The sequence below is a fragment of the Actinomadura keratinilytica genome, assembly GCF_039539665.1.
Classification (GTDB): domain Bacteria; phylum Actinomycetota; class Actinomycetes; order Streptosporangiales; family Streptosporangiaceae; genus Spirillospora; species Spirillospora keratinilytica.
In genome coordinates, this window is record NZ_BAABDO010000021.1 from 1 (window position 1) to 57,671 (window position 57,671).

At 73.0% G+C, this 57,671-nt stretch carries 46 protein-coding genes and 2 pseudogenes (1 of these 48 running past the window's edge); 30 read left to right on the forward strand and 18 right to left on the reverse strand.

Annotated features, from left to right (window positions below):
• Positions 1-280, reverse strand: a pseudogene (locus ABD879_RS09930) (hypothetical protein); the annotation flags it as partial.
• Between the two features lie 75 nt (positions 281-355).
• Positions 356-1,570 (reverse strand): helix-turn-helix domain-containing protein, encoded by a 1,215-nt coding sequence (locus ABD879_RS09935; protein ID WP_345019727.1) that lies wholly within the window; start codon positions 1,568-1,570, stop codon positions 356-358.
• 465 nt (positions 1,571-2,035) lie between these two features.
• Here ABD879_RS09935 and ABD879_RS09940 point away from each other — a divergent pair, with 465 nt between their 5' ends.
• Positions 2,036-2,161 carry a hypothetical protein gene (locus ABD879_RS09940; RefSeq protein ID WP_345019729.1) on the forward strand — a complete coding sequence of 42 codons (126 nt, stop codon included), beginning with the start codon at positions 2,036-2,038 and terminating at the stop codon, positions 2,159-2,161.
• A gap of 33 nt (positions 2,162-2,194) precedes the next feature.
• Here the strand turns inward: ABD879_RS09940 and ABD879_RS09945 are convergent, their stop codons facing one another.
• Positions 2,195-3,121, reverse strand: coding sequence for a Rieske (2Fe-2S) protein (locus ABD879_RS09945; protein WP_345019731.1), 927 nt, complete (start codon positions 3,119-3,121; stop codon positions 2,195-2,197).
• A gap of 267 nt (positions 3,122-3,388) precedes the next feature.
• On the opposite strand from ABD879_RS09945, the gene ABD879_RS09950 reads away from it, so the two are divergent.
• Both ABD879_RS09950 and ABD879_RS09955 read left to right on the forward strand, forming a co-directional pair.
• Complete coding sequence (locus tag ABD879_RS09950; RefSeq protein ID WP_345019733.1) at positions 3,389-3,892, forward strand: NfeD family protein; 504 nt, start codon at positions 3,389-3,391, stop codon at positions 3,890-3,892.
• Positions 3,889-4,872, forward strand: a complete 984-nt coding sequence (locus tag ABD879_RS09955) for an SPFH domain-containing protein (RefSeq protein ID WP_378270918.1) — start codon at positions 3,889-3,891, stop codon at positions 4,870-4,872. Before ABD879_RS09950 ends, ABD879_RS09955 begins: the two co-directional genes overlap by 4 nt.
• Positions 4,873-5,212: 340 nt before the next feature.
• Here ABD879_RS09955 and ABD879_RS09960 read toward each other — a convergent pair whose 3' ends face one another.
• Both ABD879_RS09960 and ABD879_RS09965 read right to left on the reverse strand, forming a co-directional pair.
• Positions 5,213-6,658 (reverse strand): catalase, encoded by a 1,446-nt coding sequence (locus ABD879_RS09960; RefSeq protein WP_345019841.1) that lies wholly within the window; start codon positions 6,656-6,658, stop codon positions 5,213-5,215.
• Between the two features lie 225 nt (positions 6,659-6,883).
• Positions 6,884-7,555: pseudogene (locus ABD879_RS09965) on the reverse strand (Fur family transcriptional regulator); the annotation flags it as partial.
• Between the two features lie 129 nt (positions 7,556-7,684).
• Here ABD879_RS09965 and ABD879_RS09970 point away from each other — a divergent pair.
• The 3 genes from ABD879_RS09970 (at position 7,685) to ABD879_RS09980 (ending at position 10,326) form a co-directional block, all read left to right on the forward strand.
• Positions 7,685-8,578, forward strand: a complete 894-nt coding sequence (locus ABD879_RS09970; RefSeq protein ID WP_345019735.1) for an isocitrate lyase/PEP mutase family protein — start codon at positions 7,685-7,687, stop codon at positions 8,576-8,578.
• A 338-nt stretch (positions 8,579-8,916) separates the two neighbouring features.
• The gene (locus ABD879_RS09975; RefSeq protein ID WP_345019737.1) at positions 8,917-9,162 is read left to right on the forward strand and encodes a hypothetical protein; all 246 of its coding nucleotides are present in this window, start codon (positions 8,917-8,919) and stop codon (positions 9,160-9,162) included.
• Between the two features lie 42 nt (positions 9,163-9,204).
• Positions 9,205-10,326 carry a CapA family protein gene (locus tag ABD879_RS09980; protein WP_425549625.1) on the forward strand — a complete coding sequence of 374 codons (1,122 nt, stop codon included), beginning with the start codon at positions 9,205-9,207 and terminating at the stop codon, positions 10,324-10,326.
• 22 nt (positions 10,327-10,348) lie between these two features.
• On the opposite strand, the gene ABD879_RS09985 is transcribed toward ABD879_RS09980, so the two are convergent.
• On the reverse strand, positions 10,349-11,680 hold the full coding sequence (locus ABD879_RS09985) for a GH1 family beta-glucosidase (RefSeq protein WP_345019741.1): 1,332 nt from the start codon (positions 11,678-11,680) through the stop codon (positions 10,349-10,351).
• Between the two features lie 146 nt (positions 11,681-11,826).
• Between ABD879_RS09985 and ABD879_RS09990 the strand changes: the two genes are divergently transcribed.
• Positions 11,827-12,450: a TetR/AcrR family transcriptional regulator gene (locus ABD879_RS09990; protein WP_345019743.1), complete on the forward strand. Its 624-nt coding sequence runs from the start codon at positions 11,827-11,829 to the stop codon at positions 12,448-12,450.
• Between the two features lie 73 nt (positions 12,451-12,523).
• Here the strand turns inward: ABD879_RS09990 and ABD879_RS09995 are convergent, their stop codons facing one another.
• Complete coding sequence (locus tag ABD879_RS09995) at positions 12,524-13,558, reverse strand: CE1 family esterase (protein WP_345019745.1); 1,035 nt, start codon at positions 13,556-13,558, stop codon at positions 12,524-12,526.
• Between the two features lie 187 nt (positions 13,559-13,745).
• Here ABD879_RS09995 and ABD879_RS10000 point away from each other — a divergent pair, with 187 nt between their 5' ends.
• From ABD879_RS10000 to ABD879_RS10010, 3 genes are all read left to right on the forward strand, one after another.
• Positions 13,746-14,852 carry a ferritin-like domain-containing protein gene (locus ABD879_RS10000; RefSeq protein ID WP_345019747.1) on the forward strand — a complete coding sequence of 369 codons (1,107 nt, stop codon included), beginning with the start codon at positions 13,746-13,748 and terminating at the stop codon, positions 14,850-14,852.
• A 364-nt stretch (positions 14,853-15,216) separates the two neighbouring features.
• Entirely contained in the window at positions 15,217-16,179 is a 963-nt protein-coding gene (locus ABD879_RS10005; protein ID WP_345019749.1) for a hypothetical protein, read from the forward strand.
• 536 nt (positions 16,180-16,715) lie between these two features.
• Positions 16,716-17,399, forward strand: a complete 684-nt coding sequence (locus ABD879_RS10010; RefSeq protein ID WP_345019751.1) for a septal ring lytic transglycosylase RlpA family protein — start codon at positions 16,716-16,718, stop codon at positions 17,397-17,399.
• A gap of 140 nt (positions 17,400-17,539) precedes the next feature.
• On the opposite strand, the gene ABD879_RS10015 is transcribed toward ABD879_RS10010, so the two are convergent.
• Positions 17,540-18,556: an alpha/beta hydrolase gene (locus ABD879_RS10015; RefSeq protein ID WP_345019753.1), complete on the reverse strand. Its 1,017-nt coding sequence runs from the start codon at positions 18,554-18,556 to the stop codon at positions 17,540-17,542.
• A 394-nt stretch (positions 18,557-18,950) separates the two neighbouring features.
• On the opposite strand from ABD879_RS10015, the gene ABD879_RS10020 reads away from it, so the two are divergent.
• Entirely contained in the window at positions 18,951-19,316 is a 366-nt protein-coding gene (locus ABD879_RS10020) for a YkvA family protein (protein WP_345019755.1), read from the forward strand.
• 33 nt (positions 19,317-19,349) lie between these two features.
• On the opposite strand, the gene ABD879_RS10025 is transcribed toward ABD879_RS10020, so the two are convergent.
• The gene (locus ABD879_RS10025) at positions 19,350-20,021 is read right to left on the reverse strand and encodes an IclR family transcriptional regulator (protein WP_378270907.1); all 672 of its coding nucleotides are present in this window, start codon (positions 20,019-20,021) and stop codon (positions 19,350-19,352) included.
• A gap of 304 nt (positions 20,022-20,325) precedes the next feature.
• On the opposite strand from ABD879_RS10025, the gene ABD879_RS10030 reads away from it, so the two are divergent.
• The 5 genes from ABD879_RS10030 to ABD879_RS10050 all read left to right on the forward strand — a co-directional run bounded on the left by ABD879_RS10030 (position 20,326) and on the right by ABD879_RS10050 (position 27,610).
• Positions 20,326-21,519 (forward strand): hypothetical protein, encoded by a 1,194-nt coding sequence (locus ABD879_RS10030; protein ID WP_345019759.1) that lies wholly within the window; start codon positions 20,326-20,328, stop codon positions 21,517-21,519.
• A gap of 241 nt (positions 21,520-21,760) precedes the next feature.
• Positions 21,761-23,569 (forward strand): fatty acyl-AMP ligase, encoded by a 1,809-nt coding sequence (locus ABD879_RS10035; RefSeq protein ID WP_345019761.1) that lies wholly within the window; start codon positions 21,761-21,763, stop codon positions 23,567-23,569.
• Positions 23,570-23,645: 76 nt separating this feature from the next.
• Positions 23,646-26,249 carry an MMPL family transporter gene (locus ABD879_RS10040; protein WP_345019763.1) on the forward strand — a complete coding sequence of 868 codons (2,604 nt, stop codon included), beginning with the start codon at positions 23,646-23,648 and terminating at the stop codon, positions 26,247-26,249.
• Between the two features lie 205 nt (positions 26,250-26,454).
• The gene (locus ABD879_RS10045; protein ID WP_345019765.1) at positions 26,455-27,090 is read left to right on the forward strand and encodes an SDR family NAD(P)-dependent oxidoreductase; all 636 of its coding nucleotides are present in this window, start codon (positions 26,455-26,457) and stop codon (positions 27,088-27,090) included.
• Positions 27,080-27,610, forward strand: coding sequence for a MarR family winged helix-turn-helix transcriptional regulator (locus tag ABD879_RS10050; RefSeq protein ID WP_345019767.1), 531 nt, complete (start codon positions 27,080-27,082; stop codon positions 27,608-27,610). The genes ABD879_RS10045 and ABD879_RS10050 overlap by 11 nt, the downstream gene beginning before the upstream one ends.
• Positions 27,611-27,618: 8 nt before the next feature.
• Here the strand turns inward: ABD879_RS10050 and ABD879_RS10055 are convergent, their stop codons facing one another.
• From ABD879_RS10055 to ABD879_RS10065, 3 genes are all read right to left on the reverse strand, one after another.
• On the reverse strand, positions 27,619-28,086 hold the full coding sequence (locus ABD879_RS10055; RefSeq protein ID WP_345019769.1) for a YybH family protein: 468 nt from the start codon (positions 28,084-28,086) through the stop codon (positions 27,619-27,621).
• Positions 28,087-28,371: 285 nt separating this feature from the next.
• A complete protein-coding gene (locus ABD879_RS10060; RefSeq protein WP_345019771.1) occupies positions 28,372-29,613 on the reverse strand; it encodes a glycosyltransferase in 1,242 nt (413 codons plus the stop codon).
• A gap of 9 nt (positions 29,614-29,622) precedes the next feature.
• Positions 29,623-31,698, reverse strand: coding sequence for an MFS transporter (locus ABD879_RS10065; RefSeq protein WP_345019773.1), 2,076 nt, complete (start codon positions 31,696-31,698; stop codon positions 29,623-29,625).
• A gap of 311 nt (positions 31,699-32,009) precedes the next feature.
• Between ABD879_RS10065 and ABD879_RS10070 the strand changes: the two genes are divergently transcribed.
• The gene (locus tag ABD879_RS10070) at positions 32,010-38,480 is read left to right on the forward strand and encodes an SDR family NAD(P)-dependent oxidoreductase (RefSeq protein WP_345019775.1); all 6,471 of its coding nucleotides are present in this window, start codon (positions 32,010-32,012) and stop codon (positions 38,478-38,480) included.
• Positions 38,481-38,524: 44 nt separating this feature from the next.
• A complete protein-coding gene (ccrA, locus tag ABD879_RS10075; protein WP_345019777.1) occupies positions 38,525-39,859 on the forward strand; it encodes a crotonyl-CoA carboxylase/reductase in 1,335 nt (444 codons plus the stop codon).
• A gap of 212 nt (positions 39,860-40,071) precedes the next feature.
• On the opposite strand, the gene ABD879_RS10080 is transcribed toward ccrA, so the two are convergent.
• A complete protein-coding gene (locus ABD879_RS10080; RefSeq protein ID WP_345019779.1) occupies positions 40,072-40,806 on the reverse strand; it encodes a hypothetical protein in 735 nt (244 codons plus the stop codon).
• 65 nt (positions 40,807-40,871) lie between these two features.
• On the reverse strand, positions 40,872-41,402 hold the full coding sequence (locus ABD879_RS10085) for an alpha-ketoglutarate-dependent dioxygenase AlkB family protein (RefSeq protein WP_345019781.1): 531 nt from the start codon (positions 41,400-41,402) through the stop codon (positions 40,872-40,874).
• Positions 41,403-41,592: 190 nt separating this feature from the next.
• Here ABD879_RS10085 and ABD879_RS10090 point away from each other — a divergent pair, with 190 nt between their 5' ends.
• From ABD879_RS10090 to ABD879_RS10115, 6 genes are all read left to right on the forward strand, one after another.
• Complete coding sequence (locus ABD879_RS10090) at positions 41,593-42,090, forward strand: hypothetical protein (RefSeq protein WP_345019783.1); 498 nt, start codon at positions 41,593-41,595, stop codon at positions 42,088-42,090.
• A complete protein-coding gene (locus tag ABD879_RS10095; protein WP_345019785.1) occupies positions 42,062-42,931 on the forward strand; it encodes an alpha/beta fold hydrolase in 870 nt (289 codons plus the stop codon). Before ABD879_RS10090 ends, ABD879_RS10095 begins: the two co-directional genes overlap by 29 nt.
• A gap of 579 nt (positions 42,932-43,510) precedes the next feature.
• Positions 43,511-44,131: a TetR/AcrR family transcriptional regulator gene (locus ABD879_RS10100; protein ID WP_345019787.1), complete on the forward strand. Its 621-nt coding sequence runs from the start codon at positions 43,511-43,513 to the stop codon at positions 44,129-44,131.
• An 11-nt stretch (positions 44,132-44,142) separates the two neighbouring features.
• Complete coding sequence (locus tag ABD879_RS10105; RefSeq protein ID WP_345019789.1) at positions 44,143-45,291, forward strand: GDSL-type esterase/lipase family protein; 1,149 nt, start codon at positions 44,143-44,145, stop codon at positions 45,289-45,291.
• 119 nt (positions 45,292-45,410) lie between these two features.
• The gene (locus ABD879_RS10110) at positions 45,411-46,163 is read left to right on the forward strand and encodes an SDR family NAD(P)-dependent oxidoreductase (RefSeq protein WP_345019791.1); all 753 of its coding nucleotides are present in this window, start codon (positions 45,411-45,413) and stop codon (positions 46,161-46,163) included.
• Between the two features lie 88 nt (positions 46,164-46,251).
• Entirely contained in the window at positions 46,252-46,632 is a 381-nt protein-coding gene (locus ABD879_RS10115) for a MerR family transcriptional regulator (protein ID WP_345019793.1), read from the forward strand.
• Between the two features lie 87 nt (positions 46,633-46,719).
• Here ABD879_RS10115 and recQ read toward each other — a convergent pair whose 3' ends face one another.
• Entirely contained in the window at positions 46,720-48,573 is a 1,854-nt protein-coding gene (gene recQ / locus ABD879_RS10120) for a DNA helicase RecQ (protein WP_345019795.1), read from the reverse strand.
• A 20-nt stretch (positions 48,574-48,593) separates the two neighbouring features.
• A complete protein-coding gene (locus tag ABD879_RS10125) occupies positions 48,594-49,508 on the reverse strand; it encodes a LysR family transcriptional regulator (RefSeq protein ID WP_345019797.1) in 915 nt (304 codons plus the stop codon).
• An 80-nt stretch (positions 49,509-49,588) separates the two neighbouring features.
• On the opposite strand from ABD879_RS10125, the gene ABD879_RS10130 reads away from it, so the two are divergent.
• From ABD879_RS10130 to ABD879_RS10155, 6 genes are all read left to right on the forward strand, one after another.
• Positions 49,589-50,839, forward strand: coding sequence for an MFS transporter (locus ABD879_RS10130; protein ID WP_345019799.1), 1,251 nt, complete (start codon positions 49,589-49,591; stop codon positions 50,837-50,839).
• A gap of 133 nt (positions 50,840-50,972) precedes the next feature.
• Entirely contained in the window at positions 50,973-51,857 is an 885-nt protein-coding gene (locus ABD879_RS10135; protein WP_345019801.1) for an SDR family oxidoreductase, read from the forward strand.
• Positions 51,858-51,875: 18 nt separating this feature from the next.
• Positions 51,876-52,829, forward strand: coding sequence for an NHL repeat-containing protein (locus ABD879_RS10140; RefSeq protein ID WP_345019803.1), 954 nt, complete (start codon positions 51,876-51,878; stop codon positions 52,827-52,829).
• A 403-nt stretch (positions 52,830-53,232) separates the two neighbouring features.
• Complete coding sequence (locus ABD879_RS10145; RefSeq protein WP_345019805.1) at positions 53,233-53,694, forward strand: hypothetical protein; 462 nt, start codon at positions 53,233-53,235, stop codon at positions 53,692-53,694.
• A 110-nt stretch (positions 53,695-53,804) separates the two neighbouring features.
• Entirely contained in the window at positions 53,805-54,179 is a 375-nt protein-coding gene (locus ABD879_RS10150; protein WP_345019807.1) for a phage holin family protein, read from the forward strand.
• A gap of 758 nt (positions 54,180-54,937) precedes the next feature.
• Positions 54,938-55,180, forward strand: coding sequence for a hypothetical protein (locus ABD879_RS10155; RefSeq protein ID WP_345019808.1), 243 nt, complete (start codon positions 54,938-54,940; stop codon positions 55,178-55,180).
• A gap of 54 nt (positions 55,181-55,234) precedes the next feature.
• On the opposite strand, the gene ABD879_RS10160 is transcribed toward ABD879_RS10155, so the two are convergent.
• Positions 55,235-55,618: a hypothetical protein gene (locus ABD879_RS10160; protein ID WP_345019809.1), complete on the reverse strand. Its 384-nt coding sequence runs from the start codon at positions 55,616-55,618 to the stop codon at positions 55,235-55,237.
• Positions 55,619-55,851: 233 nt separating this feature from the next.
• Positions 55,852-57,671, reverse strand: the 3' portion of a protein-coding gene (locus tag ABD879_RS10165) for a coiled-coil domain-containing protein (protein ID WP_345019810.1). Its footprint extends 1,642 nt past the window's final position; the window shows 1,820 of its 3,462 coding nt (coding positions 1,643-3,462); the start codon falls outside the window, past its right edge; its stop codon occupies positions 55,852-55,854.

The window sequence follows — 57,671 nt, forward strand, 5'->3', positions numbered from 1 at the left end:
CGGCGGCCTCCCACCCGCCAGCCGCGTCACCAACCTGTCGGGACAGAACATCTAGATCCGTACCGAGTGCCGCGGCGTAGGCGAACCGGTAGCGCTCGCTGATGCTGACTTTTCCTGCTTCCCAGTGTTCGATGTAGGAGATCAGGGTGTCCTGGTCGGGGCATGGGTCGGGGACGTGCGGGGCGAGGCGTCGGGCCGTTTCGGGTTTGGACCAGCGGCGGCGTCTGCGTTCGGCTTGGAGGAGGGCGCCGATGCGGCGCCGCTCGTCGGGCGTGGTCATCGCATGCCTCTCAGTCGGCCTGCTTCGAGCGTGGGCAGTGCGTGTCCGTCCTGCAAGCAGTCGAAGGCGGATGTGTCAGAGCGGGTTCTCGTCCAGACGCTCGCGGAGGTCAAGCGCGATGTCCGTGACCGTGGACGGTGCGTTCGCATCGGCCATACGGCGAACGATGCGGCGGAGCAGGTTCGTGCCGCGGCTCGACCCCACTTCGCCGAGCTGGCCGGAGACAACACCGATGACCTGTTCGGCGTCCGCCCATGAGGCGGTATGGACCAGGGCGTCCAGCAGGTGAATGCGATCGTTGTGCAGTGCACGTCGGGAGGCCGTGCGCCCTGCGACCGTCTCATAGAACAGCGGGACGGCGGCTCTCCAGTCGCCGAGTTCGGCATGGGCCATGCCCTTTTGCCAGGCGATCTCCGTTTCGGTGACCCACCATGTCCAGTAGGGGTCGCGTTCATTGATGCCGTCCGCTATGGCCGACCGCGCATTGTCGAGGGCGTCGAAAGCGCCATTCCGGTCGCCGAGCTGCGCGAGCGCCCTGCCCCGCCGGATGTTGAGCACCGCCGCCACGCGCGGCGCGAGGTGCTGGGCTCTGAGAAGTCCGTCCGTGATCCGGAGTGCTTCCGCCGGGTGGCCGAGATACACCGACTGCATGGACATGTGGGTGAGCTCGAACAGCTCCATGTTGCGGTCCCCGGCCTGCCGGGACAGCAGCAGCGCCTCAAGGATGATCTGTCGTGACTCGGCCTGCCGATCCGCATCGTAGGCCAGCCATGCGGCGATCTCGCCGATCTCCCCGGCCGCTGCGACGAGGTCTCGCTCCACCTTGGGCTCATATGCTCCGACGGCGAGTTTCCGACGGGCGTCGCGGAAGACGCGCAGCGCAAGTGGAAAGACGTCATTGCCGCCGTAAAGGGTGTCCAGCTTGACGAGCGTCTGCCCCGTCTCCCGGAGATTCGCCGCGTACTCCATGTCGGCTGGACGGCCGTCCGAGTCCGGCGGGTCGAGCGCCCCGGCGGTGAGTTCGTCCGGCGGCCTGGCAGCCGCCTGCCCGAACAATTCTCCTACGTCCATGTCGAATGCGGCGGCGTAGGCGAACCGGTAGCGCTCGCTGATGCTGACTTTTCCTGCTTCCCAGCGTTTGATGTAGGAGATCAGGGTGTCCCGGTCGGGGCATTGGTCGGGGACGTGCAGGGCGAGGCGTCGGGCCGTTTCGGGTTTGGACCAGCGGCGGCGTCTGCGTTCGGCTTGGAGGAGGGCGCCGATGCGGCGCCGCTCGTCGGCGGTGGTCATCGCATGGCCTCTCGGCTCGTCGTGCTCCGGCGTGCTCCCCCCTGCTCCTCATTGTGCCCCTGGTTGCGCTGCGTGGACCAGTGCTTCACTCGGAGTAACACAGCTTCCTGTGCACAAGAACGGCCCCGGCACGACGTCGCGACCGCCGTGCGGGGCCTGGATCGACCGCCTTACAGGGAGGCGACCGACCTTGGACCGTAATGCTACGTCCGCCGTGTCCCGGCGCTGGAGTGAGCCGGAGTACGTCGAGGAAGGCGGGTATTGGACCGCGAGGCTTTCGCAGCCTCCGACGCCTGGCGAACTCGCGATGGGAGTGGAGCCGCATGCCTTCGGGCCGGACCGCGCCGCCTGCATCCGCGAGACGCGGCGTCTCGATGCGCTGTGGGCGTGGCTCCCGATGAGGAGGAGCGACGTGAAGGCCGTCGAACGGCGGCGCGCCTACCTGCGCGGCGAGGGGGACGGCCGATGCTGACCTTCGCGATCGCCCTGGTCGCCGTGATCGGCTTCGGTCTGCTGACGGGAGGCGCGGTGCTGGCGGTCACCGACCACTGGAGGCCCCGTTACGTCGGACGCCACAGGGCCCCGTTCTGAGACTCCCGTGTCGTGCGCGGCGCGTGGGGGTTGTCAGGGGATGGCGCGTACTTGGACGGTGCCTTCTGCCACTCGGGACTCGAAGGCGGGTTGGCGTCCTGTGGCCGGGCCCCGCACGACCGAGCCGTCGCGCACCCGGAACGTGCTGCCGTGCCAGGGGCAGACGACGCAGGTCTCGGCATTGTCGTCGGTGATGACGCGGCCCTGGTGCAGCGGCCCCGCCAGGTGGCTGCAGCGGTCGGCCAGGACGTGGATGTCGTCGCCCTCGCGCAGGACGAACAGGCTGATGTAGCCCAGGCGGCGCAGCACCGGCCACCCGTCCGGCAGTTCCGTCACCGGGCACAGGTCGTGCCAGCCCAGCGGCACCAGGTGCGCGATCTGGTCGGCGTGACTGGCCCCGGCGGCCTGGCGGAACGCCAGGTGCCCCCCGAGGTAGCCGCCGGCCAGCAGTGCGGTCAGCCCGGCGAACCCGAGCGTCCGCCCGGCGGCCTCCCGGCCGCGCCGACGCGCCACCAGCGACGCCGTGTACAGGACCGTCGCCGTCGCCGTGCTCACCGCGTGCACCACCCCGACCCGCTGCTGCTCGCGGTGCAGCACCGACCAGTCGGCCAGCCCGGTCAGCGCGGTCGGCACCGCCGTGGACAGCCCCGCCGCGACCAGCGCCCGGGACGCGCGCTGCGTGCCGGCGGTCGGGGGCATCAGGTCCAGCAGGGCGGCCGACATCCAGCAGCCCATCGGCAGGTCGGTCAGCGGCGGATGGGCCGGGTGGCCGAACGGGACCCCGTGCAGCAGGTCCTTGGCCGGGCCGGGACGCAGCGTCCGCCGCACGGCGGTGGACACGCCGCGGATGACGCGGTCCAGGGCGCTGGCGTGCTCCAGGCCCTCCACCATCTCCACAGGGTGCGACCGGACCGACGGCCGGGGGCCGCGCCGGAAGATGTTGCTCGCCCGTCGGTTCATGTCCCTCCTCGGGTACGCGGTCCCGAATCGGCCTCACGGCTCGCCCGTCTGCGACAGTAGTCGTCCTGGTCAGCCGCGGCCACCCTGGGCGCTCTCCGGCCGTCCACGATCCGCCGCGGCCCGCGCGGTCACCCTTACCTACCTGGCGGTAGTGGGACCTAAACCCCCGTTCCGGACGCGCCGGACATGCGGCGGCCCTGATGGCCCTGGACGGCCAATCGGAGATACCGTGATAAATAGGACTTCGGGCGCAACAAGGTGGTTGCGATGGAAGCGTGGGTCATCTGGCTGCTGGCCGCCGCGCTGCTCGGGATCGCCGAACTGCTCACGCTCACGTTGGCGCTCGGCCTGTTGGCCGTCGCCGCCCTGGTCGCGGGCCTGACCGGCGCACTCGGGCTGCCCGTCGGCGCCCAGGTGGCGGTGTTCGCCGTCGCCTCGGTCGCCGGGCTGGCGGTCGTCCGCCCGGTGGCGCGCAGGCACGTCCGGCAGCCGCCCCCGCTGCGCTCCGGCACCGCCGCCCTGGTCGGCCGCGAGGCGTACACGCTCACCGAGGTCAGCCGCACGGGCGGCCGGGTGCGCATCGGCGGCGAGGAGTGGTCGGCCCGCCCCTACGACCCGGCCGCGGTCATCCCCGCCGACACCACCGCCGACGTCCTGGCCATCGAGGGAGCCACGGCCCTCCTCTACCCCACGACGACCGGCGGCCCGGGTGGACGTGACACCGCCGGGGAGGCGGCGGCTGACAGGGGGACCGGGAAGGAGACGTCATGACCGACATCGCGCTGGCGCTGCTGGCGGTGGTGATCGCCGGGGTGCTGGTGCTGGGCATCACGGTGATGCGGTCGGTGTGGATCATCCCGCAGGCCAGGGCGCGCAACGTGGAGCGGCTCGGCCGCTACCACCGCACGCTTCAGCCGGGGATCAGCTTCGTCGTCCCGTTCGTGGACCGGGTCAAGCCCCTGATCGACCTGCGCGAGCAGGTGGTCTCGTTCAAGGCGCAACCGGTGATCACCGAGGACAACGTGGTGGTGCACATCGACACCGTGCTGTTCTTCCAGGTCACCGACCCGCGCGCGGCCGACTACGAGATCGTCGACTACATCAAGGCGATCGAGCAGCTCACCGCCACCACGCTGCGCAACGTCATCGGCACCCTGGACCTGGAGGAGACGCTGACCTCCCGGGACCGGATCAACACCGCGCTGCGCGGGGTGCTGGACGACGCCTCCGGCAAGTGGGGCATCCGGGTCACCCGCGTGGAGATCAAGGCGATCGACCCGCCGGTGACGATCAAGGACGCCATGGAGAAGCAGATGCGCGCCGAACGGGAGCGGCGCGCCACGATCCTGACCGCCGAGGGCGTCCGGCAGTCCAAGATCCTCACTGCGGAGGGGGAGAAGCAGGCGGCGATCCTCAAGGCCGAGGGCGCCAAACGGTCGGCCGTCCTGGAGGCCGAGGGCCAGGCCATCGCGGTGGAACGGGTGTTCCGATCCGTCCACGACAACGACGCCGACCCCAAACTCCTGGCCTACCAGTACCTGCAGATGCTGCCGAAACTGGCGCAGGGTGAGGGCAGCACGTTCTTCGTCGTCCCCAGCGAGATGACGGCCGCCTTGCAGTCCTTCGCCGAAGCGTTCACCGGGCAGCCCACCCGGGCTCCGGCGGCGACCGCCGGTCTTCCTCCTCAACCGGAACCGGACGGAGCCGAAACCCACACCCCGCCCTACGAACTGGCCCCCGGCCAGCGCTGACCCGCAGGACGCGGCGACCGCGACCTGGCCTTCGCCGCGCGCGCCGCCAGACGACCCGCCGCCAGACGACCCGCCGCCAGATCGCGAGATGCACCCGCCGGGCCGACCAGCGATGGCGACGACCCAACTGCGCGGCAACCACCCGTTACCTGCGCCGACAGCGGCATTTGCTTGACTCGTCACCCACTTCCAGCCGCCGCTGCGGCAGGGTTGGCCCGACGGCGCCGCCATCGGGGTGCTGCCTGGCGGGATGCGCCCGCCGGGTGTCCGTGTGAAGGGGAGGCGGGGGCGGCCTCAGTGTGAGGTCGCCCCCGCCTCGTCCCGGGAGGGTGCGGCGTTCTCAGGAGCCGTTGACGCCCAGGCCCGCGGCGACTCGGTCACCGAGGTCCTTGTGGACGTTGCGCCAGTACTCCACGACGCGCTTCTTCATGTCGGCGGTGACCTCGGGCGCCGAGGCGTGGCCGACGATGTTGCTCACCAGGTGGTCGCGGTCGACGTCCGACAGCACCTTCTCCCACAGGGCGCGCGGCTGGACGTAGTCGTCGTCCTCCCGGTGCAGGGTGTAGGCGCTGCGCACGATCTCGCCCGCCACCTCGTAGGACTCGCCCTTCCACAGCTCGGGGTCGGCGGCCGGGCCGCCGAAGGAGTTCGGCGCGTACACCGGGCCCTCCGGGTTCCGGTACGTCATCGGGCCGTCGAAGTTGTACGAGTGCACCTCGGCCTTCGGCCGGTTCACCGGCAGCTGCAGGTAGTTCGCGCCGATGCGGTAGCGGTGGGCGTCCGGGTAGGAGAACAGCCGCCCCTGGAGCATCTTGTCCGGGGACGGGCCGATGCCGGGCACGAAGTTGGCCGGTTCGAACGCGGCCTGCTCGATCTCGGCGAAGTAGTTCTCCGGGTTGCGGGTGAGCGTCCACTTGCCGATGGTGATCGGCGGGTAGTCCGCGTGCGGCCAGACCTTGGTCAGGTCGAACGGGTTGAACCGGTAGTCGGCCGCCTCCTCGAACGGCATGATCTGCACCTGGACGGTCCAGGAGGGGTAGTCGCCCCGCTCGATGGCCTCGTACAGGTCCTTGAGGTGGACGTCCGGCGGCTGGCGGTCGGCCTCGTCCGCGGTGAGGTTCTTGATGCCCTGGTCGGTCTTGAAGTGGTACTTCACCCAGAACTTGTCGCCGGCGGCGTTGTACCAGAGGAACGTGTGCGAGCCGTACCCGTTCATGTGGCGCCAGCTGGCCGGGGTGCCGCGGTCGGTCATCAGGAGGGTGACCTGGTGGGCCGACTCGGGCGACAGCGTCCAGAAGTCCCACTGCATGTTGTGGTCGCGCAGGTGGGTGTCGGGGCGCCGCTTCTGCGAGTGGATGAAGTCAGGGAACTTCTGCGGGTCCCGGATGAAGAAGATCGGGGTGTTGTTGCCGACGAGGTCGTAGTTGCCGTCCTCGGTGTAGAACTTGATCGCGAAGCCGCGCGGGTCGCGTCCGGCGTCCGCGCTGCCCAGCTCGCCCGCGACGCTGCTGAAGCGCACCAGCGACTCGGTGCGGGCGCCCTTCTGGAACAGCTTGGCCTTGGTGAACTGGCTGACGTCCTCGGTGATCTCCAGGACCCCGTACGCACCGCCGCCCTTGGCGTGCACGACCCGCTCGGGCACGCGCTCGCGGTTGAAGTGCGCCAGCTTCTGGATCAGGTAGTGGTCCTGCAGCAGCAGCGGGCCGTTGGGCCCGACGGACTGCGAGTGCTCGTCGCTCGGCGCCGGGATGCCGGCGTCGGTCGTGGTGATGGGCCTGTCGGTCATGAACGCGGCTCCTCCGTGTTTCGCTTGCCATTCGGATCCGCGGGCGGTGGACGGTGCATCCGGTGACACCGCCGCAACGGTTTCGGACGGGTCGTCCACGGGCCTGTCACGGCAGTCCGGGCACAGCCCCCAGAACGTGACCTCCGCTTCGTCGACCGCGTATCCGGCGGTGTCGGACGGTCGCAGGCACGGGGCGTGTCCCACGACGCAGTCGACGTCGCCGACCACTCCGCACCGGCGGCAGACCACGTGGTGGTGGTTGTCGCCGACCCGTCCCTCGAACCGAACCGGAGAGCCGGCCGGTTCGATCCGGCGGACCAGCCCCGCCGCGGTCAGCGCGTGCAGGGCCTCGTACACCGCCTGCAGGGAGACGTGCCCGACGCGCTCGCGCACGCCTCCGGCGACGGCCTCGACACCGAGGTGGTCACCGGTCCGGACGGTCTCCAGGATCGCGACCCTGGCGGCCGTCACCCGCAGGCCGGCCCGCCGCAGCTGTGCCGCGGCGGTCGGGATCGCGGGATCGGTCATGCCGCCAACATACCCGGCTAAAGCTGAATCATTCAAGTCTTTGAGTTGCCCCAGATTGTGGGGTGGCGGCTCGCTCCGCCTCCTGTCTGCATAATCGGACACCGGCGGGGTGGTGATTGCGGAGAGTGTTCGGCGAGGTCTTCGGTGCCGCGGACCGGTGACCCGTCGGCGGGATGGCCGTCCCTCGACGGGGGCGGATCGCGATCTGACCTCGCCGGAGACCATGCGACAACGGGCTTCTCGGTGCGGCCGGGGGCGTGCAAGCCGACAATCATCCCCTGGCGCTTCGGGTGCGGGAAAGGGCAAGGGGTGGTCACACTTCGCAAACCTTTCTTTACTTTCTGTATCGTTCCGGTAACTGGCAGGCATCGGCTTCGTATGAGTGACTATTCATACGGCGACATGTTGATGCAGATAGGTCGCCGTACGGTCGTGCGCAGTTGCGCCGCCAAGCATCCTCGATCGGGCCTGGACGCCTGGAGGGAGAAGGCACGGAACATGACCATGAGCTATGGAACCGCACTGCGGCGCGCCATCGAGGGGAAGGGCACCACCCCGCTGATCGGGGTGTTCGACATGTTCTCCGCGTCCGTCGCCGCCAAGCACTACGACGGGCTGTTCGTCTCCGGGTTCGGGTTCGCGGCCTCCCACTACGGCCTGCCCGACATCGGGTTCATCGCCTGGCCCGACATGGTGGCCTTCGTCCAGCGGCTGCGCCTGGCCTTCCCCGAGCACCACCTGCTGGTCGATATCGACGACGGCTACGTCGACCCGGAGGTCGCCTGCCACGTCGTCGAGCAGCTGGAGATGGCCGACGCGTCCGGGGTGATCCTGGAGGACCAGGCCCGGCCGCGCCGCTGCGGCCATGTCGACGGCAAGCGCATCCTCCCGCTGGAGGAGTACCTGGAGAAGCTGGACCTGGTGCTGCGGACCCGCCGCGACCTGGTCGTGGTCGCCCGCACCGACGCCACCGCCGAGGAGGAGATCCTGCGCCGCGCCCGGGCGCTGGCCGAGACCGACGCCGACGTCATCCTGGTCGACGGCGTGCGCAGCGTCGACTGGATCGACAAGGTCCGCGGGGTCATCGGCGACAAGCCGCTGCTGTTCAACCAGATCGCCGGCGGCCGCTCCCCGCGCCTGTCCCTGCCCGAGCTGGCCGGACTCGGCGTCGACGTGGCCATCTACAGCACGCCGTGCCTGTTCGCCGCGCAGCGCGCGATGGACGAGGCGCTGCTGGAGCTCAAGCTCAACGAGGGGCGGCTGCCCGATGTGGCCGACGGCTCCGGCGCCGTCGGCGTCCAGGAGGCCCTCGCCCTGCTCGAAAAGAACATCAGCCGCCACCGTCCCCGAGACTCCCGGCCGCGCAGGCAGACCGCCGGGTCGACGATGTGACCAAGCGGCGTCCATCCACGCCCCCACCCACGCGGGCGACCGCGCCGCCGGCCGGCCAGGGCCGCCCCCGCCCCCGCGTCGCGCTGACGGCCCCCTCGTTCTCACATCGTCGGCGCCCCTCCACCGCTGAAACCCCCAATCACCCCCCGCCATGACCATCGCCCAAGCCAGCCGTCGGCAGCACGGTGCTGCCGCTGATGCTCTACCACCAGCTCCGGTTGCCGGTCTGCACGCGGCCGGCCCAGCGGCTGGCGCGCCCGGCCCGGAGGGCGCGTCCGCCTGAAACCGCGCGCCCGGCCCGACTGCCGGGTGCCGCCTCACCTCGGCAAGGAGTGTTCATGCACGTCATCGGCAAGGTTCTGGCCGGCGCGGTGCTGCTGGGCGCCGCCGCCCTCGTCTCGGCCCCGGCCGCGGCGGCCGACGTGGTCTGCGGCTGCGCGCCGAGCGTCGTCGTCTTCGACAACACCGGCGCCGACAGCGGGAGCGACAGCATTCTCGAAGTCGACCGGACGCTGAACCTCAACCGCGGCCCGGGCAGCGCCGGCAGCGACAACGAGGGCACGTTCACCGACATCCTCCCTTAGCCGCACGCGGCCGCACCGCTCGCCGGACCAGACGCCGAACCCATGGCATGCTTGTGCCGGCGAGCGGGGGGGAGTCCAGTGATCAGACGGAAATACGCTGCGCTTGCGACGTTTGTGGCGGGAGCGCTGACTCTGACGGCGTGCGGAGGCGGGTCCGGCGAGGCCGAGACCGAGGGGAGGAAGGCGGCTCCGCCATCGGCGTCCCGCACGGCGGCGCCGTCCGCCGCCCCGGCCAAGCAGCCGATCATCCTGGCGTTCGGCGGGGACGTGCACTTCGAGGACTATCTGCGCGCGCGGCTGGCGCAGCCGTCCACCGCGCTCGGCCCCATCGCCAAGACGCTGCGCGCCGCCGACCTGGCGATGGTGAACCTGGAGACGGCCATCACGACGCGCGGCACGCCCGCGCCGGGCAAGCAGTTCACCTTCCGCGCCCCCGCGTCGGCGTTCACCGCGTTGAAGGCCGCGGGCGTGGACGTCACCTCCATGGCCAACAACCACGGCATGGACTTCATGGAGACGGGCCTGCGCGACTCCCTCCAGGCGATCCGCCGCACCGGATTCCCCACCGTGGGCATCGGGCGCAACGCCGACGAGGCGTACCGCGCGTACCGGGTCACCGTGAAGGGCAACCGGCTGGCGATCGTCGGCGCCACCCAGGTGCTGGACGACCACCTGATCTCGGCGTGGACGGCCACCGACACCAAGGGCGGCCTGGCGTCGGCGAAGAACGTGCCGCGCATGGTGCGCGCCGTCCGCGACGCCCGCAAGGGCGCCGACCTGGTCATCGTCCACCTGCACTGGGGCGCCGAGCTGCAGCCGTGCCCGCTGCCCCGGCAGAAGGAGCTGGCCAAGCAGCTCATCGACGCGGGCGCCGACGTGATCGTCGGCGGGCATGCGCACATCCCGCTGGGCGGCGGCTTCATGGAGGGCAAGTACGTCCACTACGGGCTGGGCAACTTCGTGTTCTCGTCCGCCCGCGGCCAGACCGCCAACTCGGGGGTGCTGCTCCTGCGCGCCGAGAACGGCAAGGTCACCGCGGCCAAGTGGAAGCCCGCCCGCATCTCCGGCGGGCTGCCGCGCCTGCTGACGGGCGCGGCGGCGACGGCGGAGCTCAAGCGCTACAACGGCCTGCGCGGCTGCACCGGCCTGTCCGCCCGCCCCTGACCCCCGGCTGGAACCGTCCGGGTCAGGCGCGGCGTGCGGCGGCTATCAGGTCGCGGTACCAGGCGTAGGACTTCTTCGGAGTCCGGCGCTGCGTCGCGTAGTCGACGTGGACGAGGCCGAAACGCGGGTGGTAGCCCTCCGCCCATTCGAAGTTGTCGAGCAGCGACCACACGAAGTAGCCGCGGACGTCCACGCCCTCGTCGATCGCGGTGCGCACGGCCGCGATGTGCGCGTCCAGGTAGTCGACGCGGGCGTCGTCGTCCACGCGTCCGTCCGGGCCGGGTTCGTCGGGGAACGAGCAGCCGTTCTCGGTGACGTACAGCGGCGGCAGCGCCGGCCCGTAGCGCTCCTTGAGCGTGCGCAGCAGCGACAGCAGTCCCTCCGGGACGATCGGCCGGCCCATGCCGGTGACCGGAAGCCCGTCGGGGGCCGGCGCCTCCTCGAACGGCAGCGGCGCGTCGGGGGCGGGGGCGCGCAGCCAGGTCGGCTGGTAGTAGTTGACGCCGAGGAAGTCGATCGGCGCGGCGATGACGGGCAGGTCCTGGCCCCGGACGTGCGCGGCGAGCCCGTCGGCCGCCGGATCGGGGAGGCGGCCGAGCAGGACGGGGTCGGTGAACAGGCGGTTCAGCAGCACGTCGAAGGTGTCGGCGGCGGTCCGGTCGCCGGGGGAGGACGGGTCGGCGGGCCGCGCGGGCGAGTAGTGGTTGGTGACGCCGACGGCGCGGGCGCCGCGTCCGCGCAGCGCGGTGACCGCCAGGCCGTGGCCGAGCAGCTGGTGATGCGCGGTGGGCAGGGCGGCCATGCCGAGCGTCCGGCCCGGTGCGTACACGCCGCGCGCGTATCCGTACGCGGTGACGACGACCGGCTCGTTCAGCGTGATCCACATCGACACCCGGTCGGCGAGGCGTTCGGCGGCCAGGTAGGCGTACTCGGCGAACCGGTAGGCGGTGTCGCGGTTCATCCAGCCGCCGTCGTCCTCCAGCGGCCGGGGGAGGTCCCAGTGGTAGAGGGTGGCGGCGGGGGCGATGCCGTGGTCCAGCAGGGCGTCCACGAGACGGTCGTAGAAGTCCAGACCGGAGGGGTTGGCCGGGCCGCGTCCGGCGGGCTGGACGCGCGGCCAGGCGATCGAGAACCGGTAGGCGTCCACGCCGAGGCCGGCGAGCAGCCGCACGTCCTCGGGCCAGCGGTGGTAGTGGTCGCAGGCGACGTCGCCGGTGTGGCCGTCGCGGACCCGGCCGGGCTCGCGGCAGAACACGTCCCAGGTCGACGGGCCGCGGCCGTCCTCGTCGACGGCGCCTTCGATCTGGTACGCGGAGGTCGCCACGCCCCACTGGAACCCGTCCGGAAGCCCCATCGCCACCCCTGATGAACGCGAATAATGTTCGGATCCTAGGGGTTGGACGTCCCGTCCACCAGACGTCCGCGTCCGGCGGAAGCGGCCGCTCCGGACGGGGACGCGCGGCGGTGCCGCACCCGCCCCGCACAGGCGACAATGGTCGGGTGACCGAGCTTCGTACGCCGTTGCGCCGCCTTCCCGCCCAACGTCGCAGTGCCGAGCGCGTGCAGCGCATGCTCGACGCCTGCGCCGAGATCCTGGACGAGGACGGCTACGACGGGCTGACCACCACGCGCATCGCCCAGCGCGCCGAGGTGGCGATCGGCTCGGTGTACCAGTTCTTCCCCGACAAGCGGGCCGTGGCGCAGGCGCTGGCCCTGCGCAACCTGGACCGGTTCGGCGAGCGGGTCTCCCGGCGGCTGGCCGAGGACGACTTCGACCACTGGTCCGACACGGTCGGCGCCATCATCGAGATCTTCGTGGACATGCACCGCACCGTGCCCGGGTTCCGGGTGCTGCGCTTCGGCGACGTCGCCGACGTCAACCTGCTGGACGCCGCCGCCGACAACAACTCGGTGGTGGCCGACCGGCTGCGCCGCCTGATCGTGGAGCGGTTCGGCGTCGCCGACACCCCGGAGCTGGCCCGCGCGCTGGCCATCTCCGTGGAGGCCGGGGACGCGGTGCTCAAGATGGCGTTCCGCCGCGACCCCGACGGCGACCCCGCCATCGTCGCCGAGGCCGAGCGGATGATCCACGCCTATCTCGCCCACCACATCAGCGACCGCTGATCCGCAGACCCGCAGCACACCGTGTGCGGCGGGTCGTCGCCGGCCTGGTGGCTCGCGCTGAGTCGGTGTGCGGTCATTCGCCGGGGCGTGGTGCGGGGCGGTCCGCGGCCGCGTCGGTTCGGCGGGCGCTTGTCGTGGCGAACGCGTCCAGCATGATCTGGGTTGCGTCGATCCGCGTGGTGCTCGGGCCCGCGCCTAGCGAGGGGGAGCCCGGCCAGCTGTGGCCGCCGCCGGTGACGGTGTAGAAGTCCACCCGGGTGCCGTCCCGGCATCCGGAGCGGCTGACCAGGGTGATGCCCGTGGCCGCCTGCCGCCGGGAGGCGCGTCCGCAACCGAACAGCCGCGCCCAGCGTTCGACCTGGTCGCGCACGGACGGCAGGACGAGCGAACCGCCGCCCGCCGGGCGCATCCAGCCCGGGACGCGCGCCACGTTGCCGTTGTACGGGGCGCCGCCGCCGTACGGGATGATCGGGTCGGCCGTGCCGTGGAAGACCAGCATCGTGGTCGGCCGAGGATCGGCGCACGGACGCGTCAGGTTCAGGCCCGCCACCGGCGCCACGGCCGCCAACCGTCCGCCGAGCCCGCACACCAGCGCGGCCGACATGCCCGCGCCGTTGGAGAATCCGGTGGCGAACTCGCGCCCCGTGTCCACGCAGAGCGTGCTTTCCAGGTGGTCGAGCAGGCCGCGGATGTAGCGGACGTCCGCCGTGCCGTCCGCCATGCCGGGCAGCCGCCAGCCCCGGGGCCGGGTCGCGCCGTTCGGTTCCACGACGGCGAACCCGCGTGCCGCGCCCAGGCTCGCGACCCGGCTGTAGACGGCCTCCTGGAAGCCGTTGGAACGCAGCCCGTGCAGGTCGAGGACCAGCGGGACGGGCGTGCGGCCGCGGGAGCGCGGCAGCGTCAGCAGGTACGAGCGTCCGCCGAAGCGGTACCGGCCGCCGGCGGCGGTGGGCGTCCGCGTGCACCCCGCGCTCGGGGCCGCCGCCGCGGCGGTGCCGCCGGCGCTCGTCGGCGGGCGCCCGGACGACGCGCCGCGCGACCCGTTCACCGAGCAGGCGGTCAGCGTCAGCGCCATGCCGAGCAGCGGCGCGGCGACCTGGCGAAGCACGTCTTCGATCGTATGCCCGGGCCCGCCGCGGCGCGGTGCGCGCGGCCGCGGGGGTATGGCCTCCGCGGGCTTTACATGTTACGAAGTGATGTAAAGCACGCGGGCGGTACCAGGCCCGCGGGACGGCCCGCGCGGCATCACCCCTCGCGTCGCGACAGCGGCGTCGGCGCCCCGAGGAGGCACCCCGGTGACTTCGTTCGACTTCTACACCACCCCCGTCCCCCAGGAGACGTGGAACGTCCCCATGTCCGGTGACACCCGCTTCACCTGGGAGTACGACGACGGCCGCGACCGGCTGCTCAGCCTGTACCAGAAGGGCAAGGACAAGCAGTGGGACGCGCAGAAGCGCATCGACTGGGACCTGGAGGTTGATCCGAACAACGTGATCGGCCTGCCCGAGCAGTTCAACCCGCTGTTCGGCTCCCGCATCTGGGACCGGATGACCGAGAAGGAGCGCCAGGAGTACGGCCGCCACCAGGGCTCCTGGCTGTTCAGCCAGTTCCTGCACGGCGAGCAGGGCGCGCTGAACGTCTCGGCCCGCATCGTGCAGACCGTGCCCGACCTGGACGCCAAGTTCTACGCCGCCACCCAGACCATGGACGAGGCGCGCCACGTCGAGCTGTACACCCGGTTCCTGCACGAGAAGATCGGCATGTACTACCCGATCAACCAGGACCTGGCCAGGCTGCTCGCCGAGTCGCTGGAGGACAGCCGCTGGGACCTGCCCTACCTCGGCATGCAGGTGCTCATCGAGGGGCTGGCGCTGGCCGCGTTCGGCGTCTACCGGGACATGGCGACCAACCCGCTGGTCAAGCAGCTGCTGGCGTACGTCATGCAGGACGAGGCCCGGCACGTGGCGTTCGGCCGTCTGGCGCTCAAGGACTACTACGCCGAGCTCACCGAGAAGGAGCGGGCCGAACGCGAGGAGTTCGTCGTCGAGGGCTGCTATCTCATGCGCGACCGGTTCAAGGGCCGCGAGGTGGTCGAGAACCTCGGCCTGCCCGTGGACGAGTGCATGGAGTACGTCGAGAAATCAGAGATGTACAACCTGTACCAGTCGCTGTTGTTCAGCCGGATCGTCCCGTGCGTCAAGGACATCGGGCTGTGGGGGGAGAAGGTGCGGTCCGCCTATGCCGACATGGGCGTCCTCGACAACGCCAAGGCCGATTTGGACGCGCTGATGCGTCAGGACGAGGAGATCGCCGACGCCTTCGACCGGCAGCGTTACGAGCAGGAGCTGGCCGTCCGCAAGCAGGAGGTCGACGAGGCCATCGCCCTCGGCAAGGAGTCCTGACAAGGAGTCCTGACCTGCCGCGTTTCGGATCGGTTCGGGCTTTCGCGGCCGACCGCCCCCGGAGTCGCCCGGACGCCGATTGCGGTTTCGGAAGTATTTCGTCCCGGCCGGGCTGATATGACCGGCCGGGACGATTCTCCGCCGGACGGTCAAGATCGCGTACGGCCTGCGAATCGTCGTATATCGCTACGCTAAATCTTCTTCCGCGTTGGCCAAGCGGTCCGGTGGTCGGTGTCGCGGCCCCCGAGGGCGTATTAGCGTCCCCGTACGTCGGTGTGCTGGAAATCCGCGTCCGGTGACAGGAACCGGTTCGTCGGCGCGCACACGTGCAAAGGGTCGAGACGACCAAACGCCGGGGGGATGTATGAATCGATCCGTCAGGAGCCTGCTCAGGGGCGCGGTACTGGCCCCCGTGGCCGCCGCCGTGACCGTCGCCGCCGCACCGGGGGTGCTGGCCGGTCAGGGGTCGGCCGGCGGCCCCGTCCGGGAGGGCATCGACACGTTCGCCCCCGTGTCGCCGGCGCTCGCCGTCGGGAAGGTCGCCAAGGGGCCCGCCGCGGCGGTCGACGGCATGCTGGGCGTGCGCGGCAAGGCCGGGTCCGTCAAGGGCGACGGGCACGCGGACTTCCAGTTCGCGGCGCGCCGCGCCTTCGGGGCCCTCCGCGCGTCGGCCAAGCCCAAGCCCGCCGGTCTGGACCACGCCCAAGAGCAGTTCGTCGAGGTCAAGAGCGACTGCAAGGTGGACAACAGCACCATCGGGCAGGGCTCGGGCACCACCAAGAAGACCAAGACCTCGCGCAACTGCTCCGGCAGCAAGCACGTCGCCACGTCCCGCGGCGCGGACGCGCCGGAGTTCAGGTTCGCCTCCGACACCGCACTGACCGGGGACTTCGCGCCGCTCAACGGCCGCCTCGCGCGGACGCCCGGCAAGTCGGCCCGGGCCGCCGGCCCGGCCGAGGCGCCGGCCGAGGCCCAGGCCGACGGGCCCGCGCCGGAGGTGGGCGCCGGCGGCGTGCTGCGCCAGCTGCTGGCCGGTCTGCTGGGCAGGCCCGCCAGCAACCAGCGGCAGCAGAAGGCCGACCAGGGCGCCGCGCAGTGGCCGTCGAGCGCGGCCGCCAAGCCGTCCGCCGCCAAGCCGTCCGCCAACAAGTCGTCCGCCAACAAGTCGTCCGCCGCCAAGCCGGCGTCCGGCCAGGGGGCCGCATCCGGCCAGGGGGCGGCGGCGCCCGTCAAGGAGACGGCCTCCGCCAAGAGCCCGACGGAGCAGGAGCAGTCGCAGGAAGACTGGCGCCTGCCCGGCCTGGACAGGTTCGGTACCGCCCGCTGAGCAGAGCTCGCCGAACGGGGCGTCGCGCGATCGCGCGACGCCCCGTTCGCCTTTTGTGAACATTTCGGGTGGACCACGGTTTCTCCCACGAGATCGACGTCCAAAAGGACCACAAAGGCGATCTTGTAATTCGATCACGGGGCGTATGTGATCGACTTCAGCGGGCAAAAACTCATCGTGACAAACCCCACAAACAACGGCCCACCGGTTGATTCCCGCGGATTTCAACGTACGGTCAGGGAATTGTGTGCGGCGTCCGCGGGGATCCGTGATGCGCGAGCGCGGCGTCGCACCTGCCGGACGCCGGATTTCCGCGATGATGCGGTGGCGCTGAATACAGGCGCACGGTCAGCCGGGGCTCGCCGATGGCCCGCGGCAGGCGCCCGCGGGGCCGTTCACCCCGGGACGGGCCGACCGTGCGCGGCGGGGGATTTCCGTGACGTGACGATGTCCGCGCGGCCTGCCCGCCGCGCCGAACGGCGGTGCCCAAGGCACGCCGGGCGTCCGGGGCCCTGTTCCCGACCGAAGGATTCTCCGTGGGCAACTCTGGCGAGCATCGCCTCAAACGCCACGTCAGGAACATCCTCATCATCTCCGGCGTCGCCGCCGCCGTCCTCGCGGCGGGCGCCTGGGCGCTGGCCTCGACCGGCCGCACCCCCGGGGCCACGCGCGCCGCGCTGGACGCGACGCCGCAACCGGACCAGCCGCGCACCCCCGATGACCGCGCCAGCCGCGGCGGGACGCGCTCCCCCGACCCGTCCGCGTCCCCCGCCCCATCCGTATCCGCCGGCCCGTCGGCGTCCCCCGAGCCTTCGCAGCCCACCGTGACGCCCACGCCGACCAAGGCACCGGACACGCCCGAGTCCGCGGGCTCGCAGAACACGCTCAGGGCCAAGGCGAAGAAAAAGAAGAAGCGCAGGTCGCGGGTGGTGCGCACCGGCTCCTGCGCGGCGTCCTACTACGCGCACGGGCAGACGACCGCCAGCGGCGAGCCGTTCGACCCCGACGCGCTGACCGCCGCGCACCGGACCCTGCCGATGGGCACCAGGGTCCGTGTGATCAACAAGAACAACGGCCGTTCGGTGACCGTGCGCATCAACGACCGCGGCCCGTTCGTCGGCGGGCGCTGCCTGGACCTGTCACGGGCGGCGATGGCCAAGGTCGGCGGTACCGGCTCCGGGGTGATCCCCGTCCGCTATGAGGTACTGGCCCGTACCTGAACGTCCGAGCGTCCCCCCGACGCCACCGCCCGTCCCGTCGGCACCGCCCCGGCCCGTGCCCCCGCGTGCCGCGGCGTCGCCGCCTCGTGCGAGCGATCGGGCGGGCGGTGGCCGCTCCGGCATGATCCGCCGCGGGCCGTCTAGGCTCTCGAGCCCTCGAAGCGCACCGTGGCGGGGCCGTCGTCCTTCGCGCCGCTTCGGGGCGGGGCGGAGGCGGTGGCGCCCGAGGCCGCCGCGAGGTCCGGGAGCGTCTGCGACGGCGAGCCCGCGCCGGCGGCGACCCGGCCGGCGCCCGGATCCGGGCTCACCTCGGCGAGCCGGTCGCGGAACCAGTCGGTGACCGCCCCGTCGACCCGCACCGCCTCGGTGGTGGGCGGGCGCGCCTCGGTGCCGGGTTCGGCGGCCAGCGCGTGCCCCATCCGGAACGTGGCCGACTCCACCGCCGACGCGCCGCGCCGCCGCAGCAGGTCGCGCAGCGCGGTGATCTCGCCGGGCGGGACGAGGCGGTCCTTGGTGCCGGCGACGAGCAGCAGGGCCGCGTCCCGGGCGGCGATGTCGCCGGCGCGGGCGCCGAGGTCGAGCCGTTCGGCCAGCGCACTGGCCCGCTCGTTCCAGTCGCGTTCGCGGGCCGAGCGCTTCTCCAGCGAGCGGGCGGCGTGCGCGGGCGCCACGACGGGCGCGACCAGCGCCGCGGCGGTGACCGGCACGATGTCGCGCGCCAGGGCCAGCAGCGCGACGGCGCCGCCGGTGGAGAACCCGGCCAGGCCGATCGGCCCGTCCCCGAGGCCGAGGTCGCGCCGCAGGTCGGCCAGCACGGCGGGCAGCCGCTCGACGGCCTGCTCCACCGCGGCCCCGTACGCCTCGACGCCCTCGGAGGTCAGCAGCGCGCCGGAGTCGAGGCCGCTTGCCGGACGGCCGTCCACGGCGGGCAGTTCGAGGTAGACGCGCCAGGTCGGCACCCCGGTCAGCGGCAGCGCGGCGGCCAGTGCGGGCGCGGTGCGGGGCGGGTCGAAGCCCGGCCAGGCCACGATGAGCCGGGTGGGGCCCGCCGGGCGGGCGTCCACCGCGGTCGGCGGCAGGGCCAGGTAGCCGATGCCGTCGGCGGTGCCGGAGATGGGCCGGCCGACGTCGGGGCGGTACGGTCGGTCGCCGCTCATCTGCTCGTGTCAGCTCCTGGGGGTGTCGACTGTGCCGGGCGTGTGGACCGGCCCGTGCCGGGAACGCCGGGGGCCGGAGCGTTGGGAGCCGGCGCCCCATCCCACAACCCAGACGGTTCCCCGACATCATGTTCGCAGCGGACGGCGGATAATGCGGCCGAATCCCCGTAGCTCGCACGCCGCAGTGATGAATTCCTCACTTCCGGTAACATGACCGCCTCCACCAGGAGAGGCATACCGACCTCGGGTGCGGGGACATGCGTCGCGTTCCCCTGATGAGGGGGCCGAAGACGGCCGAGGGGAACAAGTCTGGCGAAACGGGCGTCCAACAGAGCAGCGCGGCAGGTGGGTCCGGCCGGCCGCGCCCGGACACCGGCCAGACGAGGGAGAGCCTGTGAACAGCAGACGCAGAGCGGAGGCCGCGGGCCAGGCATGGCACATCTACAGCCAGACGCTCGGCCCCGACACCCCCGGGCTCATGACGCGGATGCGCGCCGTACCGCGCATGATCAAGGCCGTCCTGCGCGGCGAGTACAAGGGGCTGCCGTACCGCACCCTGGGCCTGCTGGCGGTGGGGCTGGTCTACATCCTGTCGCCGCTCGACGTCATCCCCGAGATCCTGGTGCCCCTCGTCGGGTTCACCGACGACATGGGCGTCGCGCTGTGGCTGGCGGCCGTGCTGGTCAAGGCGGCGGGCGACTACGTGGAATGGGAGCGCGGCGGACGTCCGACGGTCATCGTCGGCGACGTCGTCGACTGAGCGTCGACTGAGCGGCCCGCACCGGGCCGGCGGTCACGACGGGCCCAGCTCGCGGGTGAAGCGTTCGGCCGCGGCGCGCATCACCGGCACGATGTCGGTGACGGCCTCGGCGGTCAGCCGCGCCGACGGCCCCGACACCGAGATCGCCGTCAGCGTGGGCGCCCCGGGCAGCGGCACGGCCACGCAGCGCACGCCGATCTCCTGCTCCTCGTCGTCCACCGCGTAGCCGCGTTCGCGGATGCGCGCCAGCTCCGCCACCAGCGCGTCGGCGTCGGTGATGGTGCGCGGGGTCTGGGCCGCCATGCCGGTGCGGGCGAGGATGCCGCGCACGGTCGGCTCGGGCAGCAGCGACAGCAGCGCCTTGCCCACGCCCGTGCAGTGCGGCTGGACGCGCCGCCCCACCTCGGTGAACATCCGCATGGAGTGCCGGGACGGGGCCTGCGCCACGTAGACGACCTCGTCGCCCTCCAGGACGGCCATGTTGGCGGTCTCGCCGACCTCGTCCACCAGCCGGGCCAGCGTCGGGCGCGCCCACGTGCCCAGCAGGCGGCTGGCGCCCTCGCCGAGCCGGATCAGCCGCGGGCCCAGGGCGTACCGCTTGGACGGCTCCTGCCGGACGTACCCGCGGTTGACCAGCGTCCGCATCAGCCGGTAGATCGTCGGCATCGGCAGCCCGGACGCCTCGGTGAGCTCCGACAGCGCCATCTCGCCGCCCGCGTCGGCCAGGTGCTCCAGCAGCTCGAAGGCGCGTTCCAGGGAGCGGACGGCCTGGGCACCCCCCGCCTGGGCACCGCCCGTCCGGGCGTTCCCGGCCTGCGCCACCGGCGGCTCCTTTCTCGCGACCGTCCGATTCTACGGAGAGTCGATTTCGGTGCGCGAAAGAGACGGCGTATGTTACCCGGAGTGATCACCTGGAAATAATCTTCTGAGCCCGGCGCCGACCGGCGCCGCCCCCCGGGCGGAGGAGGCCGCAGACGAGGGGGAGCGGGTGCCTACCGGCGAATTTGTCGTGTTCGGACGCGTCCGGGCCCGGCGACCTGCCCGGCGGTGGGGCGTCGCGATGCTCGGGGCGGCGCTGGCCGTCCCCGCGGTGCTGCTCACCGGCCCGCGGGCGGACGCCGGGGACGTGCGGCTGACCGCATCGGCGGCACTGGCGGGCAGCCGGACGCTCGCCCGCGAACGCGTCCACACCTACGTCTTCACGGTGCGCGCCCACGGCGGCGCGGCCCGGAACGTCCGGCTGAGCCTGTCCGCGCCCGCGCCGTTGTCGTGGGGGCGGCCTCCCGCGCGGTGCACGGCGGCGGAGCGGCGGCTGAGATGCGCGCTCGGGGACGTCGACCGGTCGCGGCGGCTGCGCGTCGACGTGCGGGTGCCGCGCGCGCTCCGCCTGGCGCGCCTTCCCGCGCTGACCGCGCTGGTGACGGCGGGCAACGCCGACCGGCCGTCCCGGCTGCGGATCGCGCCCCCGCCCGTCGGCGTCCCGGCCGACGTGCCGCCGGTGCCGAAGGTCCCGGCGATGCCGAAGGCCCCGGACGGGCCCAAGGCGCCGCCCGAACCGGACTCCCCGGCCGGGCCCGCCACGACGAGCCCGACGCCCGGGCCGGAGAAGCCGCGCAAGAGCAAGGACAGGCCGAAGGGCGAGCAGAGGCCGAAGGCCAAGACCGGTGAGGCGCCCGACGTCCCGGCCGCCCCGAAGAAGCCGAAGAGGACGAAGAAGCCGGAGAAGCCGGAGAAGCCGTCCACGGAGCACAGGCGGCCCATACCGCACACGTCGCCGACGTCGAAGGCCGGTCGCGAGCCGTCGAAGAAGCCTTCCGGCCTGGTGCCCGTCCCGCGACACACCGCCGGCACCACGCCGCGCACTGCGCCCAGCAAGGCGCCGGGCGGCGCACCGGGCCGGACGCCGGGCGCCGTGCCGCCGCCGGGCGCGGGGCAGGCGCTGCCGCCCATGCCGCCCGCGGCGCCGGCCGTGGCGCCGCCCGCCGGCCGGCTGCCGATGGCCGGCAACGGCATGACGCTGATCTCGCCGACCGGCCTGTACGGGGAGAAGGGGACGCCCTGGATCGTCGTGTTCGGCATGGTCCTGGTCGCCGAGGTGGCGCTGCTGTGGCTGGCGACCTGCCTGGCGCTGCTGCGCAGCCGCCTGGTCGCGTCCATGGCGCTGCGCGCCGCCCGGCGCACGGACGGCGACCACCCAGGGTGACCATTTGCGGGAAACGCATGCGGGCCGGTGGCCCCGCTTGTCATCGGGGTGACAAATCGAGTCGGCGGTAATGTGCCGCGAACGCGTTTCACTCTTCTGTACCATCGGGTAACTTCGCGCTGCACGATCATCGCCGCGTGCCCCCGGAGGGCGCCGGACGCCGGGAGGCCGACCGGGACCAGCGGAGCCGGCCGGACCTTTCGTCCGACGCCGCACGCGGCCCTTCCCCCGGAGAAGACCTATGGCACTGGGCTCGCTGCTTCCCGAACTGGCGCCCGGCGGTTCGGGCCGTACCCCCCTGATCGAGCGGGTCGCCCGATGGGCCGCGGACAAGCCGGACGCCCCCGCCTACACCTTCGTCGACTACTCCCTCGACCCCGCGGGCGTGAAGGTCACCGCGACGTGGGCGGACACGCACCGGCGCGCCCGCGCCATGGCGGCCCGGCTGCGCGCCGCCGCCGAGCCGGGCGAACGCGCCGCCCTGCTGCTGCCGCAGACGCTCGACTACATGATGACGATGCTCGGCGCGCTGTACTCGCACGTGGTGGCGGTGCCGCTGTTCTCACCGGACCTGCCCGGCCACGCCGAGCGGCTGCTGGGCGCCTACACCGACGCCGCCCCCGCCGTGATCGTCACCTCGCGGGACGGGCTGCCGCACGTGGACAAGTTCCTGGCCGACAACGACGTGCCGCGGCCCCGCGAGATCGTCGTCGCCGACGAGGTGGACGACGCGCTCGCCGCCGACTGGCGCGACGAGCCCATCGGCTTCGACGACCTGGCGTACCTGCAGTACACCTCCGGCTCGACCCGCCGGCCCGCCGGGGTGGAGATCACCCACGGGAACGTGACGGCCAACGCGGCGCAGCTGTGGGCGGGCTGGGCGCCCGACCGGCCCCAGCCGGAGCTGGTCAGCTGGCTGCCGCTGTTCCACGACATGGGGCTGATCTCCACGATGGCGCTGCCGATGGTGAACGGCGACCACGCCATCTACACCGACCCCGTGTCGTTCGTCATGAACCCGATGCGCTGGCTGGAGCTGATCGCCGAGCGGCCCGGCAAGAACGTATACACGGCCGGGCCGAACTTCGCCTACGAGTACGTCGCGTCCCAGGCCACCCCCGAACGGCTCGCCGGGCTGGACCTGTCCGGCCTGGTGACCTGCCTGAACGGGGCCGAGCCGATCCGCACGTCCACGCTGTCGGTGTTCGCCGGCACGTTCGGCCCGGCGGGGCTGCGGCCGGGCGCGCAGGCGCCGGGGTACGGGCTGGCCGAGGCGACGGTGTTCGTGTCCGCCGCCGCCGACGACACGCCGCCCACGGTCGTGCACGCCGACCGGGAGGCGCTCACGCGCGGCGAGCTGGTCCCGTGCGCCGAGGGCTCCGACCGCGCCGCGGCGCTGGTGTCGTGCGGCGGGCCCGTCGGGCAGATCGTCGCGATCGTCGACCCGGAGACCCGCCGCGAGCAGCCGGACGGGCGGGTCGGCGAGATCTGGGTGCACGGCCCCAACACCGCGCGCGGCTACTGGCGCAACCCCGAACGCAGCCGGGAGACGTTCGGCGGCGAGCTGGCCGAACCGGGCGGCCTGCCCGCCGGGCCGTGGCTGCGCACCGGCGACTACGGCGTCGTCCACGAGGGCCGGCTGTACGTGACGGGCCGCATCAAGGACCTCATCATCGTCGACGGCCGCAACCACTACCCGCAGGACATCGAGGTCACCGCGCAGGAGGCGCACGACGCCATCCGGCCCGACCACGTCGCTGCCTTCTCCGTCCAGGGCGAGGACTCCGGGGAGCTGCTGGTGGTGGTGGCCGAACGCAACCGCCGCGTCCCGCTGGCCCGGCTGGACCTGGACGAGGTGGAGACCGCCGTGCGCGCCGCCGTCAACGTCGAGCACGAGATGAGCGTGCACGACTTCCTGCTGGTCGAACCGGGTGCGGTCGTCCGCACCTCCAGCGGTAAGATCGCCCGCTCCGCCACGCGGCAGCGGTACCTGGACGGCGCGCTGCCCACCACCCGGCAGCGGCTGGAGTCGCGGCGCAAGGACGGTTAGCCTCGGCCTCGGCCGCCACCGGACGGGGCCACGGCCGCCGGAGCGCAACCGGCGGCCCCGACAACACGGGAGGACCATGCTCGCCGGGCTGGGGCGTGTCATCCACCGACGGCGCTGGACCTGCCTGGTGCTGATCATGCTGGGCACCGTGCTGGCCGGCGGCTGGGGCCTGGGCGTGTTCGAGCGGTTCAAGCAGGGCGGCTTCGAGGACCCCAAGGCGCCGTCCACCCTCGTCGCCAAGCTGGGCGCCACCTACTTCGGCAGCACCAACCCCGACGTGCTCGTCCTGTACCGCAGCGACACCATGACCGTGGACGACCCCCGGTTCATGGCCGCCGTGGTCACCACCGTCGCCCGGCTGCCCACCGACCGGGTGGCCGAGCAGATGTCGTACTGGTCGTTCCAGGGCCGCGACGCCGACTCGTTCGCCTCCCGCGACCGGCACCAGACGTTCGTCGCCATCAAGCTGCGCGGCGCGGACGACGCCGCCAAGGCGCGCAACTACGAGGCCGTCAAGGACCGGCTGAACGCACCCGGCCTGGACACCCGGCTGGGCGGCAACGTCCCGCTCGGCCTGGAGTTCGGCGAGCAGGTGGTGGCCGACATCGTGCGCGCCGAGACCATCACCGCGCTGCCGCTGCTGATCCTCCTGCTGCTGCTGTTCGGCGCGATCACCGCGTCCCTGCTGCCGATGGCGGTGGCGCTGTTCTCCATCGCCGGCGGCCTGGCGGTGCTGCACGCCGTCACCTACGTCACCGACGTGACGTCCTTCGCGCTGGAGGTCGTCACGATGATGGGCGTCGGGCTGGCCATCGACTACTCGCTGTTCGTGGTGTCCCGGTTCCGGGAGGAGCTGGCGCGCGGCATGGCCGAACGCGGCGTCCCCGACGGCAAACCGTGGCAGACCGCCGGCGGCCGCCGCGAACGCCGCGCCGCCAAGAAGGCGTACCGCAGGACGCTGGACCCGATCCGGCAGGCCGCGCTCGCCCGCACCCTGGCCACGGCGGGACGCACCATCATCGTCTCCGGCGTGACGGTGTCGGCGGCGCTCGGCGGCCTGCTGCTGTTCCCGCAGATGTTCCTGCGCACCATCGGCCTGGCGGGCATCGCCACCGTGCTTGTCGCCGTGTTCGGCGCGACCGTCCTGCTGCCGACCATGCTGGCGCTGCTCGGCCCCAGGGTGGAGTTCGGGCGCATGCCGTGGCGGCGTCCCGGGCGCGCGCAGCGCGACCCCGACTCGGGGTTCTGGTACCGGCTCGGCCACAGCGTGATGAAGCATCCGCTGCCGTACTTCGCGGTGACGCTGGCGATCCTGGCCGTGCTGTTCGGGCCGTTCCTGAACGTGCAGTTCTCCAGCGTGGACGCGCGCGTCCTGCCCAAGGACAGCCCCACCCGCGCCGTCGTCGAGACGGTCAAGCGCGACTTCCCCAACGGCTCGGCCGAACCCATCGACGTCGTCATCTCCGGGGACCTCATCCCGCGCAACTGGCGGCCCACCGGCGAGGGCGACGACATCCCGCCCTACCTGGAGAACTTCCGCAAGACCCTGGCCGCCCTCCCGGGCGTGACCGACGCCCGGTTCAGCGGCTACTCCGGCACCTACGGCGGCGTGCGGATCTCCGTCACCCACCGGTACGAGCCGATGGCGCGCGAGGCGCAGGACCTGGTGGAACGCATCCGCGCGATGAAGCTGTCCAAGGACGGCTACCCGCTGCACATCGACGTCGGCGGCAGCACGGCCGCGCAGATGGACCTGATGGCCAGCCTCATGCGCAGCCTGCCGAAGATGGCGGTGTTCGTGGGCGTGGCGACGTTCCTGCTGCTGTTCATGTTCTTCGGCTCGCTCGTCCTGCCGGTCAAGGCGATCGTGATGAACGTGCTGTCCATCGGCGCGTCGTTCGGCGCGATCGTGTGGGGCTTCCAGTACGGCCACCTCGCCGGGCCGCTCGACTTCACCCCCACCGGCGGCGTCGAGGCCACCAGCATGATCCTCATCCTGGCGGTGGTGTTCGGCCTGTCCATGGACTACGAGGTCTTCCTGCTCAGCCGCATCCGCGAGGAATGGGACCGCACCCGCGACAACCGCACCGCCGTCGCCGTCGGCATGCAGCGCACGGGCGGCATCATCACCAGCGCCGCCCTGCTGTTCCTCGTCGTCATCGCGGCGTTCAGCACGGCCGGCATCACGGTGGTCAAGCTCATCGGCGTCGGCATGTTCGTGGCGGTGGTGGTGGACGCGGTGCTCGTCCGCTCCCTGCTCGTCCCCGCCACCATGCGCTTCATGGGGTCCGCCAACTGGTGGCTGCCGGGCTTCCTGGCGGGCCTGCACTCCCACATGGACCTCCGCGAACGCGACGACGCGATCACGCCCGCCCCCCAGGCGTCGCCGCCTCCCATCCCGCTGCAGTGGGAGCCCGCCCCCGAACCGCCTCCCGCGACACGGCCCGCCCGTCCCTCGGCGGCGAGTACGAACGGCACGGCCGCCGCAGACGTGCCTGCGTCTTCCGACGCCGGGCGGGGGCGCCCGCGGGAGGGCGCCAACGGCCACGCCCGCACGGACGGTCCGTGGCGCCCCTGGGCGAACGGGCAGCCGGCACCGCCGCAGCGGAAGGCCGTCCACGGCAAACGCAAGATCGTCCCGGCCCCCGACGGAACCGGCTGGCACTGGGAGGACGATTAGCCGCTGCGGGCCGCGACGGTGCGGCGAAGAGGCCCGCCGCCCCGGAAACCTGGTGCGAACCGGCGGAGCGCGGCCCGCTCTAAACTTGAGTTTAGATCTAAACTCATGGGGGGCGAAGCATGGCACGCACGATCGTGGTCAGCGGCGGGGGCACCGGCATCGGCAGGGCGGTGGCGCGCGCTTCGCCGCGGACGGGGAGCGGGTGGTGATCATCGGTCGCCGCGCCGACGTCCTGGAGAAGACGGCCGGGGAGCTGGGCGCCACCGCGGTTCCGGCCGACCTGAGCGAGCCGGCGCAGGTCGAGCGGGTGCGCGCGGTCCTGGCCGATCGCTTCGGCTCGATCGACGTGCTGGTCAACAACGCGGGCGGCAACGTCGAACGGCACGGCGCCTCTGGCGGCGTCGCGGAGCGGTGGACGGGCAACTTCCGGGCCAACGTGCTGACGGCGGTGCTGCCGACCGAGGCGTTCCGCGACCTGCTGAACCCGTCGGGGCGCATCGTGTTCATCACCTCGATCGCGGCCCTACGCGGATCGGGCGGCACCTCGTACGGCCCGATGAAGGCGGCCCTGCATCCGTACGCGTTCGACCTCGCCGCCGCCCTCGGGCCGCGCGGCGTCACGGTGAACGTGGTCGCGCCGGGCTTCATCGCCGACACCGAGTTCTTCGGCGGCACCCTGGACGACGAACGCCGCGCGACGCTCGTCGCCCAGACCCACACCGGCCGGGCCGGGACGCCGCAGGACGTCGCCGAGACCGTGCACTGGCTCGCCTCGCCCGGCGCCGGGCACGTCACCGCGCAGATCGTCCAGGTGAACGGCGGAGCCGAACGTGGCCGCTGAGCCGCCGCGCGACCAAGCCGACGCCATCCAGGACGCCTGGCGGCGCGAGCTGCCGGGCGTCCCGGTGGAGTCGATCGGGGTCATCACCCGGATCTGGTGGGCCGCCAAGTTCTTCGGCGACGAGCGCCGCCGCCTCCTCGCCCGGCACGGCGTGGACGTCGCGACGCTCGACCTGCTGTCCACGCTGCGGCGCGCCGGCCCGCCGTACCGGATGAGCCCGGGGGAGCTGGCCGACGCGTGCATGGTGACGCGCGGCGCGATCACCCAGCGGGTGGAGCGGGCGGCCAGGGCGGGCCTGGTCGAACGGGTGACCACCGGGTCGGGCTACCACGCACGCGCGGTGACCCTCACCGACGCGGGCAATGCCCTGCTCGACCGCGTCGTCGCCGACCTGCTCGCCGCCGAAGACCGCCTCATCGCCCACCTCGCCCCCGAACGCCGCGAGCAGCTGGCCGACCTGCTCCGCGACCTGCTCGCCGGTCTCGGCGGCCCGCCCCCGACCGGCCAGGTCGGCGACTGAGCTTCCGGTCAGGCTATGCCGTGCGGATTGTCGATGACGTAACGCCACGTTCCGTCGGCGCCACGCCGGACCACATCGGTGGCGGTCCCCTTCATGGCGACCTCCCGACCGTCCGGCCCGGTGCCGTTCAGCGACCAGTCGACCAGCAGCAGCGCGATGTCATCGGCCACGTAGACACGCCGCGTCTCAGCGGTCATGGGCAGGCCGAGCCCCAGCAGATGGCGGTTGGCGGCGGAACGTCCGGGACCGGCGACGGCGTGCCCCGGCACGGGCACCACGACACCGCGCTCTTCGTAGAGCGCATCGAGACGGTTGAGGTCCCCGGCGTTGAACGCGGATACGAACCGCGCGGACAGAGCAGCCGGGTCGTCGAAAGTGTCATGACTTGTCATGACAAAGAAATTGTATCGCGATTCCCGGCACCGGTTCGAAAAGACACGCCGCCATGGCCAGTTTTCACCGTTGATCAGAGCCATTCGTCGCTGGTGGTGGGTGTGCCCCGTCCGCGGGCCGGATGCGGCCAAACTCTGTCAGCTTGCAGGAGGCGGCTTGCGCGGTGATTCGAGTGCGGCCGCTCCTCGCCTCACCACTGCCAAGGGCCGGTCTGGGTGAGCCGGTCGAGCAGCCGCGCCAACCGGCCCCGGCGCGCCGATGCGCACGTCGTGGCTCATGGGCGTCACCCGGTCTTGAGCAGGTGGGGAAGCTCGGTGATGCTCCAGGTCCGCCACTGCTGCGGGTGATCTGGTGGGGGCGGGACGGGGTTAGAGGGCGTCGATGAATCCGCAGGCTTTTTCCAGGCCGTTTTCGGTGCGGATGCGGCGGCCCAGGGCGGTGGCGCGTCGCCAGATGTCCTCGTCCTGGACGGCTTGCCGGATGGCCTGGGCCAGACGCGGCACCGTCAGGGTGCGGAAGGGCACGGGGCGCGGTCCGGCACCCAGGGCGGTGACGCGTTCGGCCCAGTAGGGCTGGTCGCCGAAAAACGGGCACACCACCGTGGGCACGCCCGCGCGCAGCCCGGCGGCCGTGGTGCCGGCGCCGCCGTGGTGGACGACGGCCGCCATCTGGGGGAACAGCCACGAGTGCGGCACGTCCCGTACGGCGAGAACGTCGTCGTCCGAAGTGGACGGGTCGCCCTGGACGATGCCGCGTACCCCGGCCAGGCGCAGGGCCGTACGGACGATCCGGTCGGTCATCACCGGGTCCTTGGGCACCATGCTGCCGAAGCCCACGTAGACGGGTGGCGTCCCGGAGGAGAGGAAGTCCTTCAGGTCGGTGGGGGGCTGCCAGGACGGCTCGTCCAAGAACCAGTAGCCCGTCACATGCACGTACCGGGGCCAGTCGCGGGGGCGGGGGACGACGCACGGGCTGAAGCACGCCAGCACGGGGCGGCCCTCGCGGCGCGCCTCGTGCATGGGGCCGCGCACGGACAGTTCCGGCAGCGCGAGGGCGTCGCGGCGCCACGCGTTGATGAACGGACGGGACAGCTGCCAGGCGAGCTGGTCGACGGCCAGGTAGCTCGCCCGGTTGCCCCAGGCGCCCAGCATGCGCGCCTGGGGGAGGAAGGGGTGCGGGAACGCGCCCGTGGGCTGGCTGGGCTGGAAGTGGATCAGCGCCCAGGGGATGCCCAGGTGTTCGCCCAGGTGGCGTCCGAGCAGGCCCAGCGTGGGGCTGAGGATGAGGTCGGCGTCTTTGGCGGCGTCCCGGCATTCGTTCAGCAGCCGTTCGGCCATGGGGCCGAGGATGCGCCGGAAGCCGCCGAGGAACGCGACGGGGTTGCGGCCCCCGGCGAGCAGTTCCTGGCCCGCGTCCGAGTTGAGGATCTCGGTGGGGTCGGCGGTGAGCGGCGCCAGGTCGAGCCCGGCGGCGAGGGCGAGGGGGGCGTAGCGGCCGCTGGCGACCAGGCGGACGTGATGGCCCCGGGCGGCCAGCGCCCGCCCGAGCGCCGCGCACGGCTGGACGTCGCCGCGCGACCCCGCGGCGAAGATCACGATTTTGCGGCTCAACGGTCCTCCTCACCAGGCGTCGCCGCGGCGGGGCACCTCCCACTCGCCCCACGGATCGGTGTCGTCCTCGGGGATGTACGGGTGGTACCAGCCTTCGGGCGGCGGAGGGAAGGGGCTGCGTGACGTCGCCTCACCGGACGCCGCAGTCTCGGACCGGGGCGCACCGCCGGGGTGCGCGACGTCCCGGTGCGGCCCGCTCCCGTTCGAGGGCATGGCTTGCCGGGTCCGGGCTGCGGCGTCGCCTGGTGGCGCCCCGTGCGCGGGCATCTCGGCGTGTGGGGGCATGGTGTCGCCCAGGGGCGGGGCCTCCCGGGGAGGCCTTCTCTCGGTTGGGTGCTGGGCGACGTCTCGGGGTGCTTCGGGGGCGCTTGGCGGCTTGTGTACGGGGGGCGTGTCCCAGGGGTGTGCGGCTTGGGTGGGCTTGGTGTCGTGGTCTCGCAGGCCGTACCGGGGGGACGCGCGTCGTGCGGCGTGGTGGGGCTGTGGGAGGTGTTCAGGCGGCGCCGGCCTGCGGGGTGCGGGGGCGTGTGGTTGCGCGGCGGGTGGGGCCGCCTTGCGGCGGGTCAAGGTGGCTTGGGGGTGTGCCGCCCCGGCGGTGTCCGCATGGTGGGCGGAGGTCTGGCCTGTGGGAACGGGGGCGGCCAGGGCGGGTTCGGGGGCGGGGGCGGCTTCCACGGGGGTGGAGCGCTTGCCGTGTTTGGGGCCCAGCCAGCCGCGTCTGCTGGGGAGGGTCAGGCCGCAGATGACGCCGCCGATCAGCACGGCGGCGGCGCCGACGATGAGGCCGGAGGCGGTGCCCTGGCGGAAGGTCTCCAGACTTTCGGCGCCCGCGCCCGGTTCCGGCACCTCGTGGACGAGCAGGCCGACGATGGCGATGCCGAACGCGCCGGACGCCTCGCGGATCACGTTGATGATGCCGCTGGCCACGCCGGCCTGGTGCTCGGGGATCGCCTTGAGCACGTACATCACCAGCGGCATGGCGAGCGCCGCCCCGGCGCCGACGATCATCACGCCGGGCATCAGCTCGGCGTAGCCGTCGCCGCGCCGCAGGGTGGCGAACAGGAACATGCCGAACGCCATCAGCGCCATGCCGCCGCCGATGGCGCCGCGCGGCCCGGCCTTGGCGGCCAGCCAGAAGCCGACGGGGGTCAGCACCATGATGGCGATGGACGGCGGCAGCATGACCAGGCCCGCCTCGGGCGGGGTGAAGCCCAGGTAGCGCTGCAGGAACGTGGCCGAGTAGAAGATCATGCCGTTGAAGCCGATGCCGTAGAGCATCTGCGACAGCAGGCCCCCGGTGAACACCCGGTTGCGGAGGAACCGCAGGTCGATCATGGGGTCGGGGGCCCAGCTCTCCACCGCCACGAAGCAGACCAGGGCGATCAGCACCAGGCCGAACACGCTGAGGACGGACGGGTCGGTCCAGCCGACCGTGCGCCCCTCCTCGAGCCCGTAGATGAAGGCGAACAGCAGGGTCGCCGAGATCAGCACGCCGGGCAGGTCCACCCGGGCGTCGGCGTTCTCGCCGTGGCCGGTCAGCACGACCAGGCCGAGCAGGATGACCAGGACGCCCGGCACGATGTTGATGAGGAAGATCCAGCCCCAGTGCCAGTGCTGGACGATGAGCCCGCCGATGGTGGGGCCGAGGGCGGTGGCGGCCGAGCCCGCGCCCACCCATACGATCATGCCGATGGAGCGCTGCTTGTCGCTGCGGCCCACGGTGACCATGACCTGGGTGGCGGGCAGCGCCAGCGCGGCGCCCGCCCCCTGCGCGACCCGGGCCAGGATCAGCACGGTCGCGTCGGGCGCCAGGCCGCAGGCGGCGGACGCCGCCGTGAACAGCGTCATGCCCGACACGAACGTGATCCGGCAGCCGTAGACGTCGGTCAGCCTCCCGCCCGCGATCATCAGGCAGGAGAACATCAGGATGTAGCCGGTGGCGACCCAGTCCTTGGCCGTGGCGGACATGTGCAGGTCGGCCATGATGGTGGGCAGGGCGTTGGCGACCACCGTGTTGTCCATGGTGATCATGAACGCGCTGACGGCGACGACCGCCAGCGCCCATCTGTATCGGCCGTGGGTCAACGCACCTGCGCGGCGCTCTTCCCCCGGGCCCGGACGGCCGGGCCGGAACGCGGGGAAACGGGCCGCTTCCCCCTACAAGCGTGAGTGGCTATTGTGACGGTTTGTTTGCGGGTGGTCACCGTTCCTTGTGCTCGGACCGGGTCGTCCAACTATCCCATGAGGCCACAGCGGCGGGCGTGGGGTCTTGTCATGGCGGTGACAAGGAAGCCCCGAAGAAAGTGGTCTGGATGCGCATCGGGGGCCGGTGATCGTAGGACAAGGTGGACCCTCCGCTTCGAACGATCCTTGGATTCATTGGGGGATCCGCACGCATGCAGAGCACCGATCGTTCCGGAGCCGCGCCAGACGGCACGCGGATCAGCGAGGATTCGGTTCGCCGGTTCCTGGTCGAGCAGATCGCGCGCCGCTCCGGCATCCCCGCCGCCGACATCGACACCGCCCGCCCCCTGGAGGAGTTCGGGCTGGCCTCGCGTGACGCGGTGGCGGTCGCGGGCGAGCTGGAACGGCTGCTCGGCCGGGCGCTGCCCGCGACGCTCGTCTGGGAGCATCCGACGATCGACCGGCTGTCGGCCGCGCTCGTCCCCGGCGGCCGCCCGCACGAGGCTCCGGAAGAGGCGGCGCCGGCCGAGCGGCCGCGCGCGGATGAGCCGATCGCCGTGATCGGTGTCGGCTGCCGCTTCCCCGGCGGCGACCGCGACCTGTGCGGCCCCGACGCGTACTGGCGTTTCCTGAACGGGCGCGGCGACGCGATCCGCGAGGTGCCCGCGGACCGCTGGGCGCCGTTCGACGACGGGTCCCCCGAGGTGGCCGACCGGCTCGCCGCCACCACCCGGCTGGGCGGCTTCCTGGACGACGTCGCCGCGTTCGACGCCGAGTTCTTCGGCATCACCCCGCGCGAGGCCGCCGTGATGGACCCGCAGCAGCGGCTCGTCCTGGAGGTGGCCTGGGAGGCGTTCGAGCACGCCGGGCTCGGCCCGGCGGCGCTGCGCGGCTCCCGCACGGGCGTGTTCGTGGGCGTGTCGGCGCCCGAGTACGCCGCGTTCACCGCCTCCGACCTGGCCGCGCTGGAGGCGTTCACCGCGACGGGCGCGGCGCTCAGCATCGTCGCCAACCGGCTGTCGTACCTGCTGGATCTGCGCGGCCCCAGCATGATCGTCGATACGGCGTGCTCGTCGTCGCTGGTGGCGGCGCATCTGGCGGTGCGGGCGCTGCGCGACGGGGAGGCCGACGTGGCGCTGGCGGGCGGCGTCAACGTGCTGCTGTCCCCGACCATCACGATGACGTTCGACCAGGCGGGCGGCACCGCCGCCGACGGGCGCTGCAAGGCGTTCGACGCCTCCGCCGACGGCATGGTCCGCGCCGAGGGCTGCGGTGCGCTGGTGCTCAAGCGGCTGGCGGACGCGCGGCGCGACGGCGACCGGGTGCTGGCGGTGATCCGCGGCAGCGGCGTCAACTCCGACGGCCGCTCCAACGGCCTGGTCGCCCCCAATTCCGAGGCGCAGAAGGCGCTGCTGCGGCAGGTGTACGCGGCCGCCGGGACCGATCCGCGCGACGTCGACTACGTGGAGGCGCACGGCACCGGCACGTTCCTCGGCGACCCGATCGAGGCGGCCGCGCTGGGCGAGGTGCTCGGCGCGGGCCGGGACGCCGACGCCCCGCTGCTGATCGGGTCGGTCAAGTCCAACCTCGGCCACCTGGAGTCGGCGGCGGGCGCGGCGGCGCTGGTCAAGACCGTGCTCGCCCTGCACCACGGGGTGATCCCGCCGAGCATCCACTACAAGAAGCCCAACCCGCACATTCCGTTCGACGATCTGCGGCTGCGGGTGGTTGCGGACGAGACGCCGTGGCCGCGGCGGGGCCGTCCCGCCCTGGCGGGCGTGTCGGGCTTCGGGTTCGGCGGGACGAACGCGCATCTGGTCCTGGAGCAGGCGCCCGAGCCGGCGCCGCGCCCGTCGCCGCCCGCCGCGACGCGGCTGTTCCTGCTGTCGGACACGGCCGACGACCGCGTCCGCGACCATGCGGCCGCGCTCGCCGACTGGCTGGGCGGCCGCGACGACGTGTCGCTCGCCGACCTCGCCTACACCCTGCACCGCCGCAACGGACGCGGCCGGGCCCGCGCCGCCGTCGCCGCCCGCGACCGGGCCGGGCTGCTGGACGGGCTCGCCGCGCTGGCCGAGGGCCGTCCGCACCCCGCCGTCGTCACCGGCACCGCGCTCGGCGCGCCCGGCAAACCGGTGTGGGTGTTCTCCGGCTATGGGGCGCAGCGCGCCGGCATGGGGCAGGCCCTGCTGGAGGAGGAGCCCGCGTTCGCCGAGGCCATCGACGACCTGGACGCGCTGTTCGCCGAGGAGGGCGGCCCCGCGCTGTGGGACCTGCTGGAGTCGGGCGCCGCGCCGGACGGCCCGGTCGAGGCGATGTGCGCGCTGTTCGCCGTGCAGATCGGGCTGGCCCGCACGTGGGCGTCGTACGGGGTGACGCCGGGCGCGGTGATCGGCCACTCGATGGGCGAGGTCGCCGCCGCCGTCGTGGCCGGGGCGCTCAGCCTGGCGGACGGCGTCCGGGTGATCCACCGCCGGTCCCGGCTGCTGACCCGGCTGGTCGGCGGCGGCGCCATGGCGGTGCTGGGCGCGTCGGCCGCCGAAGCGGAGCGGCTGGCCGGCGGGCTGCCGGACGTGCACGCCGCCGTCCACTCCTCGCCCCGGCAGACCGTCGTCACCGGCGACGCCGACCAGATCGCCGAGGTCGTGGCGCGCGCCGAGGCGGAGGGCCGGCTGGCCCGCATGGTCAAGGCCGAGGGCGCGGGCCACTCCCCGCAGGTCGATCCGCTGGTGCCGGAACTGCGCGAGCAGCTCGCCGAGGTCGGTGCCGAGCCCGGCACGCCCCTCGCCGACGGCGTCCGCTTCTACACGACCGCGCTGGACGACCCGCGCGCCCACCTGTCCGACGCGCCCTCGCTCGGCGCCGACCACTGGGCCGCGAACCTGCGCAACCCGGTGCGGCTCACCGACGCGGTGACGGCCGCGTCCGAGGACGGCTTCCGCACGTTCGTCGAGGTCAACGCGCACGCGCTGCTGGCGCACGCGCTCGGCGAGACCCTGGAGGGCACCGGCGCGTTCGTCACCCACACCCTCAAGCGCGCCCCCAAGGGGCAGCGGACCGACGACACGCTGACCTTCCACGCCCGGCTCGGCGCCCTCGCCTGCCTCGGGCACGCCACGGCCGCCCCGTCCGACGGCGCCGTGATCGACGTGCCGCACTCGCCGTGGCGGCACGGACGCCACTGGGTGGACCTGTCCCGCCGCGGCACCGGAGGCCGCGACGAGCACCCGCTGCTCGGCGCGCACGTCGAGCTGCCCGGCGAGGACCGGCACGCCTGGCGCGCCGACGTCGGCACCGCCGCGCAGCCGTGGCTGGCGGACGTGCGCGTCCACGGGGCGAACGTGCTGCCCGTCGCGGCCGTCGCCGAGATGGCCCTCGCGGCGGGCGCCGCCGCGCTCGGCGACCGGCGGATGCGCGTCACCGGCCTGAGCATGGAGCGGCCGCTCGCGCTGACCGAGCACACCACCGTCACCACCACCTTCGGCGAGGACGACCACCGCGTCGAGATCCACGCGCGGACGCCCGCCGGCACCTGGACGCGGCTGGCCGTCGCGGACGTCGGCGCCGACCACCGCCCGCCGCCCGCCCCGCTGACCGGGCCGTCCGCGCAGGTGGCCGGGGCCGACCGGGGCAGCCGCCACTACCTGCTGCATCCCGAGGTGTTCGACCGCTGCCTGGCCGTGCTGACGGCCGAGGCGGCGCGCGCCGACGAGGGCGTGTGGCTGCCCGAGACGATCGGCGGGCTGCACGTGTACGGGCCGACGCACCGCGGCGGGCAGGTCCGCGTCGAGGTCGCGCCCGCCGACGGGGGGCTGCTCGGTGCCCTGCAGCTGCTGGGCCCCGACGGCGACGTGCTCGCCGAGGCCACCGAGATCGGCCTGCGCAAGGTGGAGCGCGCGGACGTGCCCGTCCCGCTCACCGACAAGATCGCCGAAGTGGTGTGGGACGAGGAGCCCGCGCCCGCGCCGGCCGGGCCGCGCGACTGGCTGCTGCTCGCCGACCGCGACGACGCCCTGGCCGCCGCCGTCGCGTCCGCGCTGGAGTCGCACGGCCACCGCGTCGCGCGCCGCGAACTGTCCGCCGAGCCGGACGCCGTGCCCGGCGGCGACGCGGCGGGCGTGCTGGCCGTGCCGCCGCCCGACCTGGTCGACGAGCAACTCGTCCGCACCGTCGCCGGGGTCGCCCGCGCGCTGCCCGACACCGCGCGCCTGTGGGTCGCGACCCGCCGCGCCCTGCCCGTCGAGGACGGCGAAGGCGGCGAACCGAACCAGGGGTTCGTCCGCGCGCTCACCCGGGTGCTGGCGTTCGAGCGGCCCGCACTGCGCGCCACGCTGGTCGACGTGGACCGCCCGGCCGACCTGGTGGACGAGCTGCTCGGCGACGGCGCCGCCCGCGAGGTCGCCTGGCGCCGCGGGGTCCGCCGCGTCGCCCGCCTCGCCCGCGCGCGGCTGCCCGCGCCCGAGGGCCGGCCGCGCCGCGTCGTGCGGCGCGGCGGCGCGTACATCATCACCGGCGGCTACGGCGGGATCGGCCTGGTCACCGCCCGGCTGCTGGCCGAACGCGGCGCCGGGCGGCTGGTGCTGTCGGGCCGGTCGGGGCCGGACGCCGATGCCGAGAAGGAGATCACCCGCCTGCGGGAGAGCGGCGTGGACGTGGACGTCGTGCTCGGCGACGTCGCCGCGCCCGGCACCGCCGACCGGCTCGTCGCCGCCGCCCGCGACGGCGGGAAGCGCCTGTGCGGGGTCGTGCACGGCGCGGGCGTCCTCGCCGACGGCCTCATCGCCGATCTGCGCGCCGACGACCTGCACCGGGTGTGGGCGGCGAAGGTGGAGGGCGCGCGGGCGCTCAGCGCCGCCACCTGGGACCTGGACCTCGACTGGTTCGTCACGCACTCGTCGGCGGCCGCGCTGCTCGGCTCCCCGGGGCAGGCCGCCTACGCCGCCGCGAACGCCGCGCTGGACGCCCTCGCCGCGTACCGCCGCGCCCACGGCCGCCCCGCCACGACGGTCAACTGGGGCACCTGGTCGCGGGTCGGCGGCGCCGCGAAGCTGTCGGTGGCGGTGCTGGACCCGATCAGCCCGGAGGAGGGCGCCGAGGCGCTGGAGGCGCTGCTGGCGGCCGACCGTCCCGCGACCGGCGTGCTGCGCTTCGACCCGGCCGCGGCCGTCGAGCTGTTCCCCGAGATCGCGGACATGCCGTACTTCGCGGCGCTCACCGAGGCGGCCGCCGCGGCGGCGCAGGGGGGCGGCGCGGACGACTGGCCCGGCATCGACGCGGTCCGGCGGCTCGACCCCGCCGAGGCCCGCGCCGCCATCGCCGCCCGCGTCCGCTACCGGATCGCCTCGGTGCTGGGCTTCGCCCCCGAACGGCTCGACCCGTCCGTCCCGCTCACCGACCTCGGCCTGGACTCCCTGGTGGCGGTGCGCATCAAGAGCGGCGTCGAACACGACCTCGGCCTGACCGTCCCGCCGTCGGTGCTGCTCAAGGGCGCCAGCGTCGACGTGTTCGAGGAGTGGGCCGCCGGGGAGCTCGGCCTCGCCTCCGCCGCGCCGCCCGCGCCCCCGTCCGCCACGGCGAACGCCGTCAGCGGGTACGTCATGCCGCGCGACGCCGCCGAACGCCTCGCCGTGCGGATCTTCGAGGACGTGCTCGGCCTGGACCGGGTCAGCGTCACCGCCGACCTGTTCGCCGACCTCGGCGGCGGCGACGACCACGCCGACCGCATCGTCGCGCGGGTCGCCGCGGAGTTCGGCGGGGAGGTCACCCGGGGCGAACTGCTGGCCGTGCCGACCGCCGAGCACGTCGCCGGGTTCCTGCGCGCCGCCGACGAGCAGGCCGCGCGGCAGACGATCCGCCCGTTGCGCGCCGCCGGCACCCGCCGCCCGCTGTTCCTCGCGCACCCGGCGGGCGGCACCACCGCCTGCTACCGGCAGCTCGCCGCGCTGCTCGGCGACGACCAGCCCGTCCACGGCCTCGAACGGTTCGACGACGCCCCGCCGGTGACCGAACGCGCCGCCCGCTACGCCGAACGCCTGGTGGAGGCGCAGCCGGAGGGCGCGTTCCGGCTCGGCGGCTGGTCGTTCGGCGGCGTGCTGGCCTACGAGACGGCGCGGCAGCTCACCGCCGCCGGACGCGAGGTCGAACTGGTGGCCCTGTTCGACGCGGGGCTGCCGCTGCCGGTCGACGACGAGTCCGACACCCTGGCCCGCCGCTTCTCCGCGTTCGCCGACTACGTCAACCAGACCTACGGCCTCGACATCGTCCTGCCCTACGAGGAGCTGTCGGGGCTGTCGGAGGACGAGCAGTTCGCGCTGGTCATGGAACGCGCCGCCCCGCTGGTCGACCACATCCCCCCGGCCGCGCTCACCCACCAGCTCACCTCCCACCAGGACACCCGCTCCCTGGAGGCGTACCAGCCGCAGCCCTACGACGGCCGCGTCGTGCTCTACCGCGCCCCGGAGAAGACGCCCTGGGCCGTCCAGGACGTCCGCTACGTCCTCGACGCCACCAACGGGTTCGGCCCGCTGTGCCCGAACCTGGAGATCGTGCCGATCCCCGGGGCGCACCATCTCAACCTGCTCGACCCCCCTGCCGTGCACGTCCTCGCGGCCGACCTGGGGGAACGGCTCGCCGTGGGCGCGACGGACGAGGACGGCCTGCCGGCGACCGCGCCGGCCCCCTAGGCTCCCGGGCCACCCCCTGCCCCCGCCCAATACGGAGGAGATCCATGGTTCAGCCCGCCTCGTCCGATGCGCTGCTCGACGCCGTCCGCGCCGGAGCCGACGGCCGGCAGCTGCTGGACTGCCCGCTGCCCACCCGGTTCCGCGCCGCCCACCTCCGCAAGGACGAGGTGGGCATCTTCGCGGGCCAGACCGACAAGGACGTGCGCCGCTCCATCCACGTCGGCGAGGTCGAGATGCCCGAGCCGGCGCCCGACGAGTGCGTGGTCGCCGTCATGGCCGCCGCGATCAACTTCAACACCGTCTGGTCGGCCATCTTCGAGCCGGTGCCGACGTTCGCGTTCCTGGAGAAGTTCGGCCGCCAGGGCTGGTACGGCGCCCGCCACGACCTGCCCTACCACATCGTCGGCTCGGACGCGGCCGGCGTCGTCGTGCGCACCGGCGCGGGCGTCAAGAAGTGGAAGCCGGGCGACCGCGTGGTGGTGTCCCCGGCCTACGTCGACGAGGAGGACCACGGCTCCTACGACGACGGCATGATGAGCGAGACCCAGCTCGCCTGGGGCTTCGAGACCAACTTCGGCGGCCTGGCCGAGTACTGCGTCGTCAAGGCCAACCAGCTCATCCGCAAGCCCGGCCACCTCACCTGGGAGGAGGCCGCGTCCAACACCCTGTGCGCGGCCACCGCGTACCGCATGCTCGTCGGCTCGCACGGCGCCCGCATGAAGCAGGGCGACGTCGTGCTCATCTGGGGCGCGACGGGCGGGCTCGGCTCGTACGCCACCCAGCTGGTGAAGAACGGCGGCGGCATCCCGGTGGCGGTGGTGTCGTCGGAGGAGAAGGCCGAGCTGGTGCGCGCCCAGGGCTGCGAGCACGTCATCAACCGCACCGAGCTGGACCTGGGCGAGCAGGGCATGCGCCACCCGAAGGCGGGCCGCGTCCTCGGCGAGGCGATCCGCCGCCGCGTCGGCGAGGACCCGGGCATCGTCTTCGAGTACCTCGGCCGCGAGACGTTCGGCGCCTCCGTCTACGTCGCCAAGCGCGGCGGCAAGATCGTCACCTGCGGGTCGTCCACCGGCTACCGGCACGAGTACGACAACCGCTTCCTGTGGATGCGCCTGAAGAGCATCATCGGCTCGCACGGCTTCAACTACGCCGAGGCCGTCGAGGTCAACCGGCTCATCTCGCTCGGCATGATCCACCCCACCTTGTCGGCCGTGTACCCGCTGGAGCAGACGGGCGAGGCCGCCCGCGTCGTGCAGACCAACCGGCACGTCGGCAAGGTGGCCGTGCTGTGCGCCGCCACCGAGGAGGGGCAGGGCGTGGACGACCCGGCCCTGCGCGAACGCATCGGCGAGGAAAAGCTCACGCTCTACCGCCGGTGACCCCCGGTCAGGCGTCTCGGCGGACGGTCATACGAACCACGCCGTAGGTATCGGCGCGTCGTCGCGCACCGGGTGATCAGTTCTGGTCCGGGGCGTGGCTGCGGGCGCGGTGTGGGTGAGTGGTGCGCCGTGGCCGTCGGCTTCGCGGGCGGTGTGTCCGGTGTGCGCGGCGGTGTTGCGAGGCGGGGTCTCCTACCGCCGGTGACCTCCGGTCAGGCGTTGCGGCGGACGGTTAGGCGTACTGTGCCGTAGGTGTAGCGGCCGTCGTCGCGCACGGCGACGATGAGTGCTGGGCCGGGGCGAAGCGACGGTCCGGCGTGCGTGAAGGGGGCGTCGCGGCCGTCGGCCTCGCGGATCGCCCCGACGGCCCCGCGGACGATGTGTCCGGCCTGGACGGCGGTGTAGCCGGGCGGGACCTCGGTGGCGGAGCGCATCCGCGGCCGGGGGGCCACCACGGCGCGGTCGGCCGGTTCCTGGATGCGCACGGTGGCGGGGACGTCCGGGTCGATCCGGCCGTCGGGTGTGCCGTCCGCCCGGGAGTGGACGACCACCGCGCGCACCGGCCGCAGCGAGTTGTTCTCCACGAGCAGGTAGAGGAACCGGCTGGGCGTACCGCGCCCCTGCGTGGCGGAGGCGATCAGCTGCCAGGCCGCCGCCGCGTGCGACGACGGTTTGAGGTCGTCCAGCGCCGCAGCCAGGGCGTGCCGGGTGCCGTATCGCCGCTGCGCCTCGGGGGTGAGCATGCCCCACGCCGCCGGGACGTCGCCGTCCGCCACGGCCTTTTGCCACTGCTCCGGGACGTCCTCGATGGCGCTGGTGTCCGGCGGCAGTTGGCAGCAGACGTGGTCGGAGTGCGCCGACCAGGGTTTCGTCACCACGACGGTGAGCACGACCGCCGCGCCCAGCAGGAGCCCGCCCAACACCAGCGCCCACCGCTTCGCACCCACAGGCACCCCCACGTCTCGTCTCCGATATGGATGCCCGCGGCGTGCCCGGGGTTCCGCCTCCCGGCTCATCCTTCCGTTGCGAAGCGGCGGAAGGTGAGGCTGATGCGCAGGCCCGTGGAGGCGGTGCGGGGGACGCCGTGGGCCCAATGGCGCTGCGTTGCGCGCGTCATCAGCAGCAGCGACCCGTGCTCCAGGGCGAGTTCGATGCGGTGTGTCCGGTCGAGTGTGCGGAACACCAGGGTGCGGGTCGCGCCGAGCGACACGATCGCGATGGCGCTGTCCGGGACGAGGCCGTCGTAGGAGTCCCGGTGGAAGCCCATGGTGTTGTCGCCGGTGTCGTACCGGTTCGCCAGACAGTTGTTGAAGGGATGGCCGGCGTGCTCGGCGGCGCGGGCCGCGACCGCGGCGATCCGCGGCGGCATCTCCGCGGGCTCGTAGTGCTGGCCGGAGTAGTCGTACGGGACGCCGAAGCTCGCGGTGCGGCGTGCGCGCATGCGGTCGTCCCAGGCCACCTCGGTGAGGAGGGAGGCGAGGACGTCGTCGGCGTCAGGCAGCGCGTTCGGGATGCAGCGGACGTCGAGTGGCGGTGCGGTCATCGTTCTCCTGCGCGAAACGGGGGCCGAACCGGTGGGGTGGTGCGGCCTTCCGTTGTCGCTCGCGACGATGAGACGCCATGGGCGGGACCCTACGCAGGGGCCCGCCCGGAAGCCATCGATTATTCGCTTCAAGCCGGGTCCTCGGCCGCTACTTGACGCTGGAGCGCAAGTACTTGCTAGAGTCCGTCAAGTGACGACTACGGACGATCACGTCGAGCTGGTGGCCGAGCTGGTCGGGGTGCTGGAGGCGCGGCTGCTCGACCCGCTGGAGATCCTGCTGGCCTCCGCCGAGCCGCTCGCCCCGATCAGGGAGCGGCTGCGCGTGGAGGCCGAGGTCTGGGCCGCCCAGCTGCTCGGCGCCGACCGGGAGCGGGCCGCCTCGACCGCGGCCCGGCTCATCGGCGCGCTGTTCCCCGGCGACGCCCCCTTCGACCCGCCCGCCTCGTGGTGGCGCACCGCGCTGGGACGCGCCGTGGCCCGCGCGATCGGCCACCCCGCGGCGGAGGCCGTGTCGTACAGCACCGCGGGGGCGATGCTCGGCATCACCCGGCAGGGCGTCCACGACCTGGTCAAGCGCGGCAAGCTCGACAGGCATCCCGACGGCGGCGTCACCACCTCGTCCATCCGCGACCGACTCGACCGCCCCCAGGAGAGCACCCGTGACAGCACACGACACGATCATCAGTGACCGGCCGGTCCCGCTGGCCGTCCGCGACCACGGCGGCACCGGAAGCCCCGTGCTGCTGCTGCACGGCCTGGGCGGCACCCTCCTGCACTGGGACCCGCTCGCGCCGCTGCTGACCGGCGCTCACCGCGTCGTCTCGATGGACCTGCGCGGGCACGGGCTGTCCGGCGACGGGCCGTGGGAATGGGAGGCGGTGTTGGACGACGTGCAGGCGGTCGTCGACCACTTCGGCCTTGACACCCCTCTGGTGGTGGGCCACTCCCTCGGCGGCATGGTCGCGGTGCAGTGGGCGCTGCGCCACCCCGACGGTCCCGGCATCGTCAACCTCGACGGACTGCGCTCGGCCGAGACCGCCCCGCAGCACTACGCGGGAATCGGACAGGAGGAACTGGACGCGCTCCTGGCGGAGGTGAAGGCCGTCTTCGACGCCCAGGCCGAGGCGATGGCCCGGCCGCTCCCGGAGGCCCACGCCGCGATGCTTCCCCAGCGGGCGCTGCGCACCACCGACGAGGGCGTCTTCGCGCGGCCGGACGCCGCACTGGCCGGGCAGATCAGGTACGACCCGCACTTCCAGGACAGCGTCGCGGCCGCGGCCGGCATCCGCTGCCCCGCCCTGTTCGTCCTGGCCACCAGGGACATGCCCGGCCTGCCCGGTCGCGTCGGCGAGCTGATGGCGGCGCAGCGCGCGGGAATCCGCCGCGACCTGCTGCCCCTCGCCGCCGACCGGCCGCACCTGCGCGTGCTCGAACTGGACGCCGGCCACAACATGGTCGCCGAACAGCCCGAGCGAATCGCCCAGGCCGTGCTGGACCACCTGGCGGAGACCACAGCGCAAGGGGCCTGAGCGGTCGCGCCGGCCACCGCGCCGGGAACCGGTCGCGCGACCTTGCTGACATCGCCGTGACACCCGGGTACCGCTTGTCCGCGGTACCCGGGTGCAGTGTTACGAGGGTCTGCGCAGGCCGGCGGTGACGTGGCGGCGCCAGGTGTGTTGTTCGGGCAGGTTGGTTGCGCGGTCGGCTGCGGTCTGCCCGTGGTGTCGGTGGTTGCACCAGGCGGGACGGCCTGTTGTTCGGCTGCTGAGGTGTAGGGCCGGTGTGGGCCCACTCTTGGAGCAGGGGGGCGGTGGAGGCGTTCGACCTTGCCGTTGGTCCAGAGACGCGGGGGGCTGATGCCGGCCGGGGCGGCGGGGGAGACCTGGGTGGGCAGGGCGAGGTCGGCCGCCGTCGAGACGAACACCACGGCGAACACCGGCAGCCCCGCGACCGTGCCGATCTCGGCGAGCAGATGCACCGCCTGCGGGTCGATGATCTCGACGGCGAGAACACTCGGGAGTGGCGGGGACGTCCCCTTGATCGTTCACCGATTTGCCTAAAGCTTTTAGGTAGTCGCATAATGCATGTCGGCAATCGGGAGGAGGGTCATGGTTCGAGTCGGGCTGACTCCGGAACGTCTGGCCCGGGCAGGGGCGGAACTCGCCGACGAGGTCGGCTTCGACCAGGTCACCGTCTCGGCGCTCGCCCGGCGTTTCGGCGTCAAGGTCGCGAGCCTGTACTCGCACGTGCGCGGTTCCCACGACCTCAAGACCAGGATCGCCCTGTTCGCCCTGGAGGAGCTCGCCGACCGGGTCGCCGACGCCGTGGCCGGGCGCGCCGGCAAGGACGCCCTCGCCGCCTTCGCGGCCGCCTACCGCGACTACGCCCGCGAGCACCCCGGCCGCTACGACGCCGCGCGGTTCAGGCTCGACCCGGAGACGGCGGCCGCCGGCGCGGGCGTCCGGCACGCGCAGATGACGCGGGCGATCCTGCGCGCCTACGACATCGACGAGCCGGACCAGACGCACGCGGTCCGGATGCTGGGCGGCGTCTTCCACGGCTTCATCAGCCTGGAGAGGGCCGGGGGCTTCGCCCACACCCCTGTGGATACGCAGGAGTCCTGGGCCTGGATGGTCGACTCCCTGGACGTCCTGCTGCGCAACCGGACCGCGCACCCGCCGTCGGACGAGGCGCCACCCGCGTCCGGCCGCCCCGCGACATCAGGCTGAGACGAGGAACGATGATCACCACACCGGTCACCACCGACATGCTGCGCGGCGCTCTCGACGTGGAGCGCACGGCACATGGGCTGCTGCCGCACCGGCTGCCCGGCTGGGCCCGCGAGCAGATCCCGGACGACCACCTGGCCCTCGCCGAGGCGCAGCCGTCCGGCGTGCGGCTGGCCTTCCGCACCCGGGCCACCGTCATCGAGCTGGAGACGCTGCCCACCAAGCGGGCCTACCGGGGGCTCCCGGCCCCGGCGGACGGCGTGTACGACCTGCTGGTCGACGGCGGTCTCGCCGCCCAGGCCACGGTGACCGGCGGCAATGTCCGCACGGTCCTCGACATGGTCACCCAGGCCGTCGAACTGCGCGAAGGCCGTCCGGGCACCGCCCGGTTCACCGGCCTGCCCGCGCGGGACAAGGACGTCGAGATCTGGCTCCCGCACACGGAGACCACCGAGGTGATCGCCCTGCGCACCGACGCGCCGGTGTCACCCGCGTCCGCCGGCGGCCGCAGGGTGTGGCTGCACCACGGCAGCTCCATCAGCCACGGCTCGAACGCGGCCCACCCGACCGCCATCTGGCCCGCCCTGGCCGCGGCCCGGGGCGGAGTGGAACTGGTCAACCTGGGCTTCGGCGGCGGCGCCCTGCTCGACCCGTTCACCGCCCGCGCGATGCGCGACACCCCCGCGGACCTGATCAGCATCAAGATCGGCATCAACATCGTCAACAGCGACGCGATGCGCCTGCGCGCCTTCACCCCGGCGGTGCACGGCTTCCTCGACACCGTCCGCGAGGGGCATCCGGATGCGCCGCTGCTGGTCGTGTCTCCCGTCCTCTGCCCGGTCCAGGAGGACACCCCCGGGCCCCTCATGCCCGACTTCGACGGCGGCACCCTGCGGTTCAAGGCCACCGGCGACCCGGCCGAACGCGCCGCCGGCCGCCTGACGCTCAACGTCATCCGCGACGAACTCGCCCGGATCGTCCGGCGGCGGGCGGCCGACGACCCGAACCTGCACTACCTGGACGGCCGCGCCCTGTACGGCGAGAAGGACCACTCCGAACTCCCGCTGCCCGACGCGGTCCACCCGGACCCAGCGGGCCACCGACGCATCGCCGACAACTTCACACGCCTCGTCTTCGCCGGCGAAGGCCCGTTCGCCTGACGCCGACCGCCCCTGCACCTCGGCGTCATGGCCGCTCCGGTGGAGCGCCCGTCGCAGAGCGGCTTGTCGCGGCGGGCGGTTGACCTTGACGTTGGCGGCAGGGTTGCAGCCTCGTCCCCATGGACGCACACCTGCACGACAAGGTCGCCGTCGTCACCGGAGCGGGCACCGGGATCGGACGCGCGACGGCACGCATGCTCGCCGCCGAAGGAGCCCGCGTCGTGGCCATCGGCCGCCGCCCCGGGCCGCTCGCCGAGACCGCCGCCGGCCACGACCGCGTCCACCCGCTGCCCATCGACATCACCGAGGACGGCGCCGCCGAGGAGATCGTGCGCGTCGCCGCCGAGGAGCACGGCGGGCTGGACGTGCTGGTCAACAACGCGGCCATCGTCGGCAACGGCGCGCTCGGCGGCCTCACCCGCGCCATCATGGCGCCGCAGCTGGAGACGAACCTGATCGCTCCGATCCTGCTGGCCCAGGCCGCGCTGACCGCCCTCGAAGACGGCGGCGGAGTGATCGTGAACGTCAGCACCTCGGTCGGGCAGCGCGCCTGGCCGGGCAACTCCTTCTACGCCGCCACCAAGACCGCGCTGGAGCTGCTCACCCGCAGCTGGGCGGTGGAGCTGGCGCCGCGCGGCATCCGGGTGGTCGCCGTGGCGCCGGGGGCGATCGACACCCCGATCGGGGACCACCAGGGGCTGTCGCCCGAGCAGAAGGCCGCCGTCCGCGCATGGCAGATCGACCACACCCCTCTGGGCCGCATCGGCCGCCCCGAGGAGGTCGCCTGGGCGATCACCCGGCTGGCCTCGCCGGAGGCGTCGTTCGTCACCGGGGCGGTCCTGCCGGTCGACGGCGGCGCCGTCGTCGCCTGAGCCGTTCCAGGGGACGCGCGCCGCAACCGCCCGGCCGCTCGGCGGCGCGACCTCCGCCCCCGGCCTGGTAGGACTGGGGGCGGAGGTGATGGCGGTGCGGATCGGCGAGCTGGCGAAGGCGACCGGGACGACCCCGCGCGCGCTGCGCCACTACGAGGAGGCGGGGCTGATCACGTCGCGCCGGGCCGACAACGGCTACCGCATCTACGACGACAGCGCGGCCGTCCGGGTCCGCAACATCCGCCGCCTGCTCGATGCCGGACTGACCCTCGACGACGTCCGCGCGTTCTCCGCCTGCCTGGACGGTGACGTGATGGCCGCCCCGCCGTCGGAGCAGGGCCTGCGGATCGCGTTCGAGCGGCTCGCCGTACTCGACGCGCGCATCGCCGCCCAGATCGCGGTGCGCGACCGGCTGGCCGCGGCGCTGCGCGCGGCGACCGGCGGAAAGGCCGCTCGCACCGTCGCCTGAGACCCGCCCGCCGAGGGCGCCGCCGCGCGCCGCGTGCAGCGCCTGCACGGGCGGGGGTGCGGAGTGCGCGGTCCGCCGCTCGGCGGATCACTGCGGGGTGTCGTCGTCGAGGGTGTCGAGGACCTGCCGGCCGTACTTGGCGAGTTTGGCCTCGCCGACGCCGCTCACGCGGCTGAGTTCGGCCAGGGACGCCGGGCGGACGGTGGCGATCTCGCGGAGGGTGGCGTCGTGGAAGATGACGTAGGCGGGGACGCCCTGCTCCTTGGCGGTGGCGGCGCGCCAGGCGCGCAGGCGCTCGAACAGCGGCACCGCCTCCGCGGGCAGGTCGGCGGCGGGGGTGGACTTCTTGCCCGGCTTGGCGGCGGCCTTGGCGGCGGGGCGTTCGGGTTCGCGGCGCAGCATGACCTTGCGCCGCCCGCGCAGCACATCGGCGCTGCGGTCGGTGAGGGCCAGCGTGCCGTGGTCGCTCTCGACGGCCAGCAGCCCCTGCGCCAGCAGCTGGCGGATCACGCTGCGCCACTCGGCCTCGCGCAGCTCCGTGCCGACGCCGAACACCGTCAGCGCGTCGTGGTCGAACTGGATGACCTTGGCGGTCTTGCGGCCCAGCAGGATGTCGATGATGTGGCCCGCGCCGAACCGCTGGCGCCGCTCGCGGTCGAGGCGCACCACCGCGGACATGATCTTCTGCGCGGCGATCGTGCCGTCCCACGACTGCGGCGGCGACAGGCAGGTGTCGCAGTTGCCGCACGGCTCGGCGGACTCGCCGAAGTAGTCCAGCAGGCGGACGCGGCGGCAGTCGACCGTCTCGCACAGCGCCAGCATCGCGTCCAGGTGCAGGGACAGGCGGCGCCGGTGCGCCTCGTCGCCCTCGGAGGCGTCGATCAGCTTGCGGAGGTTGACGACGTCCTGCAGGCCGTAGGCGAGCCAGGCCGTGGAGGGCAGGCCGTCGCGTCCGGCGCGGCCCGTCTCCTGGTAGTAGCCCTCGACCGACTTGGGCAGGTCGAGATGCGCCACGAACCGCACGTCCGGCTTATCGATGCCCATGCCGAACGCGATCGTGGCGACCATGACGAGGCCGTCCTCGCGCAGGAAACGCGCCTGGTTGGCGGCGCGGGTGGCCGCGTCCAGGCCCGCGTGGTACGGCAGCGCCTCGATGCCGTTCGCGGTCAGGAACTCGGCGGTCTTCTCCACCGAGTTGCGCGACAGGCAGTAGACGATGCCCGCGTCCCCGGCGTGCTCGGTGCGCAGCAGCGTCAGCAGCTGCTTCTTCGGGTCGGTCTTCGGCTCGATCCGGTAGCGGATGTTCGGGCGGTCGAAACTCGCCACGAAGTGGCGGGCCCGCTCCAGGTCGAGGCGGGCGGCGATCTCGGCGCGGGTCGCCGGGGTGGCGGTCGCGGTGAGGGCGATGCGCGGCACGTCCGGCCAGCGCTCGTGCAGCCCGGACAGCATCAGGTAGTCGGGCCGGAAGTCGTGCCCCCACTGCGCCACGCAGTGCGCCTCGTCGATCGCGAACAGCGACACCGTCCCGCGGTCGAGCAGCTCCACGGTGGCGGGCAGCCGCAGCCGTTCGGGCGCCAGGTACAGCAGGTCCAGCTCGCCGGCGACGAACTGCGCCTCCACGACGCGGCGCTCGTCGAGGTCCTGCGTGGAGTTGAGGAACCCGGCCCGCACGCCGAGCGCGCGCAGCGCGTCCACCTGGTCCTGCATCAGCGCGATCAGCGGGGAGATCACCACCCCGACGCCTTTGCGGACCAGCGCGGGGATCTGGTAGCACAGCGACTTGCCGCCGCCGGTCGGCATGAGCACCAGGGCGTCGTTGCCCGCGATCACATGCTCGATGATCTCCTGCTGGCCGTCGCGGAAGGAGTCGTACCCGAACACGCGCCGCAGCACGTCCAGCGCGCCGCTGCCGGCCTGCACTTCGCTCGCGTGAGAGGACACCCGGCCATCCTAGGGGCGGGCTACGACGGCCCGTGCGGGTTGTCCACAGGCTCCTCCGGGTCGTCGTGCGGGACGCCGAGCAGGGCCAGGAAGGCCGCGGCGGCGGGGCTGGGGCGCAAGCGGCTCCAGATGAGGTGCTCCACCCGGGCCGGAGCGTCGCGGACCCGGACGGTAGGCAGGTCGGGCAGTTCGGACGTGAAGGACGCCGGCATCATCCCGATGCCCAGGCCCTGCCGGATCAGCCGGGCCATGAAGTCCACCGTCGTCACCTCGAAGGCGACCTCGCGCCGGACTCCGGCCGCCGTGAACGCCTGGTCGGACTGGATCCGCGCGGCGGTGCCCGCGGGGAAGTCGACGAACGTCTCGGCCGACAGCTGGTGCAGGTCCAGATGGTCCTCCCCGGCCAGCGGATGGCCGGGCGCCAGCACCGCGACGAGATCACCGCGCGCCAGCTCCCGGCCGCGCACGCCCCGGGGCCGCAGGCCCACCGGCAGCCCCAGGAACCCGATGTCCAGGCCGCCCTGCCGCACCTGCTCGACCAGCTCCTCGCTCGCGCCCGAGCGGAGGGTGATGCGCACCTGCCGGTGCCGCAGGTGGAAGTCCTTCAGCACGGTGGGCAGGTCGATCGCCGTGACGGTGGGGATGGCGCCGATGGCCAGCCGTCCGCGGATCTCGCCCGCGGCGGCCGCCACCTCGGCGCGGGCGCGTTCGGCGGCGTCCAGGGCCTGCCGGGCGGCGGGCAGGAACGCCTCGCCCGCGGGGGTCAGCCGGACGCGGCGGCTGGTGCGGTCGAACAGCTTGGCGCCCAGCTCGCGTTCCAGCCGGGCGATCTGGTGGCTCAGCGCGGACTGGACGACCCGGCACTGCTCGGCGGCCCGGGTGAAGTTGCTCGTCTCGGCGACCGCCACGACGTAGCGCATCTGCTGCAGCTCCATAGACCAATCGTGATTCACGATCGATGCCATGACAAACATGTGTTGGACTCATTGATCGTCTGTCCGTGAGGCTGGGGAGCATGACGGCGACGAGACCTCACGCGGCCGGCGGCATGCCCCGCGGGCTGCTTCTGCTCATGTCGGCGGCGACCGGACTGGCGGTCGCTGGCAACTACTTCGCCCAGCCGCTGCTCGACCTGATCAGCCGCGAACTGGGGACCGGCACAGCGCAGTCGGCGCTGATAGTGACCGCCGCGCAGTGCGGATACGCGCTGGGCCTGATCCTGCTGGTGCCGCTCGGCGACCTGGTGGACCGGCGCCGGCTGGCGGTGTCGCTGTACGCGGCGACCGCGGTGTTCCTGCTGGTGTCGGCGACCGCCGTCAACGGCACGGCGCTTTTGATCGGCACCGCCCTCACCGCGCTGACCTCGGTGGGCGCCCAGGTCGTCGTGCCGTTCGCGGCGGCGCTGGCGGCCCCGGCCGAGCGCGGCCGGGTGGTCGGCACGGTGATGACCGGGCTGATGCTCGGCCTGCTGCTGGCGCGCACCGCGTCCGGAGCGCTGTCCGAGCTGGGCGGCTGGCGGACGGTCTACTGGGTGAACGCGGCGCTGATGGCGCTGATGGCCGTGCTGCTGCGCGCGTTCCTGCCCCGGCTCGGCGGGGGCGGCGGCCGCATGTCCTACTCGGGGCTGCTGCGCTCGACGGTGGCGATGTTCCGGTACGAGCCGCTGCTGCGGTGGCGGGCGGCCATCGCGGCGCTGAGCCTGGCGTCGTTCAGCGTGCTGTGGACGGCGCTGACTTTCCTGCTGGCGCGGCCGCCGTACGGCTGGTCGGAGTCGGCCATCGGCGCGTTCGGCCTGCTCGGCGTCGTGGGCGCGCTGACCGCCACGGTGGCGGGGCGGCTGGCCGACCGCGGGCACGTGCAGCGCGTGGCCGCCGCCGGGACGGTGCTGCTGACGGCGTCGTGGGCGGCCGCCTTCGCCGGGGCGCACTCCCTGGTCCTGCTGATCGCCGGCGTGGTCGTGCTGGACCTGGCGCACCAGGCGGTGCTCAACAGCAGCCAGAACGTCATCTACGCGCTCCGGCCCGAGGCCCGCAACCGCATCAACTCCGCCTTCATGACCACCTTCTTCGTCGGCGGTGCGGCGGGGTCCGCGCTGACCTCGGTGGCCTGGGCGCACGGCGGCTGGTCCGGCGTATGCGTCCTGGGCGCCGCCCTCTCCGCCGGGACCGTCGTGCTTCTGGGGTTGGAGCGCCTCACCGTCAACCGGGACGCCGGGCAGCCCTCGGCTGACACCGTCCGCGCCCCCGCCGCCACCGAGGTGAAGTGACCGTGCCGCGAACCGTGCTGAGCGCCGGAGCTACCGCAACCGTCTCCGGCGCACTACGGGAGGCCGCGGTGATCCTGCGGCGCTCGTCCATTGACACCTTCTCTGTTCACGTCACCGCTGGAAGGAAGTGACCGTGCCGCGCATCGTGCTGATCACTGGGGCCACCGGAACCGTCTCCACCGCGCTGCTCGACGTGTTGCAGGGGGCCGACGTGCACCTGCGGGCCCTCGTGCGCGACGCGTCCAGGGCCGGCGGCCTGCGCGGGCGGGGTGTCGAGGTCGTCACCGGCGACCTCGACACCCCCCGGACGCTGCCGCCCGCCTTCGAGGGGGTGCACGACGTGTGGCTGCTCACCCCGAACGGCCCGCGCGCACCGGAGAACAACATGAACGCCATGTGGGCCGCGCGCCGGGCCGGGGTGGAACGCGTCGTGCGGCTGTCCGTCGTCGGCGCGGCGCACCACGCGCCGAACCGCAGCGGCAGGCTGCACGCGCTGTCCGACCGGGAGACCGAACGGTGCGGCATGCGCTGGACGATCCTGCGCCCCCACTGGTTCATGCAGAACCTGCTGAACGAGGCGGCCGACATCCGTGCCACCGGGACGTTCTCGCTGAACATGGCGTCGGCGCGGATCGGCATGATCGACGCACGCGACATCGCCGAGTGCGCCGCCCGCGTGCTCCTGGACGACCCCGACCGCCACCACGGCCGCACCTACACCCTCACCGGCCCGCGCTCGCGGACGTTCACCGAGGTCGCCGACCAGTTGAGCCGCGTACTCGGCAGGCCCGTCAGGTACCTGCCGGTCAGCGACGACGCCAAGCGCAAGACCCTGCTCGGCCACGGCGTCCCGGAATGGATCGCCGACATGTTGGAGGAGTACGCGCAGGCGTACGCCTCCGGCTGGGGCGACATCACCACCGACACGGTCGCCGACCTGCTCGGCCGCCCCCCGCGCGACATCGCCGACTTCATCCGCGACCACGCCGACGCCTTCACCCCGCCCGCCGGGGCCTGAGAAGACAAGGAGCACATCATGCGACGTTGGAAAGTGCCCGCCGCACTCGTTTTCGGGCTGGTCGCCGCGGCGAGCGCGCCGGCCCACGCGTCCACCGACCACGCTGCCGCCGGCCGCCCTTCCGGGACGGCGGCGTTCCCGACCACGATCCGGCTCCCGGACGGGTTCCGCCCCGAGGGCATCGAGACCGGACCGGGGCCGTACGCCTACATCAGTTCCATGGCCGACGGCTCCATCTACCGCGTCGACCTGCGCACCGGACGCGGCGGCATCCTCACCCGCGGGCCGGGCACGCCGTCCCTCGGGATGAAGCTGGACTCGCAGGGGCGGCTGTGGGTCGCGGGCGGCACGGGCGGTGACGCGAGGGTCATCGACGTCCGCACGGGCCGGGTCCTGGCCTCCTACCGGCTGGCCGACGGGGAGGCGTTCGTCAACGACATCGTCCTCACCCACGGCGCGGCCTGGATCACCGACTCCACCAACCCGGTGCTCTACAAGCTGCCGCTGCGTGACGGGCGGCTGCCCGCCGCTGCGGAGCGGATCCCGCTCACCGGCGACCTGGTGTACGGCGAGGGGTTCAACGCCAACGGCGTGACACCGACTCCGGACGGCCGGGGGCTGCTCGTCGTGCAGTCGAACACCGGCGGACTGTTCCGCGTCGACTGGTCCGGCGCGACCCGCCGGGTGGACCTGCACGGCGAGTCGCTGCGCGAGGGCGACGGCCTGCTGCTGCGCGGCCGCACGCTGTTCGCGGTGCAGAACCGGCTCAACGCGGTGGCCGTCCTGCGGCTGAACGCGTCGGGGACCGAGGGCCGCGTCGTGCGGCGGGTGAGCGACCGCCGGTTCGACGTCCCGGCGACCGTGGCCGCCTTCGGCGGGCGGCTGTACCTGCCCAACGCCCGCTTTGACACGCCGCCGACGCCGCAGACCTGGTACACCGCGGTCGCCATCCCCGACCCTGAGCGGCGGTAGGCGGTACGCGGGCCCCTGGTGTCTGGGTCGGTTGGGTGCTGGTTGCCTTTTCGATGTGTCGGTGGCTGTGGTCGTCGTGGGTGGGCGGTTGTTGTGTCCGAGCCCGCTTCGACATGGCGCCGACCTGGTATAAGGCGGTTGCCATCCCCGATCGTGGGCGGCGGTTGTGGGTGTCGGCGCGGATTGCTGGTCTTCGGATCGGTCGCGCGCTGGTCGCCTTTCGGCGGGCGGCGGTCCGGCGTGGTGGCCTCCCGAGGTGGGACAGAGTCGGAATGGAATGAGGTCCATTCGTCACCCGGTGTGGTCATCTCCTCTCATTTGCGGACAGAACGCACAAGTTTTCGGCGGTGTCTGGCAGGGTGAGAGCCCCCGCTCGGCTCTGTGGCCGTAGGAGAGGAGAGCCATGACCTTCCTCGGAGTCCTGCTGATCGCCGTGGCCGCCGCCGTCGGCGTCGGCGTCGTGCTGGACAACCCCGGTGACACCGCCCTGACCGTCTTCGGCACCGCCGTCCCCGGTGTGCACAGCCAGTGGCATGTGTTCTTCGCCGGCGCCCTGTTCGCGGTGGTGCTGATCATCGGGATGGTGCTCACGTGCATGGGCACCGCCCGGACGATCCGGACGCGCCGTGAGGTGCGCGCCCTGCGCGAGGAGCGCGAGGAGTCGCTCACCACCCTGGAGATGGAGAAGCGGCGGCTCGAACGCGAACTGGCCCGCATCCGCAGCGGCGCCGCCGCCTCCGCCGCCCGCCAGGACTCCGCCCCCGCCTCCCCGGCCGCGTCCGCTCAGGCCCCGGCTCCGGGGCTTGGCTCCGCCGCGCGTTCTCAGGTCACCGCGGCGTCCCCGTTCTTCGACCGCGCCGAGTGACCGCTCCGGCCGGACGAGCCGCGCATCGTCCCCGGCGGTGACGCGGCCGTCCGGCGGATCGCCGCACGGAGGGATGACGCCGTCCACGTCGCTCGCGCAGGATGGATGGCGTGTCGATGCTCATCAAAACCGGGATCACCGCGGTGGCGCTGGCCGTGGCGACGCTGTTGCTGGACGGCATCACCGTCACCGGAGACGACACCGGGCGCCGAGCCCTCGTGCTGGTCGCCGTCGCGGTCATCTTCGGCCTGGTCAACGCCATCATCAAGCCGATCATCAAGACCCTCGGATGCGCGTTCTACGTGCTCACGCTCGGGCTCATCGGGCTCGTGGTGAACGCCCTGCTGCTCCTGCTCACCAGCAAGATCGCCACCGAGATCGACCTGCCCTTCCACGTCGCCGGGTTCTGGGCGGCCTTCTGGGGCGCCATCATCGTCGGCGTCGTCGGCTGGCTCCTCAACCTCTTCATCGGCGCCGACGACTGATCTGAACTCGGCGGTGTCGCCCGGCGGCGTGGGCCCTTCGGCGTATTCGCAGGGTGGGCCCGGCTGTCGGGTGCCGGGGCGGATCGGGACGGGGAGCAAGATGCGGAGCCTCGGACTTCGACCGGGCGCAGTGCGGCTGGCTCCAGTTCACCGCCGACGGCGGTATCCCCTCTTCGGGGAGGCCGTGCCGGAGGGACCCGCCCGGTTGCACCTGCTCGATGCGGCGACGCCGACGCGCATCGACGGTGTCTTTGGTCCTGCGAAGCGCTTGATCTCCTCGAACTGCCGAGGCCGAGCGTGACGAGTCGGTCTCCATCGACAGCGGCACCGTCCATCAGAACTTCGAGGAACGGACGAGCATCCTGCGATGGCCTCCCCTAGCGTGCCGGGGCTTGGGCACCGCGCCCGCCGCTCGGTGTTTCGCCTACCGTGACACGGACCGAGGAGGCGAGGTTGCCGATGAACGAATCAGCCGGCCTGGACGCCCTGCGACGGCTCATGCCGCCGCCGGACGGCGGTACGAGGGTCGACTGGGACGCCGTGACCGCATCCTGGGGCAGGCCGTTTCCGCCTGACTACCGGCGCTTCATGGAAATCTACGGCGCCGGTACGGTGCGGAACTACCTGTCGGTCAACAGACCTGAACCCAGGGTCCCGCCGTCCGAGGCGCAGCGGGACGGAATGGTGATCGAGACCGCGAACGCCGAGGCCGACTGGGAGACGAGGACAAGTCGCCCGACCTGGAAGGCACCTCTCCGGTGCTCATCAACTGGGGTGTCGACGCCACCGCCGACCTGCTGTGCTGGGATGCCTCGGACGAGGATCCGGCCCAGTGGCCCGTCCTGGTCTACAAGAGGAACGGCTCGCTGTGGAGCCGCTACGACTGCGGCATGATGGAGTTCCTCGTCCGGGTGCTGCGGGCCGACTTTCCCGAGTGCCCCCTCGGCGGCCTGTTCCTGTGGGGCGTCGGCGAGGCGACCTTCGAGAAGAGGGAAGGCTGACCCCTCCGCCGGGAAGCAGCCGCTTGAGCAGGGTGAGCTCCTCGGTGCCGGTGATCACTTGGTCACGGCGATGGTGCCGAGGCCGACGGGCGGAGTGGTCACCTGGGCCTGCTCCGGGGAGTTGGCCGGTCCGGCCGTGGCCGACCCCAGCCCGATCATCATGGTCATGGTGACCAGAACGGCCGCCGGCAGCAGGGCCAGGTCGGCCGGTGCGCCGGTGACCGCGGCCGGCACGGTCAGCAGCACGGCGATCTGGATCAGCGCGATGACGATGATCCGGAACAGCGGTCCGGTCAGATGCCGGTGTCGCCCGCCGCGGTGGAGCGCAGCCGTTGCCTGCGTGAGGTCTTCTGCGTTGCTGGAAGTGCGGCCACCTGGCTCCAATAGTCGTCGGCATCGCTCAGCGTTGATCTGCCGACGCAGAACGCCGTCGTCCATCACGCCATGAACTCGGGCGCACTGCATCCGAGACGGCACTGTCGAGATCACGATGGTCGGTGGCCGTGTGGAGAGCCGTTGCCGGAGTCACCGGCCGTTGTCGCGGGACATATTGATCGCGCGGGGCCGCCTGATGAGGTACACGGACGCCGTGCGGTCACGGTTGCGGTGACGAAGCGCCGAAGCCCCTCCGGCCGGCTGTGCTCTTCCCCCGCACCCGGCCGGAGGTCACCTCATTTCTGTGGATTGCGCTTGGCTGGCTGCTCACCCTGGTGGTCGGCGACTGCTTCGGGCTCGTCCAGTGGACGAGTTTCTCCGGCCGGACGCGCGTCGGCTGCCTGCTCGTTGATGGTCTCGGCGGCGGGAGCGGGGGCGACCACAGGCGCCGTGGCGTCTGCTGCGCTGGAAGGTTCGGGTTCGTCGGTGGTTCGTGCGGGTGGGGGCGTGCCTTCGGGCGCGACGCGGGGGGCGGGCGCGTCCGGCAAGGTGACGTCAGCAGCAAGGGGTTGTGCGGGTTCGGTTCCGGTAGCGGCTTGGGGGGCGGGGATGTCCGGCATGGTGACGTCAGCCGCAGTGGGATACGCGGGTTCTGGCGTGACGGGTGCGGTGGTGTCCGCTGGGCTGGGAGGTTCGGGGGTGTCGGTGGTTTGCGTGGGTGGGGGTGTGCCTTCGGTCGTGGTGTAGGGGGCGGGGGCGTCCGGCATGGTGACATCTGCCGCAGTGGGATACACCGGTTCGACCTCGTCGGTGGCCCGGTCGGGTGCGGCTGCCCCGTCTGCGGGTTCCGCCTCAGGGGTGTGAGCGGGCGCGGAGGCGGTGTCGGACGGGAGGCCCTCGGCCAGGGCGGGAATGGCCACGGTCGCCTTCGCGGGCGTGGACTCCTCTTCGGCGGCGGGTTCCTCCTCCTCAGCGGCGGCCTCGGTGTCGTGCGCGGGCTCGACCAGGCCGGCGCTGGAGGCGGGGAGGGGCCTGGTCGCCTCTTCGGGGGAGGCTGGCTGCTCGGTAGGGGCGTCGGCGGGCGTGTCCTCAGCGAAGGTGGCGCTGGGCGCCGAGGCGGGGGCAGCCGTGGTCGTGCCTGCGGAAGCCGGCTCGGCGCTGGGGGCCACGGCGTCGGGTGTCCCGGTGGGGGTGGGCAGAGGCGTGGTGGCGTCGGCGGGGGCGGCCTCGGTGGTGGGCGCCTGTTCGGAGGCAGGGGGTGAGTCGGGTGCGGCTGCCTCGTCGGTGGGGTCCGGCTCGGGCGTGTGAGTGGACGCGGGACTGGTGTCGGACGGGAGGTCGTCCACCGGGGTGGGCATGGCCACGGTGGCCTCTGCGGGCGTGGGCTCCTCTTTGGCGGTGGCCCCGGTGTCGTGCGCGGGCTCGCCCTCGCTGGTGCTGGAAGCGGGGAGCGGTCTGGTCGCGTCGGCGGGAGCGGCCGGCTGTTCGGCGGCCTCGGTCTCGTGGGCGGGGTCGGGCTCGGCAGGGGCGTCGGCGGAAGCGGGCTCCGCTGGGGCACTGGGGGCCGGGGCCTCGGTGGTGTGGCGCTGGAGCAGGTGGGGGGCTTGTGCCGCGCAGCGGGTGAAGGGGGTGCCGGGCAGGGCGGGCTCGTCCGTGTCCTCCGGGGGGCGGGTGGGGTCGCCCAGAAGGATCCAGTTGCGGGTGCGGACGGCGCCTACCAGGAACTGGGCGTCGGTGACGGCTTCGGCGCCCGTCACGATCAGGGTGTCGTACTCGGCGGACGGGGGGAGGGCGGCAGCGGCGGCGAGCGGGACGGCGCAGACCACGTCCGCGGTGCGCAGGAGGATGTCGGCCGTCTCGCCCGAGGCGGCGTGGTCGCCCGCCTCCAGGTAGCCGGTGAGCTGCTCGATCCGTTCCATGGCGCGCCGCTGGTGGGTCGCCAACTGGCCGGCGTCGGCGTCGGCGGGGTCGGTGCCGCAGAAGTCCTGGACGTGCTCGCGGGTGCGTCGGGCGGTCTCCTCGGCGGACGCCAGTTCGGCGGCGCGGGCGGCCTGCTCCTGCTCGGCGGACGATTCCAGGTCGGCCAGCTCGGCTTCGGCGTCCGCCAGGCGCTGCG

What these genes read in the sequence shown, in the direction of transcription:
- ABD879_RS09945 (WP_345019731.1), bottom strand. Translation starts at nt 3,121, where the DNA reads ATGAACCGACGGGCGAGCAACATCTTCCGGCGCGGCCCCCGGCCGTCG.
- ABD879_RS10015 (WP_345019753.1), bottom strand. Translation starts at nt 18,556, where the DNA reads ATGAGCGGCGACCGACCGTACCGCCCCGACGTCGGCCGGCCCATCTCC.
- ABD879_RS09980 (WP_425549625.1), top strand. Translation starts at nt 9,205, where the DNA reads ATGGCATGCTTGTGCCGGCGAGCGGGGGGGAGTCCAGTGATCAGACGG.
- ABD879_RS09985 (WP_345019741.1), bottom strand. Translation starts at nt 11,680, where the DNA reads ATGGGGCTTCCGGACGGGTTCCAGTGGGGCGTGGCGACCTCCGCGTAC.
- ABD879_RS10125 (WP_345019797.1), bottom strand. Translation starts at nt 49,508, where the DNA reads ATGGAGCTGCAGCAGATGCGCTACGTCGTGGCGGTCGCCGAGACGAGC.
- ABD879_RS09935 (WP_345019727.1), bottom strand. Translation starts at nt 1,570, where the DNA reads ATGACCACCGCCGACGAGCGGCGCCGCATCGGCGCCCTCCTCCAAGCC.
- ABD879_RS10005 (WP_345019749.1), top strand. Translation starts at nt 15,217, where the DNA reads ATGAATCGATCCGTCAGGAGCCTGCTCAGGGGCGCGGTACTGGCCCCC.
- ABD879_RS10140 (WP_345019803.1), top strand. Translation starts at nt 51,876, where the DNA reads ATGCGACGTTGGAAAGTGCCCGCCGCACTCGTTTTCGGGCTGGTCGCC.
- ABD879_RS09970 (WP_345019735.1), top strand. Translation starts at nt 7,685, where the DNA reads ATGACCATGAGCTATGGAACCGCACTGCGGCGCGCCATCGAGGGGAAG.
- ABD879_RS09950 (WP_345019733.1), top strand. Translation starts at nt 3,389, where the DNA reads ATGGAAGCGTGGGTCATCTGGCTGCTGGCCGCCGCGCTGCTCGGGATC.
- ABD879_RS10130 (WP_345019799.1), top strand. Translation starts at nt 49,589, where the DNA reads ATGACGGCGACGAGACCTCACGCGGCCGGCGGCATGCCCCGCGGGCTG.
- ABD879_RS10040 (WP_345019763.1), top strand. Translation starts at nt 23,646, where the DNA reads ATGCTCGCCGGGCTGGGGCGTGTCATCCACCGACGGCGCTGGACCTGC.
- ABD879_RS09960 (WP_345019841.1), bottom strand. Translation starts at nt 6,658, where the DNA reads ATGACCGACAGGCCCATCACCACGACCGACGCCGGCATCCCGGCGCCG.
- ABD879_RS10105 (WP_345019789.1), top strand. Translation starts at nt 44,143, where the DNA reads ATGATCACCACACCGGTCACCACCGACATGCTGCGCGGCGCTCTCGAC.
- ABD879_RS10145 (WP_345019805.1), top strand. Translation starts at nt 53,233, where the DNA reads ATGACCTTCCTCGGAGTCCTGCTGATCGCCGTGGCCGCCGCCGTCGGC.
- ABD879_RS10055 (WP_345019769.1), bottom strand. Translation starts at nt 28,086, where the DNA reads ATGGCTCTGATCAACGGTGAAAACTGGCCATGGCGGCGTGTCTTTTCG.
- ABD879_RS10085 (WP_345019781.1), bottom strand. Translation starts at nt 41,402, where the DNA reads ATGACCGCACCGCCACTCGACGTCCGCTGCATCCCGAACGCGCTGCCT.
- ABD879_RS10100 (WP_345019787.1), top strand. Translation starts at nt 43,511, where the DNA reads ATGGTTCGAGTCGGGCTGACTCCGGAACGTCTGGCCCGGGCAGGGGCG.
- ABD879_RS10110 (WP_345019791.1), top strand. Translation starts at nt 45,411, where the DNA reads ATGGACGCACACCTGCACGACAAGGTCGCCGTCGTCACCGGAGCGGGC.
- ABD879_RS10025 (WP_378270907.1), bottom strand. Translation starts at nt 20,021, where the DNA reads ATGGCGCTGTCGGAGCTCACCGAGGCGTCCGGGCTGCCGATGCCGACG.
- ABD879_RS09955 (WP_378270918.1), top strand. Translation starts at nt 3,889, where the DNA reads ATGACCGACATCGCGCTGGCGCTGCTGGCGGTGGTGATCGCCGGGGTG.
- ABD879_RS09940 (WP_345019729.1), top strand. Translation starts at nt 2,036, where the DNA reads ATGCTGACCTTCGCGATCGCCCTGGTCGCCGTGATCGGCTTCGGTCTG.
- ABD879_RS10035 (WP_345019761.1), top strand. Translation starts at nt 21,761, where the DNA reads ATGGCACTGGGCTCGCTGCTTCCCGAACTGGCGCCCGGCGGTTCGGGC.
- ABD879_RS10115 (WP_345019793.1), top strand. Translation starts at nt 46,252, where the DNA reads ATGGCGGTGCGGATCGGCGAGCTGGCGAAGGCGACCGGGACGACCCCG.
- ccrA (WP_345019777.1), top strand. Translation starts at nt 38,525, where the DNA reads ATGGTTCAGCCCGCCTCGTCCGATGCGCTGCTCGACGCCGTCCGCGCC.
- ABD879_RS10070 (WP_345019775.1), top strand. Translation starts at nt 32,010, where the DNA reads ATGCAGAGCACCGATCGTTCCGGAGCCGCGCCAGACGGCACGCGGATC.
- ABD879_RS09975 (WP_345019737.1), top strand. Translation starts at nt 8,917, where the DNA reads ATGCACGTCATCGGCAAGGTTCTGGCCGGCGCGGTGCTGCTGGGCGCC.
- ABD879_RS10160 (WP_345019809.1), bottom strand. Translation starts at nt 55,618, where the DNA reads ATGGACGACGGCGTTCTGCGTCGGCAGATCAACGCTGAGCGATGCCGA.